Origin of the sequence: Eubacterium pyruvativorans (assembly GCF_900102225.1) — a bacterium.
Lineage (GTDB): Bacteria > Bacillota > Clostridia > Peptostreptococcales > Anaerovoracaceae > Aminicella > Aminicella pyruvativorans.
The window spans coordinates 1-57,671 of sequence record NZ_FNBF01000004.1 but is presented as its reverse complement, the minus strand read 5'-3'; the positions used below and the strand labels follow the sequence as shown (position 1 = coordinate 57,671).

Here is a 57,671-nt window from a genome sequence, read left to right as displayed (position 1 = left end):
AATCACATACGGGATTTTCTCCTGCCGGAAGACTTCCTCCAGCACCCTGGTCACATAATGGGCCCGGTACAGCACTGCGATGTCCCGAAGCGCCGTCCCGGCACTCTCCAGGGAGCGGATCTGTTCTGCAATCCACTTCGCCTCCTTCTCCGCGGTATCCTCATGGGTGCAGAGGACCTTCGGCCCCGGGGCATTCCGGGGAAGAAGGGATTTCTCAATCCGGTTCACATTCCGGCTGATCAGTGAATTCGCCACGTGGAGAATCTGCGGTGTGGAACGATAGTTCTGCATCATCATAATGGTCTTCACATGGGGAAAGTGAGCGTCAAACTCCGTGAGGAACTTTCCGTTCGCCCCCCGCCAGGTGTAGATCGTCTGGTCCGGATCCCCCACAATGAACAGGTTCTGATGGTACCCGCAGAGACTTTCCATGAGATCATACTGCAGCTGATCGATGTCCTGAAACTCGTCGATCATGATATATTCCAGCCGTTTCTGCCACTTCAGTTTCACTTCCTCCGACCGGGAGAAGATGAACAGCGTGAACTTGATCAGATCGTTATAATCCAGACCGAAGCATTTCTTCTGCTGGTAGAGGTAGCCATAAAAAATGATGTCCGAAACCGCCCGGCTCTCGTCGTACTTCTGTTTCAGCGACGCCAGGGACATGGCGATCAGATCGTGATAGTACATCGGTTCCCGGAAGGTCTTCCGGATCTCGATCATGTCCCGGGCACGGCTGAAGGTCATGTCCCTCAGCGTGAGTCCGCGCTCCTCGTAAATCATCTTCAGCATCTGATCGATATCCTGATTGTCCAGCACCAGGAAACTCTTCGGGTAGCCGCACACATGACTGTCCTCCTGGAGAACCGATACACAGAACCCGTGGAAGGTGCTGATGTAACCAGTGTCGTTGTCTCCGGTCAGAATGTGAATCCGCTGCCGCATTTCGTTGGCGGCCTTGTTCGTGAAGGTAACGCACAGAATATGCCCGGGCAGAATGCCCAGTTCATTCACCAGATAAGCGAAACGGTGGGAAAGGGCCCGGGTCTTTCCCGACCCCGCACCGGCGATGACCCGCACGTACCCTTCCGTTGAGGTCACCGCCTCCCGCTGTTCTTCATTCAGATTTTCCAACAGATCTGCCACATCAATTCCTCCTGATTTATGATTCTCTCATTATACCGTATACGGTCCCCCGATGCAAACACCTGTTCTGTTTTCCGCCGCTGGCAATGCCCGGACAATCGTTGTATCATGGAAACCGAAAAGGAGGTAACACGAACATGAGAAATGAGATTGCCGAGAAACTGAACGGCCTGCCGGGCTTCCTTTATCAGATCGGCAGGAAGCACTATTTCATCGGCCGGTGGATCTGCACCGAAGCCACAGAACTGGAACAGAAAGATGCCTGCGATATGTATCATCTGCTGGGCGGCGGAACCCCGGACCGGGAGGGAAAACTGTACTTCGGAAAATGCCGGGCCTATGCCGATCTGGCACTGACGCCGCCCCCGGATCCAGAAGGCACGAAAGAGAAAATCCATGAACTGGTGGCCGCCCTGACAGAGGAGGAGCTGGCCGCCCTGATCCGGCAGATCGCCTCGGTGGAGGCGGATCTGGAGCGCTACGGATCCCGGGTGGAAATGTAGCATTTATCCCCGGGGCTGCACCCGGAACAGCCTGCGCCCCGGTCCTTCCCCTTCTGCCCGGATCCGGCCGAGACGGATTTCATATTCCAGTTCTTCCCGGATCGCAATGTAGATATCGAAAAACACATTCCGGTAATCCCGGTGGATCTCCCGGGCCGCTGCTGCAATATCCACCAGTTCTTCTTCCGTCATACCGTCTTCCACCAGCGATGCGGTTTCGGCACACAATTCCCTCAGACGGCGGATATTCTGGTCCGCCAGCCGCCGGATTTCCGACTGCTTTACCACCTGCCGATGACTGACAGCGAAATACGGACAGTCTTCCCGGCGGATCCTGCGGATGGAAGCCATTGCCTTGCTCATATCCAGTTCGAAGGGCGCCCGGGCATTTTCCAATGAGAAATCCGACAGCAGCGCATCCCCGACACAAAAAACGCCGTCCGGTGTGATGATTCCGGTATGACCGGTACTGTGGCCCGGCAGCGGGACCAGACGGAACGGACAGTCTTCGATGGTCAGTGTGTTTTCCCGGTCCGGAAACGAAGTGAACACCAGGGGCGCTGTCATCTCCCGGTAGTTTTCTCCCATCCATCCCGCCAGTCCCAGCTCCCGAAGGACCCGTTCCGGGTCTGCAGAAGAGCGGATTTCGGAAACCGAAGCATAGAGATCCGCACCGTACCGCTGCTGCAGCAGCCGGTCATTGGCAATGTGATCCTCGTGAAGATGGGTGTGAATCACCCCGGTGACCCGGATGCCCCGCTCATCCAGATACGCCGGCAGCGGGTCATATGACTTCGCGCCGGAATCCAGCAGAATCAGATTCCCGGAAGGAAGCGTATAGGTAATGATCAGGCAGTTTCCGATGCGGAAACTGCCGGTTCTTCCGGTGATGATTTCCATCTTGATTGTTTCCATAGACCCCTCTTTCTTCCCCCACAACTGCTTCGCCCTACAGCCGGCTGATGATTATTCCGATGTTTTTCAGTGAAATGGAGATCGTTCCGTCCGGATGATTGATAAACTCGATGAACTCCGGGTTTTCGTAGTATTCCGACGGGAAAGTGATCTCAATTCCTGTGTCTGTACGGATCTTTTGGTTTTTTCCTTTCTGCATGGCCACCGCCGGCTCCACCACAGCCTTATCCGGAAGTTCCGCCTGGTCGACTTTGTCCCGGAAGGACGCCTCCATGCCCGGATGGTCCCGGAACACGGCTTCCCCCAGTTCCCGGGGAGAGATCGTCTGAGAATGCTCGGCGTTCTCCACCATGTAATTCTTCGCTTTCGCCAGCCGGGTCCCCGCATTGTCTCCGAACTCTTCCGCCACTTTCCGGGTGATCTTCTCCATGGCCACCAGAATGTTCCGGTTGGACATTTCCGGAGCGCACTGCAGCACCCGGTCCGCCAGAAGCATGACCGGTTCTCCGTTTACTTCCAGTTTCCGGTCCACATAGCGGATCTCCAGATCCTCTTCCGACACCAGTGCGAAGCAGTTGATTTTCTGGGACTCTCCCGGCAGAATCGCATGGTTCCGGATCAGCTTCGGTGCCGGACCCTGCCGGCTGTTTTCCACCACATGGGTGTACCCCGTGTGATGATCCAGCAGAAGCAGTCCGAAGAACGGGAAGCCCTCCTTCAGAAATTCAGTCACCACCAGGTCGAAGGAGGTTTCCGAATTGGATTCCGTAATCTCCTCATAAAATCTTCGGGCGATGTCCTCCGAGAAATCCAAAAACGCCTCCCGGCCCGCCCGGAAGGCTTCCAGCTCCTTTCGGAACCAGCTGATCTCACTGAAAATACCCCGGTTTGCCCGGCCTTCTCCCAGAATTTTTTCCAGATGTTTCCCCAGATATTCCGCCGTGACCGGATTCCCCACATCCAGTTCAATCCGGGACGGCAGGAACAGGTCCGAGGTCAGATCCAGAATGTGCAGCGCCGCTCGCTGAATGATCATTCGTGATTTCCTTTCCTACAATATGTTCTTCCTAACGCATCATCAGAATGGCCGGCACGCTGAAGGTCAGTGTGATGGCCACAATCAATACGACAATTGCAATTTTCTTTCCCATGATTTCTCCTTTCCCGGGCGCCGGAGGATTTTCTCTCCGGCGGTCGATGCCCGTCTCTTGTAAACGTTCCGTATTGAACCGGTCAGTTATTCAGCGGAGACAGTACCACTCTGCCCGCTGCCCGGGTCTTCTTCATATCAATAATTCTCTGGTTCTCGGAGCCCCGGAAGTTCAGCCGGATGTTTTTCCGGGACAATATGAACGGACCGTCCACCAGCACATCAATCTGATCGAGAATCCGGTCCGTCACTTCCGTATATCGTTTCCCGCCCGGCACCAGGTCCGAGTCATAACGGAAACCGGTGTACATCCAGATGGTCCGTTCCGGCAGTTCCCGGCGGATCCTCTCGATCAGATTGACCAGCACCGTCTGATTCGCCGGTTCGAAAGGTTCTCCCCCCAGCAGTGTGATACCGTCGTAATACGGTTTCCCCAGTTCCTGCACAATGAAATCCTCTATCTCCGCAGTGTACGGCTCGCCGTACTCGAAATCCCATGTTTCCGGCTGGAAACAGCCCTCGCAGCAGTTGGTGCACCCGGAAACGAAGACGCTGACCCGCATCCCCAGCCCGTTGGCGCTGTCTGCTTTCAATATCTGTCCGATATGCATGTTCAGTCCTCCTGTCTTTCGCCGCAGCACTTAGAAAATGCCGCGCAGCCAATATTGTAACACACCTGTGCGGGATCCGCATCCGGCAGCGGACAGGAAACCGCCGAAGGGATTTTCGGATGATCCGTTTCCAGTGAAATGTAGCACAGATGCGAAAGTTTCGCAACACCCTCCGGTATCGGCCGGGACACCGGACGCCGGCTTTTCCCCGTTATCCAACGAAAGTCTTGCCCCGGAGGCCGAAATCTGCAACAATAGAACCAGGCGGCCCGGCGCACCGGATCGGCCCGGCGCCGGCGGAATCAGCGGAGATATAACGGAGTCAGGAAAGGCGGGATCAGTTATCAGTACAGCAACGAAAATAATCAGCCAGCAGTACGAGAAACGGGTCATCCGGGTATCCACTACCCTGGGTATTCTGGTGGCCATCGCCGAGATCATCATGTATTTCGTCACCCATTCCCAGGCCATTCTGATAGACAGTATCTACGATGGCATGGATGTGGTGATTCTGGTGCTCTATCAGCTCCTCCTGCCCCTGCTCTACAAGCCGGTGAGCGAGAAGAATCCCTACGGCTACGCCCAGGTGGAGTCCCTCTTCATTCTGGTGAAGGGCTCCGTGCTGATCATCGTCACACTGATGGTAATCTACGACAACATCCGGCTCATTCTCGCCGGAGGCAGCCGGCTGGACACCGGGCTGATCCTGGATTACGAATTCGGTCTCACCCTCTTCTGTCTGGCCGGGTATCTGCTGATGCGTTATCTGGGCAGCCGGATGAACACCCCCATGATCCGGGTGGAGCTGATCACCTGGAAGATCGACGTATTTCTGAGCCTCGGTGCCTTCCTGGGTTTCGGACTGGCGGTTCCGTTCCGTCACTTTCACGTGCTGGAATGGACCATTCCCTACATTGACGCTGTGATTTCCTGCGTCATCGCAGCACTTATGCTTCCGGAACCATTCCGGGCCTTCGTGAAAGCAGTTCACGAACTGGTTCTCATGGCACCGTCAGAGGAGAAAATCAACGAAATCCGTTCCCTCGCCCGGCAGGTACTCCGGAATTATCCCTACGAAGTGGATTTCGTGGACGCTGTCCGCACCGGACGGAAACTCTGGATCGAATTCTATGTCACCACAGAGGGAGATATCATGGACATCCGTCAGCTGAAACAGGCCACCATGGAACTGAAGGATCTGCTTTCCCGGCATTATGAAGGAGTCTTCGTGGATCTCGTCCCGGATGTTTCGCCGGATACGACGCAGGCTGCGGCACCGGATGCGGCGTCAGACAGAAAGCCGGATACGTTCCCCGGAGAAGAAAAAAATTGAATCCCACCGAAAATCGTACTATGATAGATACAGCAAATAGTCAATTCTATTGAAATCGAAGAAAAAGGAGGTATCCCATGGACGGAGACAGTCACGGTCGAAAACCGAATCGGAACATGACAGACCGGGCGAACGCTGCCGTTTTCGCCGGGGATACTTCTGTTCTGTTCTATTTCTAATTCTATATTCTGACGACCCACTCTGTCTCCTTCAAGGAACGCTGCCGCACCTGCGGCATCAGACTCATGATTGAAGGAGAAAGAATTATGATGAGAAAGTTTAATATTGAAGTAGTAGAGAAGCTGCGCTGTCTGATTGCAGCTTCTGATTCTGTGCGCATTTCCGACTTCATCCGGCACTACCCGGCCATTGATTTCGCTGAAATGGTCAGCGAACTGGAGGATACGGAGATCGCCGGCCTGGTCCGTCTGATTTCGGATGACGAGCTGGCTTCCCTGATGGAAGAATCGGAAGACCGGGAGCGGATCCGGATCGCCCGAACCCTGGACAACCGCAGGCTCCTCACCGCCTTCGAATATATGCAGAAAGACGATATTGTGGACATGCTGGGGGACTTCCCGATCCGGCGCCGGAAAGAACTCATCCGGCTGATGAAATCCTCGGATCAGGCAATTATCAATAATCTGCTGAAGTACCCGGAGGACTCCGCCGGCGGTCTGATGACCACCGACTACATCGCACTGCACGATGATCTGACGGTGGCGGACGCACTGGACAGCATCCGTCACGAAGGACCGAAAACCGATCTGATCCAGACCATCTTCGTCATTGACAGCCGCCGGAATCTGATCGGTTCCATCAGCCTGCGCCAGCTCCTGACCGCACCGAAAGAAACCCAGATCCGCCGGCTCATGGACGCCCAGGTCATCTCCGTCACACCGGAGGCGGACCAGGAAGAAGCTGCCCTCCTGGTCTCCCGGTATGATCTGTACGCAATTCCCGTGGTGAGCCGGGCGAAGCAGATCCTGGGCATCATCACCGTGGACGACATCATCGATGTCATCATCGAAGAGTATAACAACGACATGCTGCAGCTGGCCGGCGTCAACGTGGAAGAGGATCTGAACTCCACCTGGAAAGAGTCCGTCCGCATGCGGCTGCCATGGCTTCTGGTGAACCTGGCCACCGCATTTCTGGCCTCCTTCACGGTCAACCTGTTCCAGAGCACCATTCAGCAGGTGGTGGCGCTTTCCGCAGTCATGACCATCATCAGCGGCATGGGCGGCAATGCGGGAACCCAGACTCTTTCCATTCTGGTCCGGGCCCTCTCCCGGCAGGAGCTGGACAAAAAAGAGATCCTGCATCACCTGCTGAAGGAAATCGCCGTGGGTGTACTGGACGGGGCCTCCTGCGGAGCCGTCACCGCCATTGTGGTGTTCTTCATGTATCACAACGGTTTCCTGAGCCTGATCGTTCTGCTGGCCATGATCGGAAATATGTTCGTGTCCGCAATTTTCGGTTTCCTGGTGCCGGTGATCCTGCAGAAGTGCCACGCCGACCCGGCGGTGGCCTCCTCGATCTTCGTCACCACCGCCACCGATACCCTGGGATTCTTCATTTTCCTGGGTCTGGCGAACCTGACCCTGCCGCTGCTGCTCCGGTGAGCCGAACGGCATCCCGGCGGATTTGGAATGACAAAGGAAAAACGGGCCGGCGTTCGCACCACCTCTGGTCTATTTCCCGGCCGCCTCCCGGAAACTCGCCTCCAGGGTCTCCAGCGTCCGCTTGCCCCCCAGTTCCCGAAGCTCTCCGTCCTTCTCCAAAAGCAGGGTCGGGAAGGATTCGGCGCCCAGCGCCCGGGCCTTCGCGAAATCCGGGTGCAGTTCCCCCGCCGCCTTCCGGGTGCGGAAACGTTCCACCACCGTTTCTTCATCCAGACCCAGTGAAGCAGCGATCATCCGGTATGTCTCCGGATCCGACAGAGAGGCGCCGTCCCGGTAGAAGGCTTCCTGCATCCGGGCTGCCGCCTCCACCTGCTCACCGGCCGGCACCAGCTCCCGGAGCACACCGAATCCGATCGCCGCGTCGTTGGAATCCGGCACCATAGTGCCTTCCCGGAGCGTTTCCTGATAACCCGGACCGAAGGTCACCCCGTAGACACCCGTAATCTTCTGATTCACCAGAGGCATGTAGGAATAGGCCGAAAGCGGCTTCCCCTCCCCGAACAGTCCGCCGGAGATCACTTCCACTTCCAGCTCCGGGTGCGCCTTCACGAAAGGCCGGAGCACGGACTCGAATCCGTAGCACCAGCCGCAGTATGTGTCGAAAATGTAATACAGTTTCATCATATTTCCTCTAATTCCTTTCTCTTATCTTTCCGGACATTGTCTTCTGATGGGATGATACCCCGTCCCCCGGAACACTACACAGTAACAGACGCCGGATCCGGGAAAATGGTCAAAAAGAAATACATTGACACAAACAAATTTCAGTGCTATATTTGGTGGCAACATAACAAATATGAAACCGATGAGGCGAGAGAAAGATCGTTATGCTCCTACAGAGAGCCTGCGGCGGTGAGATGCAGGCGGAAATACAGGCGGTGGAATATGGTTCGCTGAGGGCGCGCAGAAAGGCACCGGGAGATCCCCGCCGAGTATTCCGCGACGTGAAGGCATACGTCAGTTGCCAGGAATATGTTGGTATTCCCCAGAGAGCGCAGCCAGCGAAGCAGGGTGGCATCGCGGATGATCGAATTCATTCGTCCCTGACGGATCCGGAGAGGATCTGTCAGGGACTTTTTTTGTCCGCCACCCCTGCCCCGCCGGACTGCGCCGGGGTCTTTCAGAAAGGAGACCGTCTGATGAAAATCACACCGAGCCAGGAAGAGATCCGGCGCCTCGCCGGTACCGGAGAATATGACGTCGCCCCGGTCATGGGCGAGATTCTGTCCGACGTGGCCACGCCGGTTCAGGTCATGCGCATTCTGATGAACGTATCCGCCCACTGCTTCATGCTGGAAAGTGCCGAGGACAACGAACAGTGGGGCCGTTACTCTTTCCTCGGTTTCGAGCCGAAGCGTGCGCTGTGCTGCGCCGACGGAACGCTGAAAATTGACGATGTGACCATCGAGCAGGCTGATCCCCGGAAGTATATCCGGCAGATCCTGCAGAAGAACCGAGCGCCGAAAATCCCGGGGATGCCTCCGTTCACCGGCGGCCTGGTGGGCTATTTCTCTTATGACTATCTGAAGTATTCGGAGCCGACCCTCCGGCTGGATGCGGAAGACACGGAAGGTTTTCAGGATGTGGATCTGATGCTGTTCGACCGGGTCATCTGCTTCGACAATTACCGGCAGAAGATTCTGCTGATCGTCAATATGCCTCTGGGAGAAGACCTGGAAGCCTCCTATAACAAGGCGGTGCTGGAAATCCGCCACCTCCGGGAACTGATCCTCACCGGCACGCCGAAGAAGGATATTTCCGGACGGATGACTTCGGAAATCCGCCCTTTCTTCACCCGGGAGCAGTACTGTGAAATGGTGGAGAAGGCGAAACACGGAATCCGGGAGGGCGACATTTTCCAGATCGTGCTTTCCAACCGTCTGGAGGCGGATTTCCAGGGTTCTCTCTTCCCGGCCTACCGGGTTCTCCGGACGCTGAATCCTTCCCCGTATATGCTCTACTTCTCCGGCTCCGATATGGAGGTGGCCGGTTCCTCTCCGGAGACACTGGTCAAGCTGCAGGACGGTACCCTGCACACCTTCCCTCTGGCCGGGACCCGTCCCCGGGGCAAAACGAAAGAAGAAGACGACCGGCTGGAGAAAGAACTGCTGGAAGACCCGAAGGAGCTGGCAGAACACAATATGCTGGTGGACCTGGGCCGGAACGATATCGGGAAACTCAGCCGCTTCGGTACAGTGGAAGTGGAACGGTACCATACGATTCAGAAATACTCCCACGTCATGCACATCGGTTCCACCATCCGAGGTGAAATCCGGGATGACCGGGACGCTCTGGACGCCATCGATGCGGTTCTTCCGGCCGGCACCCTGTCCGGCGCGCCGAAGCTCAGGGCCTGCCAGATGATCAATGATCTGGAACAGAACAAGCGGGGCATCTACGGCGGCGCCATCGGCTATATTGATTTCACCGGAAACCTGGACTGCTGCATCGCCATCCGCATTGCCTACAAGAAGAATAACAAGGTCTTCATCCGCAGCGGCGCCGGCATCGTCAGCGACTCCGTTCCGGAGAAGGAATATCAGGAATGCCTGAACAAGGCTGCCGCTGTGGTCACTGCACTGAAGGAAGCAGAGGAGGAAGAGGAATGATCTATCTGATCGATAATTACGACAGTTTTTCTTATAACCTGTACCAGCTGATCGGCTCCCTTCACCCCGAACTTTGTGTGGTCCGGAACGATGCGCTGACGGTGGGGGAGCTGGAAGACCGGCATCCGGAGGCCATCGTGATTTCGCCGGGGCCGGGCAGGCCGGAGGATGCGGGAATCTGCATCGAAACCGTCCGGGAACTGGGAGATCACATTCCGATTCTGGGTGTGTGCCTGGGACACCAGTCCATCGTCATGGCCTGCGGCGGCCGGGTGGGGTACGCCCGCACACTGATGCACGGCCGTTCTTCCCTAACTTCCCTGGATACGGAATCCACCCTCTTCCGGGGTCTCCCCCCGGAGACAGAAGTGGCCAGATACCACTCCCTGGCTGCGGATCCGGACAGTCTTCCGGAATGTCTCAGGATCACCGCATCCACAGAGGACGGAGAGATTATGGCAGTAGAACATGAAACCTGCCCGATCTACGGGATGCAGTTCCATCCCGAATCCGTCATGACGCCGGAGGGCCGGAAGATGATGGAGAATTTCCTCCGGGCGGCGGCGGAGTTCCGGCCGGAATAAATGAAGAAAAAGAGATAAACACATTCAGTCAATGGAAAGAAAGGAAGGAAAAAACATGATTGCAGAAGCAATTCGAAAGATCGTCGCGAAAGGCGACCTTACCTACGACGAAGCCTACGCCGTAATGAACGAGATCATGAACGGGGAAACCAGCCAGGTGCAGAATGCAGCCTACCTGGCCGCTCTGTCCACGAAGAGCACCCGGGCCGAAACCATCGATGAGATTACGGCCTCCGCCCAGGCCATGCGGGAACATGCTCTTCCGGTTTCCCACAGCCGGGAAGTGATGGAGATCGTGGGTACCGGCGGAGACCATGCCGGCAGTATCAATGTCTCCACCACCTCCGCTTTCATTGTCTCCGCTGCCGGCGTTCCGGTGGCGAAACATGGCAACCGGGCCGCCTCCTCCCGCTCCGGCGCAGCGGACTGCCTGGAAGCTCTGGGGGTCAATATCCGCCTTTCTCCGGAAAAGTGCACCGAACTGCTGGATACCATCGGCATCTGCTTCATGTTCGCCCAGGAGTACCATTCCTCCATGAAATATGTCGGATCCATCCGGAAAGAACTGGGCATCCGAACAGTGTTCAATATTCTGGGACCGCTGACCAATCCGGCGAACCCGGAAATGATGATGCTGGGCGTATATGATTCCTACCTGATCGAACCGCTTTCCCGGGTTCTGACGAAACTGGGCGTGCGCCGGGGCATGATTTTCCACGGCGAAGACGGGCTGGATGAAATTTCCGCCTCCGCTCCCACTTCCTTCAGCGAGATCCGGGACGGATGGTACCGTACCGGAGTCCTGAAGCCGGAAGATTTCGGCATGGTCCGCTGCGAGAAGTCCGATATCGTCGGCGGTTCCCCGGAGGAGAACGCAGCCGTCGCCCGGGATATTCTGAAGGGTGTGAAGGGGCCGAAGTACAACATTGTCATTCTGAATGCCGGCGCATCCCTGTACACGGCGGGAAAGGCGGACAGTATCCGGGAAGGCATTCAGCTGGCGGAAGCCCAGGTGGAAAGCGGCGCCGCCTACCGGAAACTGGAAGAGTTCGTGGAAGCGTCCAACCGCTGATCCCGGGCGGTTCACTTCCGCCCTTTCCCGCCGCTGTCACCCACCCCTGAGGAGAAATCATGAGCACCATACTGGACACCATCGCCGATGCGGCCCGGAAACGGACCGCACGGTCGAAACAAATCATTCCGGCGGAGGAAATGATCCGCCGGGCCCGGGCCATGAACCCGGACACCGGATTCCCATTTGAAAAAGCGCTGAAAAAGCCGGGCCTCTCCTTCATCTGTGAATGCAAGAAAGCCTCCCCTTCCAAGGGGCTGATCTCCCGGGACTTTCCGTACCTGTCCATCGCCCGGGAATACGAACAGGCAGGAGCGGCAGCAATCTCCGTACTGACGGAGCCGGAATGGTTTCTCGGCAGTGATGAAATCCTGCGGGAAATCGCCGGATCCGTATCGATTCCGTGTCTTCGGAAAGACTTCGTGGTGGACGAATACATGATTTACGAAGCGAAGGTGCTGGGTGCTTCCGCCGTTCTTCTGATCTGTGCGCTGCTGGATGAAGACACGCTCCGGAGGTACATGGAAATCGCCGATTCCCTGGGACTCTCTGCTCTGGTGGAGGCCCACGATCCGGCGGAGATTGAAACGGCAGTCCGCTCCGGTGCCCGGATCATCGGCGTCAACAACCGGAACCTGAAGGATTTCACCGTGGACGTCCGAAACGCCTACCGCCTGCGGAAACTGGTTCCCCGGGACATTCTGTTTGTCAGCGAGAGCGGCATCCGGACGCCGGAAGATATTCGGATTCTCCGGGATGCCGGGGCGGACGCCGTCCTGATCGGAGAGACGCTGATGCGGGCCAAGGACCGATGTGCCTACCTGGACTATCTGAAAGGCAGGACCCGGCTGAAAATGTGCGGCATGAGAAGACCGGAAGATATCCGTTCTGCGAACCGGGTCCGGCCGGATTACATCGGATTCATCTTCGACCCTTCCCGGCGCCGGTACGTGACCCCCGAACAGGCTGCGGCGCTCCGGTCCGAACTGGATCCGGGGATCCGGGCGGCCGGGGTATTCGTCAATGCGGACCTCCCGGATATTCTGAAAATCACGGAGGCCGGCACCATCGATCTGATCCAGCTTCACGGACAGGAAACGGCGGAGGATATTCTGACTCTGCGGAACGCCCTGGATCAGCGCGGATATCATAATGTGTCCATCATCCAGGCATTTCAGATCCATGGGGAGGAGGACATCCGTCAGGCGTTTTCCACTCCGGCCGATCTGGTTCTGCTGGACAGCGGCGCCGGCAGCGGACAATCCTTCAACTGGGATCTGCTGCAAAACGCGGACCGGTTCCGCCGGCCCTACATTCTGGCAGGGGGCATCACCCCTGCCAACACCGGAGAAGCCATCCGGAAGCTTCACCCCTTCTGCCTGGATGCCAGTTCCGGTCTGGAAACCGACGGGAAGAAGGACCCGGTGAAAATGGCGGAAATGAAACGCCGGGCGGAAGAAGCAATGACCGAAGGAACAGAAGTGACCGAAGGAACAGCAGAAGAAATGCATACAGAAGAAACCGCAGGAGAACATCAATAACAAAGGAGGAGCCATCATGGCAGAAACGAAATCAAGATCCAGAGGAAGATTCGGCCGTCACGGCGGCCAGTACATTCCGGAGACACTGATGAATGCAGTGATCGAACTGGAAGAAGCCTATGAACATTTCAAGAATGATCCGGATTTTCGCCGGGAACTGCAGGACCTGCTGAATGATTATGCGGGCCGCCCGAGCCGGCTGTACTACGCAGAGAAAATGACCCGGGATCTGGGCGGTGCGAAGATCTATCTGAAACGGGAAGACCTGAACCACACCGGTGCCCACAAGATCAACAACGTCCTTGGCCAGGCACTGCTGGCCAAGAAGATGGGAAAGACCCGTCTGATCGCCGAAACCGGCGCCGGACAGCACGGTGTTGCCACCGCCACTGCCGCTGCACTGATGGACATGGAATGCGTGGTTTTCATGGGCATCGAGGATACGAAGCGGCAGGCTCTTAACGTCTACAAAATGAAACTGCTGGGGGCGGACGTCGTTCCGGTAACCTCCGGAACCGGCACCCTGAAAGACGCCGTTTCCGAAGCCATGCGGGAATGGACCAGCCGCATCGAAGATACCCACTATTGTCTGGGCTCCGTCATGGGACCCCACCCCTTCCCCACCATCGTCCGGGACTTCCAGGCGGTGATCTCGGAAGAGATCCGTTCCCAGATTCTGGAGAAGGAAGGCCGGCTTCCGGATGCCGTTCTCGCCTGTGTGGGCGGCGGCTCCAATGCCATCGGCAGCTTCTATCATTTCATCGATGACCCGGGTGTGCGGCTGATCGGCTGCGAAGCGGCGGGACGGGGCGCAGATACCTTCGAAACCGCCGCCACTATCGCCACAGGGCGGGAAGGCATCTTCCACGGCATGAAGTCCTACTTCTGCCAGGATCAGTACGGACAGATCGCCCCGGTCTACTCCATTTCCGCAGGACTGGACTACCCGGGCATCGGACCGGAGCACGCCTACCTCCACGATATCGGACGGGCGGAATATGTGCCGATCACCGATGATGAAGCGGTGGATGCGTTCGAATACCTGTCCCGCACAGAGGGCATTATCCCGGCCATCGAATCGTCCCACGCCCTGGCATACGCCATGAAGATCGCACCGGAGATGAAGAAGGATCAGATCATCGTCGTCACGATTTCCGGCAGAGGGGACAAAGACTGCGCGGCAATCGCCCGCTACAGAGGGGAGGATATTCATGAGTAAAATCAGAGAAGCATTCCAAAACGGAAAGGCATTCATTCCATTTATCACCTGCGGTGACCCGGACCTGGAAACCACGAAAGCCATCGTGCGGGAAATGGCCGCCCGGGGGGCGGACCTCATCGAGCTGGGCATCCCCTTCTCCGATCCGACAGCGGAAGGACCGGTCATTCAGGGGGCGAATATCCGGGCACTGTCCGGCGGCGCAACCACGGACCGGATCTTTCAGATGGTCCGGGAGCTCAGAACGGACGTCACAGTACCTTTTGTCTTCATGACCTACGCCAACGTGGTCTACTCCTACGGCACGGAGCGTTTTGTCTCCGCTGCTGCAGAAGCCGGCATCGACGGGCTGATTCTGCCGGACGTGCCATATGAGGAGCGCCCGGATTTCGCACCGGCCTGTGAAAAGTACGGTCTGGATCTGATCGCCATGATCGCACCGACTTCCGAGGACCGGATCTCCATGATCGCCAGAGAAGCCACAGGATTCATCTACATTGTCTCCTCTCTGGGGGTGACGGGAACCCGGACGAACATCACCACCGACATCCACCATATCACCGCCATCATCCGCCAGGTCACGGATACCCCGTGCGCCGTGGGATTCGGCATTTCTACGCCGGAGCAGGCCCGGGAGATGACCCGGTATGCAGACGGAGCGATCGTCGGTTCCGCCATCGTAAAGCAGGTGGCGGCGAAAGGCGCCGGCGCCGTTTCAGACATCGGGGATTTCGTAGAGAAAATGAAGGCGGCAGTCCGGTCGTAGGCCAGGCGTGCTGCAGCTGCAGGTGCGGCGAGGCGACGGGTGCGGCGAGGCGGCGGGTGCGAAATCTCGATTTTTTGGAATTTCGCACCCGCTTTTCTTCGCTTTCGGTCAATGCAAATGGTGGACCGAAATCCGTGGGTGCGGAATGGCACGAAACTCCTGTTTTCGCACCTTGCGAGTTCGGCCGCTGGATTAAATAATCTAATATTATTTTCTGTGCGTGAATAATGATACAGAGCAGATTGATTATATACAAAAAAACGAGGGGATCATCTGCTCACTGAAAAATCTCAGATGACCCTCTCGATGTGATTGGATATTAATTCGAATATATGGATATTATTTAATCCCCATCGGATGCGGGATTACACTTTTTGGCTCAATTCGCACCTTTCTCACTTACAGCCAGCGGCTGTCCTCTTCACTGATTCTCTTCAGCGTATCCACATTCTGCAGGAACACATAGTAAATTTCGCCGTAGTGCTCGTCATGAACCAGGCGTCCCATGTCGATCACCCACTTTTCCTTTCCCGTCTTCGTCAGAATGCGGTACTCCACATAATCTTCGAACCCGGTTTCCTGATCCGGCGCCTGATTTCTTCCCTCATGGATCTGTGACCGGATGGTCTCTTCCACCCGCTCCAGATCCTCCGGATGAACAATATGCCGGAAGCTCCCGTGGGTGTATTCCAGAAAATCCTCGTAGTCGCTGCATTCAAAGAGATCAATCAGATGATCGTTTGCGAACAGGATCTGTTCCTCCCCCTCCGCCCGGTAGACCAGAAAGGATCCCGGCATGCCGAATGCCATGTTTTTTACGCTGAATCCCAGATGCTCCCGTTTGATGTGAGCCAGGGACGGATGGAAACGGACTGCTTCGTGGTCCCGTCCCTCTTTCGCAGCATAGAGCGCATTGTCCATGATGCGCATGAATTCATCCCTTGTTTCGGCCTGGGATGGGAAGTCTGCATAGCCGACGGACACGGAATACCGGATCCGATCTCCGCGGTAAGTGAATTCCTGAACCACCTTCGCAGCTTCCCGGATCCGTTCGGACCGTTCTTCAGGGCTTCCTTCCCGCAGGACGACACAGAATTCATCCCCGCCGGTTCTGCCGATCAGCCCATCCGGAAATCGCTGCTGCAGGAAATTCGTCAGCCGGCAGAGCGCAGCGTCTCCGGCCGGATGGCCGTACAGATCGTTGATCAACTTGAAATCATCCAGATCCAGAAAGGCACCGGTCATGCCCCCGGTCCGGGCATCCCCAATCCATTCATCCAGATGGACAATCAGCCCGCCCCGATTATAGATGCCCGTCAAAGCATCGTGGTAGGCAGTTGTTTTCAGTTCCTCATTCTTTCCCACCAGAATCCGGTTGAACCGCATGGTGTAGAAAACCGTCGTCAGAAGTGTAATCACTGCCAGAATCCCGGAGAGGGACAGACCGACCCGGTGCAAATACGGCGCAATGATCTCCTTCTGCTGCCTTTCATAGGACCTGACGCCGTCCAGATTTTCTCCAGCGCTGATCACCCAGTTGTACGGCCTGTATAATCTGGAATAAGCGACCTTCTCCGTCACTTCATCGTCATCCAGGTCTTTGAAATAATAGCGGTGAAAGCCGCCCCCGCTCTTCTTTATGATACGCAGTTCATCGGCGTAAGGGGTATTCCCCATGACATCTTTCGTTTTCGTGGAAAGATATGCCCCCTCAGTACGCCTCAGGTTCGGATGAATCAGACGGATGGCATACCGGTCACCGCCCCGGTAATCGATAATCTGATTCACCCACATATACTGACCGTCACTGAACCGGTCGGCGTGAATCTTCTGAGAGAGATGATTCCGGACGACTTTCCGGATCTCCCCCTCTGTCATTCCCAACTGTTTCAGTTCGGCCCGCTCCCGTTCCACATCCCGGATTGTATTATTCACCGAAGACCGCAGATCCTGCTGCTCATTCTGCAGAATCGTACGAAACACAATCTCAGAATTCCGGTGCAGCATGACGGAAGAAAAGGCATGGACCACCAGATTCATCTCCAGCAGAATGATGAATGCCAGTAACAAACTGCTGCCGATGAATTTCCGGTGCTTCTCACTGTTCTTCCATTTCCCCATAATAATAACTATCCATTTCCCCTCCCAGACTGGTAATCCGGAAGAATATTTTCTGTTTTCAAACACAACCTTTTCCAGTATAACCTGTGCATCAATCCGAGGGCAAACACATTCTTCACGCCGGCCAGCTCATTCCGAAAGATTGTGCTCCTGCCCACAGATGATTGTGCTGCAACCTACAAAAAACAGCGCCGCCGGCCCGAATGATCCTTTCATTCGGGCCGGCGGCCTTTCCGGGCGACCGGAAAAATCGTTTTCTTTGTCTACAGCGCCGGCGTGGACAGGTGCAGCACCCGGTCCTTGATTTCCTGGGTCCGTCCCTGGTTCCAGAACTGGGTTCCGATGTAGCCGCAGGTACGGCGGGCCACTGACATCTTCGACTGGTCCCGGTTGCCGCAGTTCGGGCACTCCCATACCAGCTTTCCGGACTCGTCTTCCACGATCCGGATCTCTCCGTCGTAGCCGCAGACCTCACAGAAATCGCTCTTCGTGTTCAGCTCCGCATACATAATGTTGTTGTAAATGTGCTTCATCACCGCCAGCACGGCAGGGATGTTGTTCTGCATATCCGGTACTTCCACATAGCTGATGGCACCGCCCGGGGACAGCTTCTGGAATTCGGATTCGAAGGTCAGCTTGTCGAAGGCATCGATGTCTTCCGTGACGTGGATATGGTAGCTGTTGGTCACATAGTTCTTGTCCGTCACATGAGGAATCACACCGAAACGCTTCTGCAGGGACTTGGCAAACTTATAGGTGGTGGATTCCAGCGGTGTACCGTACACGGAGTAGCTGATGTTTTCCTCCTGTTTCCACTCCGCGCACTTGTCGTTCAGCCGCTGCATGACCTTCAGTGCCAGCTCCTTTCCGGCAGGAGAAGTGTTGCTCTCCCCCACCATTCTCCAGCACATCTCGCACAGACCGGCATATCCCAGGGAAATGGTGGAGTAGCCGTTGTACAGCAGTTTGTCGATGGTCTCCCCCTTCTTCAGGCGGGCCAGCGCACCGTACTGCCACAGAATCGGCGCCACATCAGAAACCGTCCCTTTCAGCCGCTCATGCCGCAGCCGGAGTGCCTTGTGACAGAGCTCCAGTCTCTCGTCCAGGATCTCCCAGAACTTGTCCATGTCCCCATAGGAGGAGCAGGCCACGTCCACCAGGTTGATGGTGACGACTCCCTGATTGAACCGGCCGTAGAACTTGTAGCTGCCATCCGGGTTTCTCTGAGAGTCTTCTACCGTCAGGAAGGAACGGCATCCCATGCAGGTATAGACCGATCCCTTCTTCAGCTGCTTCTGCACCTTCGCAGAGATGTAATCCGGCACCATTCGCTTCGCCGTGCACTTCGCCGCCAGTTCCGTCAGGTAGTAGTACGGGGAATCTTCATGGATGTTATCTTCATCCAGCACGTAGATCAGCTTCGGGAATGCCGGCGTGATCCAGACCCCCTTCTCGTTCTTCACCCCCTGAATCCGCTGTTTCAGCACCTCCTCGATACACATGGCCAGGTCGTCTCTCGTTCTTCCCTCCGGCACCTCATCCAGATACATGAACATTGTGACGAAAGGTGCCTGGCCGTTGCAGGTCATCAGCGTGATCAGCTGATACTGGATCGTCTGGATGCCGGACTTGATTTCATGCTTCAGGCGCATCTCCGTGGTGCGGTCGATGATCTCGTCATCCAGCACTTCCCCGCAGGCCATTCTCTCGTCCACCACCTGTTTTCTCAGTTTCTTCCGGCTCACATCCACGAAAGGAGCCAGGTGGGACAGGGTGAAGGACTGGCCGCCGTACTGATTGGAAGCCACCTGGGCGATGATCTGTGTGGTGATGTTGCAGGCAGTGTAGAAACTGTGGGGCTTCTCGATCATCGTCTCACTGATCACCGTGCCGTTCTGGAGCATATCTTCCAGATTGATCAGATCACAGTTATGTTCCTTCTGCAGGAAGTAGTCGCTGTCATGGAAATGAATGATTCCGTCCTGATGAGCTCTCACGATGTCATCCGGCAGCAGCAGACGGTCCGTGATATCTCTGCTGACCATTCCTGCGATGTAGTCCCGCTGGGTGGAATTGATCATCGGGTTCTTGTTGGAGTTCTCCTGCTTCGCCTCTTCGTTGTTCGCATCGATCAGCGCCAGAATCTCGTCGTCCGTGGTGTTGGCTTTCCGGGCCAGGGAACGCTTGTACCGGTAACGCACATACTTCCGGGCCACTTCATAGCCCCGCATCTCCATGATGCCGGTTTCCACCATATCCTGGATTTCCTCCACATTCACCGCCCGGGCCATCTGGCGGCACTGATCCGCCACCTTGTCGGCGATCGCTTCAATCTGATACGGATTCATCTGATGGATCGGATCCACTTCGTTATTCGCTTTCCGGATCGCATTGGCGATTTTCCGGACATCGAATCCGACTTCCTTTCCGTTCCGCTTGATCACATTGACTTTCACTTCAGTTCCCATGTCACTTACCCTTTTCCTCTCCTAAACCACTGCAGCGAATTTCCGCCGGCTGCGGCGATGTCATAAAGAAACGGGGATCGCTGTCCCCGAAATAGTATCTGCATCATTCCTGCTTCACGTCTGTTTCACGCTTCCCGGCAGTACTGATGCGGTTTTCACGAATTGACGAAATATAGTCTCCAATCGGGTCTTCCGCACCGGAAAGCACAACATGTAGTAGGCAGTTACTATATTACTCCACTATATATGTTTTTGAAAGTATTTTTTGCGGTTCTGCATGTATACTTTCCGGCACGTTTCAGAAGGGCAGAAAAGGGTACACGCCGGCTGTCAGATCGCCCAGCAGATCTGATCCGTCTCCGGCAGACCTTCGAATACGCCGTGGCTGCGCAGGGTGTCGATGACCCCCTTCCCCAGTCTGGCCCGGTTCGCACAGTCCTCCACGGTATCAAACGGTTTCTCTTCATAGGCCCGGACCAGGTCCCGGGCCGCCACCGCTCCTACGCCGTCATAGGCTGCGAAAGGCAGCAGCACCTTCCCGTCCTTTTTCCAGAAACGTGTGGCTTCCGAGATCCCCAGCTTTGCCGGCAGGAATTCATATCCCCGGCAGTACATTTCGTAGGCCAGTTCGTAGATCGTGACATTGGATTTTTCCTTTGCCGTCGCCTCATTTCCCTTGGCCTTCACATTGTCCATGGCCTGCAGAATCGCTTCCTTGCCTTTCAGAATCGTGTCCGCATCGAAATCCTCCAGCGCACTGGTGAAGAAGGTGGCGTAGAAATCCACAGGATAATGCACCTTGTACCAGGCCATCCGGAAGGACATCATAACGTAGGCCACTGCATGGGCCCGGGGGAACATGTATTTGATTTTCGCACAGGAATCGATATACCACTGCGGTATGCCGTGATCCCTCATCTCCTGCTTGTGCTCTTCTGTCAGCACCAGATTCTTCTTTCGGGTCTCTTCCATGATCCGGAAGGAAGTTTCGTTTTCGATGCCGTGAAGCATACAGAAGTTCATGATGTCGTCACGGGTGGAAATCACCTCACGCATGGTGGCAACTCCTTCCCGGATATAGTCCTGGGCATTGTTCAGCCATACATCCGTTCCGTGGGAGAATCCGGACATACGGATCAGATCCTCGAACCGGCTGGGCTTGACGTCATCCAGCATCTGCCGGACGAAACTGGTGCCGAACTCCGGGATTCCGAAGGTTCCGTGGCGGAACCGGTAATCCGGATCCTTTATTTTCAGGGCTTCAATGCCGTTGAAAATGCTCAGGGTTTCCTCGTCCGTCAGGTCCGCCTCCATCGGATCGATTCCCGTCATGTCCTGCAGCTGCCGGATCATGGACGGCACATTGTGCCCCAGAATATCCAGCTTCAACAGGTTCTGATCGATCTTGTGATAATCGAAATGAGTTGTGACGATGTCCGTGGTCGTGTCGTTGGCCGGGTGCTGCACCGGACAGAACTCGTAGATCTCGTGATCCCGGGGCACGATAATGATGCCCCCCGGATGCTGGCCCGTAGTGCGCTTGACCCCGGTACACCCCGCAGTCAGACGGTCGATCTCGTACTTGTTCGCCGGCCGCCCCGTTTCCTCGAAGAACCGCCGGACATAACCGTACGCGGTTTTCTCCGCAATGGTGCCCACGGTTCCCGCCTTGAACACGTTCTCCTGACCGAAGATCACCCCCACGTACTTATGGGCCCGGGGCTGGTATTCGCCGGCAAAATTCAGGTCGATGTCCGGCTCCTTGTTCCCCTTGAACCCCAGAAAGGTGGCAAACGGAATCCCGAAACCGTCCCGCTTCATCATGGTTCCGCAGTCCGGACAGGCCTTCGGGGGCATGTCGATGCCGTTATCGTACTGCTGTGGATCCCCCCACTCCAGATGCTTGCACTTCGGGCAGACATAGTGGGGCGGCAGCGGGTTGACCTCGGTGATGCCCGCCATAGTGGCGGCAAAGGACGATCCCACAGATCCCCGGGATCCCACCAGATAGCCGTCCGCATTGGACTTCGCCACCAGACGCTGGGCGGAAACATACATGACGGCGTATCCGTTGCTGATGATCGCCGTGAGCTCTGTTTTCAGCCGTTCCTCGATTTCCGGGGGCAAAGGGTCACCGTACAGCTCTTTCGCCCGCCGGTAACACTCGTTTTCCAGCTCTTCTTCGGCACCGTCGATTTTCGGCGGGCACTTCTCCTTCGGCACCGGCCGGATGCCCTCATCCACCATATCCATGATGCGGTTCGTATTCTCGATCACCACTTCCCGGGCTTTCTCTTCTCCCAGGTAAGCGAATTCCTCCATCATTTCGTCGGTGGTGCGCAGGTAAAGTCCCTGTCCGTTCTCCGCATCTTTGAATCCCATGCCATAAAGCAGGATATTCCGGTAAATGGCAGCGTCCGGTTCACTGTAATGGGCGTCTGTGGTGGCCACCACCGGCTTTCCCAGCTTTTCTCCCAGTTCCACGATCTTCCGGTTGTTCTCCAGCAGCTGCTCCTCGGTGTAGACCCCCTTCTCCACCAGGAACCGGTTATTGATCCTGGGCTGAATCTCCAGATAATCGTAGAAGGAAGCCAGTTCCTCCAGCTCCTCCGGAGAATCCCCCCGCTCAATGGCCCGGTATACCTCCCCGGCTTCACAGGCGGAACCGATGATGAGCCCCTCCCGGTACCTGGCCAGTACCGACTTCGGCAGCCTCGGCCGCTTATAGAAATACTGAAGATGGGAGATGGAAACCAGCTTGTAGAGGTTCTTCATTCCTTCCTGGGTTCTGACCAGGAGGATAATGTGGTTGGTGGGCTTTTTCTTGTATTCGATGCTGCCGTCCTCCCGGATGCAGTCCCTGTCATCGAAGACATAGCCTTCCATGCCGTAGAGAACCTTGATGTTGGTACCCTTCTTCGCCAGTTTTTCCGCCGTATTCGCCGCATCCGGGAAACTCTGTACCACGCCGTGGTCCGTGATGGCCACGCCGGGCTGTCCCCAGGCAGCGGCCATTTTCACAATCTGATCCGGCTCGTTCAGGCCGTCCATGGCGCTCATCTTCGTATGACAGTGCAGTTCCACCCGCTTTCCGTCTTTCCAGTGGTCCTGCCGCTTCGGTACGGTGCCCTTCCATATGCTGCGGACCATAACGTCCACCGCCCGTTCGAACTTGTCGAACTCGGCATCCCCCTCCGCCACAATGTAATCTCCTTCGTGGATTTTCTCCCCCACCGTTTCCCATTTCTCGTTCTTCATGAACGATTTCAGGCAGGTGGAGCCTTTCTTGTCCGTAATGAGGATTGTGAGAATCACCTTGTTATTCTTGATCGGCTTCGTCTCGATGTGGAAGATGATTCCTTCTACGATCACATGGCCGCTTTCGGAGTTCACCATTTTCAAAGGCGTGGATACGCCGTTGATCCGGCGGCCGAATACCGGCTGCAGATCCGGGTTCCCCACTTCGGAACCCGGGCGGAGAGCTTTCGACTTCGCCTTTCTGCGAACGGTCTTCGGGCGGCGGACTTCCGCCGCTAAGTCGAACGGCGCCTCCGTAATATTTTGTCCTTCTTCCTCCGGCGCCGGCATGCCCCCCATGGCCTCCAGAAGCTGGTCCGCCGTCGGTGCTTCTTCCGCCGGAGCGTCACCCCACGGAGCACCAGGAGCCACCGGATCCTCGTAACGGAGCCCTGCAGTGGGAGAATCCTCCGCCGCATAGCTCTCGATGACTTCCTTTTCCGGCTCCGGCCGGCATTCCTCATCGAAACAGAATCGAACCCGGGCCCGGATGCCCAGCTCCCGGTTCAGACCGGCGCTGAGCTCCGGCGCCATTTCCCGGTTCAGCCGGCCGGTCGCCAGTTCACTGAAGGATTTCAGGATCACCTCATCCTCCCGGATGCTGACTTCTTCCGGATTCACCGCATTCCTGAGGGAACTGGACGAGAGGGCGAGAAGCCGGGGCAGGTAGAGCCGGATGATGTCTTCGTCTGAAAGCGCCATGTGTTCCCGGTCATAGCGGTACTCGATCTTCGCCCCCGGAAGTCCTTCCATTGCATTCACCACAGCCTGCTTCAGATGACGCTCGTCCTCCCAGGGCACGATGAAGTTCAGTCCCAGAACCACGTGAAGAAACCCGGTTTCCCGGGCGATATATGCGTCCTGAATGACACATTCATATGCGCTGTGCTCCAGTGCATCCAGCCGTTTCCAATTGACATTTTCACGAATCAGTCTGTTCATGCGTTCCTTTCGTTTTCCCGGATCGTGCGGATCAGGCTGTCCAGAAGCTGTTCCTCCGGCACGGTCTCCAGTACCTTTCCCTTCGCAATGATCAATCCCTTACCGTCACCGCCGCACACACCGTAGTCGGCCTCCCGGGCCTCTCCCGGTCCGTTGACCACGCAGCCCATCACCGCCACCTTGAGGCCCCGGGGAATGTCCGGAGTCTCCAGCAGACGCTGCTCCACATCCTCTGCTAATTTTTCGATATTGATTCTGGTTCTGCCGCAGGTAGGGCAGGAAACAATTTCCACCCGCGGGGTTCTGAGACCGATGACCTCCAGCAGTTCCCTGGCGAAGATGACCTCGTTCACCGGGTCGGCAGTCAGGGATACACGGATCGTGTCTCCGATGCCCGACAGGAGCAGTGCGCCGATGCCGGCAGCGGATTTCAGTTTCCCCCGTTTCATGGTGCCGGCCTCTGTGATGCCGATGTGAAACGGGTGCTCCGTCTTCGCCGCTGCAATGCGGTGGGCGTCGAAATTCATCTTCACATCCGAGGATTTCATGGAAACCACCAGATTGTCATAATCCATATCCTCGATCAGCCGCAGATTCCGCAGGGCACTCTCCGCCAGGGCATCCGGGCACACATGGCCGTACTTCTCCAGAATATCCTTTTCCACCGAGCCGGAATTCACCCCTACCCGGATCGGAATGTCCCGCTCCCGGCAGCAGTCCACTACGGCCTTCACCCGGTCACGGCTTCCGATGTTTCCGGGATTGATCCGGATCTTGTCGGCGCCGGCCTCCGCCGCCCCGACGGCCATCCGCCAGTCAAAGTGAATATCTGCCACCAGAGGCATGTCGGTTTTCTGACGGACGGACCGGAACACTTCCAGCGCTTCCCGGTCCGGCACCGAAATCCGGACAATCTGGCACCCGGCATCCCGGAGCCGGGCAACCTGTTCCAGTGTTCCCTTCTCGTCCCGGGAATCCGCATTCGTCATAGACTGAATAACCACCGGTGCACCGCCGCCGATCAGAACGTCCCGCACCCGGACCTGTTTCTTGCTGCTCATGAACACTCTCCCCTTTCGTATTTTCATTCTGTTTTCGGAAGACCCCCTTCCGGGTGTCCTCCTTCTGCCCCGTCAGCCCACCAGCCGCAGGATATCCTTCCATGTGATCACCACGGTCAGCGCCAGGAAAAACATCAGCCCCGCCGCATGAACCATCGCCTCCGTCCGGTCGGAAATCAATTTTCCCGTAATTTTCCGGACAATGACGAAGATGATCCGGCCGCCGTCCAGTGCCGGCAGCGGCAGCAGATTGATGATGGCCAGATTCATGCTGATCAGCGCCAGAAGATACAGGAAATACCAGATACCCAGACTTTCGGTCCGGTGCACCAGCGAAACCATCCCAACAGGACCGGACAGACTGTCCGCCCCCATTCTGCCGGTGACCAGCTGCTTCAGCGCATGCAGCATGCCGGCTGTCACGGCACCGGTTCCTTTCACACCGTTTTCAATCCCGGACAGAACGCTGTGCCGGATGACCGGCCGGATGCCGATCATCCAGCGTCCTTCTTCTTTCCGGGGCGTCACCGCCGTGCGACGGCGGACCTGATCTCTCTCATAAACAATGTTCACCCGGCCGTCTGATGCCCGGTACCGGAGAAACGCACTGCCCACATCCGACCATTCTGTGATCTTCGCATTGTTCACTTTCATGATCCGGTCTCCGGGCCTGAGGCCGGCGGTATACGCCGGCGACCCCGCTTCAACCTGTGCCAGGGTGGTGGAAGCCTGCCCGGCACCGACGGAAAGAATAGTCAGAGCCAGCATGCAGATCAGCACATTCATGGCGGCGCCGGAAGCCAGAATGACGATCTTCGCCCAGGCCGGTTTCGCCGTAAAGGATCGTTCGTGGTCCGAAGCCCCCGACTCCGTATCCTCCCCTTCCATGGCGCAGTATCCGCCCACCGGGAACAGACGTATGGCATACAGGGTCTCTCCCTTCTGCCGTTTCCACAGAGCCGGTCCCATGCCGAAGGCAAATTCATTTACTTTCACGCCCAGCGCCTTGGCCGAAAGAAAATGCCCCAGTTCATGAGGAAAAATCATGACGGCGAACAGAATCACCGCCAGAACTGCAGTCAGCACAGTTTACACCTCCTTCGGCAGATACGTCCTGGCCACCATTTCCCGGGTTTCCCGGTCAATGCGGACGATATCCTCCAGATCCGGCTCCCCGGTGCTGACATGATGCACCAGCACCTCTTCATTGTCATCCATAATGTCCGTGAAGGAAATCCGGTGATCCAGGAACGCCTGCACCAGCACCTCGTTGGCCGCATTCATCACCACCGGATAGCTGCCGCCCCGGAGCGACGCCTCCTCCGCCAGCCGGAGACACTTGAAAACGTCCCGGTCCGGCTGCTCGAACGTCATCGTGCTGTGCTTCCCGAAGAAATCCAGTCCCTCCGTGCACGCTTCCAGGCGGTCCGGATAACCCAGCGCCACACTGATCGGAATCCGCATATCCGGCACGCCCATCTGGCCGATCACCGAAGTGTCCCGGAACTCCACCGCAGAATGCAGAATACTCTGGGGATGCACCAGAACCTGAATGTCCCGGATATCCACACCGAAGAGCCACTTCGCCTCGATCATCTCCAGACCTTTGTTCATCATGGTGGCGGAATCAATGGTGATTTTCCGGCCCATGCTCCAGTTCGGATGCCGAAGTGCCATCTCCGGTGTCACCTTCTCCAGTTTTTCCCTCGTCCATCCCCGGAACGGTCCCCCGGAGGCGGTGAGCAGGATGCGGCGGACCGGCTTACCCTCATTCCCCTGCAGACACTGAAAGATCGCAGAGTGTTCACTGTCCACCGGCAAAAGGCGGACGCCGTGCTCGTTCACCCCGTCCATGATAATATGACCGCCGGTGACCAGCGTTTCCTTGTTCGCCAGGGCCAGGTCATGGCCGGCCAGAATGCTGTGCCAGGTCGGCACCAGCCCCCGCATGCCCATGAGGGAATTCTCCAGCAGATCGCAGTCCGCCTCCGCCGCTTCAATCAGACCCTCCTCACCCCAGACAACCCGGATCCCCGGGAATTCTCCGGCCAGTCTGTCCGCATCTTCCTTCCGGGCGCAGCAGACCAAAGACGGATGAAATTCCCGGATCTGTTCCGCCAGCAGTGTGACATTCCTGCCGCAGGTCAGAGCCGCCACTTCGAAACGCTCCGGCTCCCGGCGGATCACATCCAGCGTCTGGGTCCCGATGGACCCGGTGCTGCCCAGCACCGTGATCCGCTTTCTTTCGCCCCGATATTTCTCTCTGTTTCCCATATCCATGATCTGTATTCCCCTTTTTTCTTAGAAAACCAACCCGAAGTGCTGCAGCACCACCACGATGTAGTAGTACACAAACGGCGCCGTAAACAGTACGCTGTCAAACCGGTCCATGATGCCGCCGTGGCCCGGGATCAGGTTTCCGTAATCCTTGATTCCCATCTTCCGCTTATATGCCGAAGCCGTCAGATCGCCGCACACGGAGATCGCCGCTCCCAGGAATCCGATGATCACACAGCTCCACAGGAACTCTCGGCAGAGAAAGTACCCGAAGAGGCCGCAGCACACGGCACTGCCGATAATGCCCCCGGCCAGTCCCTCGAAAGTTTTCTTCGGGCTCAGGTTCGGACACATCTTGTGTTTCCCGAAGAACACACCGGTGAAGTAGGCGAAAATATCGCTGCCGAAAGCCGAAAGCAGGGCCAGCCATTTCAGAATGCTGTACATGCCGGTCTGATCGATCAGCACGAAATGGAAGGTGAAGAAAATAATATAGATGATCCCCACCATGGTGGCCATGGCATCGATCGGCGTCCTATGCTTCGTATCGAACATGGAAATGGAACTGACCATGATGACGGCGGCGAACCAGGCCGTGATCAGCCCGTACTGATTGGGCCAGAAACCGTTCATGAGATACAGCACAAACATCATGGCATAAGCGATGCCGTTGGACGGATGAATATCCATCGCCCGGAAGCCGTCATAGAATTCCCGGATTCCCAGGAATCCGATCAGGATACAAAGCGCAGCCAGCCACCAGCCGCCCAGATACACGAACAGGATCAGCGGCGCCATGGCGAAGCCCGAAATAATTCTGGTTTTCATATTGATTCTTTACCCTCTCTCTTCTGCTCTCACGCTCTTACTTCTTCTCCTCGTTCCGACCGCCGTAGCGCCGGTCTCTTCCCTGATACTCCTCCAGCAGGCTGCGGAAGATTTCCGGCGTAAAGTCCGGCCACAGCACATCCGTAAAAGCGAATTCGCTGTACGCACACTGCCACAGCAGGAAGTTCGAGAGCCGCTCCTCTCCGCTGGTGCGGATGATCAGATCCGGATCCGGAACGTTTCCGTTCCGGTCCCCGGACCAGAGCCTGCGGCTGATCATGTCTTCCGTGACCGGCCCCTGGATTTCCCCGGCCCGGATTTCCTCTGCCAGCTCGTTCACCGCCCGGAGAATATCATCTCTTCCTCCGTAATTCAGGCAGATATTGAACTGCATCCCCGTGTTGTCTTTCGTCTCCTCCAGGGTCTCATCCATACTCTTTCTGGCCTTCTCCGGCAGTGGACTGTAGTCGCCGAACACCTTGACTTTCACATTCTCACTGATCAGTTCCTTCAGATCCAGATCCACGAATTTCACCAGAAGCCGGAAGATCCCGCTCACTTCCTCCATGGACCGTTTCCAGTTCTCCGTGGAAAACGCATATACCGTCAGGTATTTCACCCCCAGGTTGGAGGCCTCCCGGACAATCTCTGTCATGGATTCCATTCCCGCATTGTGACCCGCCAGGCGCGGAAGTCCCCTCCGTTTCGCCCACCGGCCGTTTCCGTCCATGATAATGGCCACATGCCGGGGTATTCTATTTCTGTCAAGCATACTCTTCGCTCCTTCCTTCCGCTCTGACCGGCCCTGGGCCCGGATCAGCATCTTCCAATTCCGCTATAACGAACAATGTGGCTGCGAAGAAGCAGCCACACCCATGCCGATGTCAGAAAACGAACTATACTTCGAGGATCTCCTTGTCCTTCGCGGCGATGATCTCGGTGATCTCCTTGATCGCCTTGTCAATGGCCTTCTGCGTCGCTTCGAGTTCCTCGTTCTTCTCGTCCTCGGAAATCTCCTTCGCCTTCTCCCGTTTCTTGATATCCTCGTTGATTTCTCTTCTCAGATTGCGGACAGCGACCTTCGCATCCTCACCCATCTTCTTCGTCGTCTTCGTCAGTTCCTTACGGCGTTCCTCTGTGAGTGCCGGAATCTGCAGACGGACACACTTCCCGTCATTCGTCGGATTGATGCCCAGATTCGCCTCATTGATCGCTCTCTCAATGTCTCCCACCGACTTCGGGTCGAACGGTGAGATCAGCAGCGTTCTGGATTCCGGAACGGAAATATTCGCCAGGCTCTTCAGCGGAGTAGGAGAACCGTAATAATCCACCATGACCTTATCCAAAAGCGCCGCATTGGCTCTTCCCGCTCTGACGGTATTCAGGTTCTCTCTCAGGATCTGTTTCGTCTTCTCGATACGCTCGTTCAGTGTTTTCGTTGAATGTGCCATGTGTCTCTCCTCTCACATCAGTCGATCAGTGTTCCGATATTCTCGCCGCAGACGGCACGAACCATGCTGTTCTCCTCCGCCAGACCGAATACCTGTATCTTCATATTGTTTTCCATGCAGATTGTCGCTGCTGTCAGATCCATGACCTTCAGCTGACGATCCACCACTTCCTTCAGCGTCAGATGATCGTATTTCACCGCATCCGGATTCACCGCCGGGTCATCAGAATAGACCGCATCGATATTCTTCGCCAGCAGGATGATATCTGCATCGATGTTCACCGCCCGAAGCGCTGCTGCCGTATCCGTGGAAAAATGCGGTTCGCCGATGCCGGCGCCGAAAATCACCACATCCATATCCGACAGTTCCTTCAGAGCTCTTCTCCAGATATACGGCTCCGCCACCTCCCGCATGGTAATGGAAGTCTGCACTCTCGCCTTCACGCCTTCCGCCAGCAGAGCGTCCTGCAGGGCCAGAGAATTCATGACAGTGGCCAGCATACCGATATAGTCTGCCGTCTCCCGGTTCATGGCAGTGCTCGTTCTGCCCCGCCAGAAATTGCCGCCGCCCACGACGATTGCAACTTCCACCCCCAGATCATGCAGTTTCTTGATCTGCCGGGCAACGATCTGCGTCATTTCCGTGTTGATACCTGTGTGATTCTCCCCTGCCAGCGCCTCTCCGCTGATCTTCAGAAGCACGCGTCTGTATTTCGGTTCCATATATACTCCTTCGTGACTCCTCGATTACATTTGGCTTTATTATACCATGGCGGTGTTGCAACCTCTACCGCGAAGTCCCCTCCATCGACAAAAAAACATTTCGCGAACGGTCGTCCGCATTATTTTTTGTCCTGCCGGGACAGGCTGTCCGGCGGCGCTTCTACCCCCGGATGATCCGCCGGATCGTTTCTTCGACATTCGTCACTTCCCGCTCAAACTCCCGGGAAGACACTCTGAGGGCGCCGTGGCCCAGGGAGATCTGCTGCACGTTGGAGTCGGAGGAAACCACGCGGATGCCGGCATTCCTGTTCTCCCGCCGGAGTTCCAGGGTACAGCGCTCGATGTAGCTGTCCGCCGTCTGCTCCTCTTTCGTGTAGATAATATCGATGTTGTGGAAGCGTTCGCTGGACCCCCGGCCTCCCCCCACCTTGTAGGCATCGAAAACCAGGATCACATGGTACCTGGTGAAGCCGGCATAGTTGCACATCCGTTCCACCAGACGGCTCCGGGCGGCTTCGTAGTTGGATTTCGTCAGTTCCTTCAGGCTGTCCCATCCGAACATGACGTTGTAGCCGTCCACCACCACCCAGGTGTCTTCCGGGGAAGCGCCGGTTCCGGCGGTCCTGTTTCTTCCCCGGTATTTTTCCCGGCCGAAGGAACTGCCCGGGGAAGATCCCGCCGGTTTCCTCCGGTCCGGCCCCACGGCAGGACGCTTCACCTTGCCGTACGTCCGCTCGAAGATCGCCATCAGCTCATCGTCGGAAGCCATGTCCCGGCGGTAGGAAGCCATCCGCTCTTCTGCCGCCCGTTCCGCTTCTCCGTCTCCTTCCTCCCCGTCATCCCGGGTAAGCGTCAGCGGCAGGTGCATCCAGTCTTCGATGTCGTACCACTTCACAATGCCGCTTTCCCCGTGGGTGCAGAAAACCGAATCCGGCGGGAAGGCCAGATCCGCCTCCGGGTCATATCCGGAAGCGGAAACCACTTCCTCCTGATTATGGCAGGCTTCGTAACCGCCCAGGCTGCAGGACAGGGTTCCCTTTCCCTTCGTGTAGGCGGTCACCCTGGCCTGATAATCCATCATCTCCGATGCCGGCGAACGGCCCCGGAGGGTCACCATATCCCCGCTGCCGGTGCGGTCATTCTCCGGTTCGCCGAAGGATCCGCCCATATTCCGGATGTCCGTCATCGCCCGGCCGATATTCCCGGTGGGCACCCGCAGAACGAAATCAAACCAGGGCTCCAGAAGAGTACAGTTTCCCCGCATGAGTCCGCAGCGCACGGCCCGGTAAGTGGCCTGCCGGAAATCCCCGCCTTCAGTATGTTTCTTGTGGGCCCGGCCGGCGGTCAATGTGATCTTCACATCTGTCAGAGGTGCGCCGGTCAGAACACCGGGAAACTGCCGTTCACCCAGATGGGTCAGGATCAGACGCTGCCAGTTCCGGGCCAGCTCATCCTCCGGCACCCGGGTCTCCAGCGTGATGCCGCTGCCCCGTTCTGCCGGTTCCATCACCAGATGCACTTCCGCATAGTGCCGCAGAGGTTCGAAATGGCCGATTCCCTCCGTTGGCTCCGCCAGAGTCTCCCGGTACAGAATTTTTCCGGCGCCGAAGGTGATCTCATAACCGAACCGCTGCTTCGTCAGTGCCTGCAGAATCTCCAGCTGCACCTCGCCCATCATGCGGATTCCGATCTCTCCGGATTCCTCGTTCCAGGTGACGTTGAGTTTCGGATCCTCCTCGGCCAGCTCCCGCATGTCCCGAAGCCCCCGGTGCACGTCCACCTCCGGCGGAAGAATGATCCGGTAGTTCAGGAACGGTTCCAGCACCTCTTCCTTTCCTGCGGATTCCGCCCCCAGCACGTCCCCGGGCAGTGTGCGGGTCAGACCGGTCACTGCCAGAACCGTTCCCTGAGATGCCTGCCCCGGCGTGGTATACTTCATCCCGGAATAGATCCGGATCTGATTCACTTTCTCGGACCATTCGTTTCCGTCCCGGTCCGTGCCGGTGAGGCGGTCCTTCACGTGCAGCGTCCCGCCGGTCACCTTCATAAACGTCAGCCGCTCCTTCTGCTCATCCCGGGTGACCTTGAAGATCCGGGCACCGAAATCCTCCTGCGGCGGCGGCGCGGTTGTATAGGCGGCGAGACCCTGCAGGAAATCCCCGATTCCGTCGAACTTCAATGCGGACCCGAAGTAGCACGGGAAGATTCTCCGGTTTCGGACGGCTTCCGCAATCTGCTGATTATCCGGCAGCTTCCCCTCCAGGGCCATTTCCAAAAACCGGTCCTCCGCCATGGAGAGATCGTCCATCCGCGCTTCCGCACTGCGGCCCGGCGTGAAGTCAATCAGACCCGCCCCCAGTTCTTTCCGGAGAAGAGTCATGATCTCCTCCGGCTTTTTCAGAGAAAGATCCATCTTGTTGATAAACAGGAAGGTGGGAATTCCGCTGCGCCGGAGCAGTTTCCACAGGGTGCGGGTATGACTCTGGATGCCTTCACTGGCACTGATCACCAGAATCCCGTAGTCCAGCACCGAGAGCGTCCGTTCCATTTCCGCCGAGAAGTCCACATGCCCCGGCGTGTCCAGTATGGTGGCACTGACATCCTCCCATTCCAGCAGCGCCTGCTTGGAAAAAATGGTGATGCCCCGGTTCCGCTCCATTTCATAACCGTCCAGGAACGCATCGCCGTGATCCACCCGCCCCGCTTTCCGGATTGCCCCGGTCTGAAGCAGCATCGCTTCTGACAGCGTGGTCTTTCCGGAATCTACGTGGGCCAGAATACCTATCGTCAGTTTCTTCATATCATTTATCCCCCCGGATCCATACGGCGAGTACATCTTCAGTCTGCTCCGTTTCCGGGAAACGGGCACTGTACCGGGCCCTCCGGATTCCCTTCTGCTGCGGGATGAACAGGACTTCTCTGCCGATACAGATCATCTGAATCCGGTCCCTCGTCTCCTTCGGCACCTTATCATCCACGAATACATCCTGGATCTTCTTCCTGCCGCCCCGGATAGTGAGATAATCCCCCGGCTTCCTGGTCCGGATTCGCAGAGACCGGTCGAAACTTTCTCCCAGTGCCTCCTGCATCCGGTCGTAATCAAAAATGGCGTATCTGCCCCTCTCCAGGGTTTCTTCCAGCCCTCTGTGGAATTCTTCTGCAGGAAACCAGTCCTTCCGCATCCGGAGCGGAGAATCCTGGGGCTTCCCCGGCCGGCAGACCACCAGTTCGCCGTATTCCCGGCGCACCCGGTATCCCTCCGGAAGATCCACGCTGCCCGACGGCTGTTCAGACTCCGCCAGATGCCGGACTGCCTCATAGTGAGCCGAAGACACGTTCTCTTCCAGTCCCAGCCGGCGCAGCGCTTCCCCCACCAGCCGGCGCAGCATGCCCGGCGATACTGTCCTGACATCTTCATCCAGACAGATTTCGTTCATGCTGCTCTCGGCTGTATGAAGATCCAGACCGATTTCCACCATCGGCTCCAGCATCTCCCGGTCTTCCGCCGCTGCCCGGCCCAGCCTGAGGATCGCCTCCTTCACCCGGGGATTGAACTGTTCCAGATATGGGATCAGTTCCAGGCGGATCCGGTTTCTGGTATAAACCGGCCGGCTGTTGGTTTCATCAGTACAGTACGGGATTTTCTGTGCGTCCAGCCAGTCCAGGATTTCTGTTTTCCATATTCCCAGAAGCGGACGGATCAGCCGGTAGCCTTCCGGGGTCCTGCGCTCCGGCTCGATCCCCACCAGACCGTCGGTGCCGGTCCCTCTGAGAATACGGAACAGGATCGTCTCTGTCTGATCGTCCGCATGGTGTGCGGTGACGATTTCAATCTGCTCCGGATCCGCACCCGCTTCCTCCAGCCGCCGGGCTTCCTCCCGGAAAGCCCGGTACCGCATCCGGCGGCCCGCTTCTTCGCTGCTGATCCCCTGTTCCTGCGCCGCTGCCTCACAGTCGAACACCACGGTCCGAAGCGGCAGCCCCCGCTCCTCACAGAGATGCTCCACAAACCGCTGATCCGCCTCCGCATCCCCGGGACGGATCTGATGGTTCACATGCACCGGATGCAGGGTCAGATGCCGCTCTTCCGCCATCTCCAGAAGCATATGAAGCAAAAAAACCGAATCCGGCCCGCCCGAAAGCCCCAGCACAACGTGCCGGTTCGTGCCGATTCCGTCAATATCCACTTTTTTCCAAACTTTATAATCCATGGTCGTATTATACCACGGCCCGGTGTTTTTTGCATTCCGGCGGGGCCCTGTGCTACAATGACTCTGCAAAACCGGCAGAAAAAGGAGTACAGGAACGGCAGCAGACGTCTCCTTCTCCCTTTCTGCCATGCAGAAAGAAGGAATGAAACGACTATGATCGATGTAACATTACTCGGTACGGCAGGTATGGTCCCGCTGAAAAACCGCTGGCTCACCTCCCTGTATCTGTACGAGGGAGGCCGGGCCGTTCTGGTGGACTGCGGAGAAGGGACACAGATCGCCCTCAGTGAAGCCGGCTGCCGCCTGAAACCCATCGACACCATCTGCCTGACCCACTTCCATGCGGACCACGTAGCCGGCATCGCCGGTCTTCTGCTGTCCATGGGAAATGCCGGAAGGACGGAAGATGTGACGGTCATCGGACCTCCGGGCATCGCCTCGATCCTGCAGTGTCTCCTGGTGATTGCCGCCCCGCCTTTCCGCGTCATCGCCGTGGAAGCGGATGATTCCGGAGAAGAAATTCTTCGTTCCGGCAATCTGTCCATCCGCCCCTTCCCGGTCAAGCACGTGGTGCCCTGCTTCGGCTACCAGTTCACCCTGCCCCGCCACCCGAAATTTCTGCCCGAGAAGGCGGAAGCCCTGGGTATTCCCCGGAAAGTGTGGAAACTGCTGCAGGCAGGCGAATCTCTGAAACTGGGGGACCGGGTGATCCGTCCGGAAGAAGTGTCCGGACCCGAACGCCGGGGGCTGAAACTTGTTTACTCCACCGACACCCGCCCGGTTCCGATCCTTTCCGAAATGGGCCGGGAGGCCGATCTCATGATCCTGGAGGGTCAGTACGAGGATGACACGAAGCTGGCCAAGGCCAAGGAATGGGGACATATGACGTTCCCGGAGGCAGCCCGCCTGGCTCGGAATGCCGGGGCGAAGGAGCTGTGGCTCACCCATTTCAGTCAGGCCCTCAAGCACCCGGAAGACTATGCAGATAACGCCGCCTCGATCTTCCCGAATACGGTGGTGGGCCGGGACGGAATGCACAAGACGCTGAATTTCACGGAAGAAAAATAGAGGAGATGTGAGGTTGGTTCTGCCTCACATCTCCTCTTCTTCACATCTTCTCTTTCTGATGATGCTCCTCCGAAAGCGCCTTCAGCGCACTGCAGGTACTGCAGTTTCCGCCGCTGCAGCCGCTGCAGCCGCAGGATCCTTTTCCTTTCCGGGCACCCCGCACCGCCAGCACGAATAATACGCCGATGACCGCCAGGATGATGCCTCCTGCTACATTCATAATCTCACCTCACCTTTCCGGTTACCGGATCGACTTCACCACGTAGTCTTTGTCCTCCACCGCTTTCTTCAGCACATCGTCCGCCACTTCGTGATCCATAGTGACCACCGCAGTGCCCTGCTCATGGCTGACTGCCGCTTCTGTCACGCCGTCCAGACTCTCCAGCGCCTTCTTCACCGTTGCCTCACAGTGACCGCACATCATCCCTTCGATATTCATTGTCTTTTCCATTTCCGTTTCCTCCTTCGGATTCTTTTCTTTGGTGTTGATTTTTTTATCTTTCGCCGCACTATGCAGATCGAACAGATTCAGCCGCAGCGCATTCATGCAGACGAAGAAGCTGGAAAGGCTCATGGCCGCCGCTCCCCACATCGGATTCATGCTCCAGTCCAGAAGCTGCACGTAGGCACCTGCCGCCAGCGGGATCAGCAGAACATTATAGAAGAATGCCCAGAAGAGGTTCTCGTGAATGTTCCGGACCGTCGCCCGGCTCAGCCGGATCGCACAGGCCACATCGGTCAGCCGGCTGTTCATGAGCACCACGTCGGCGGCGTCCACCGCCACATCGGCGCCGGCGCCGATGGCAATGCCGATATCGGCCCGGGTCAGTGCCGGCGCATCGTTGATGCCGTCTCCCACCATGGCGACCCGTCCCCGCTTCTGCAGTTTCCGGATCACACTCTCCTTGCCGTCCGGCAGAACCCCGGCGATGACTTCGTCTACCCCCGCCTGCCGGCCGATGGCCCGGGCAGTCTTCTCATTATCTCCGGTGAGCATCACCACATGAATGCCCATATTCCGCATCTGGTGGATCGCCTCCGGACTGTCTTCCTTCATTGTGTCCGCAACGGCGATGATGCCGGCCAATTTCCCATCCTCCGCAAAGTACAGGCAGGTCTTGCCTTCTTCCGCCAGATGATCAGCCTGCGCCGCCAGATCCTCCGGCACATCTGCCGTCCGGCGGATGAAATTCCGGTTGCCCCCGGCCAGCTGCAAAACGCTGCCGCCTTCCTCCGCCGACGAAGTCCGCCGGAGCGCAGTCAGACCGTTTCCGGCCACTGCCCGGAAGTCTTCCACGGCGAAGGTTTCTGTGCCCTGCTCCCGGGCCCGGTTCACCACCGCCCCGGCCAGCGGGTGCTCACTCTGTATCTCCAGCGAGCAGGCCAGAGTGAGCAGCTCTTCTTCTGTATACCCCGGTGCCGGAATAATATTCGTCACAACCGGTTTTCCGGCCGTGATGGTTCCGGTTTTGTCCAGGGCCACCGCCCGGATCCGGCCGGTTTCTTCCAGGGAAGCGGAGGTCTTGAACAAAATTCCGTTCTTCGCCCCCAGGCCGTTTCCCACCATGACAGCCACCGGCGTCGCCAGACCCAGTGCACACGGACAGCTGATCACCAGCACACTGATGCCTCTGGCCAGGGCGTACCCGGCGCTTCGGCCCAGGAGAATCCAGATGATCGTCACAGCCAGGGCCGCCAGCAGAACCGCCGGAACGAAGACACCGGAAACCCGGTCTGCGATCTTGGCGATCGGCGCCTTGGTGGCCGCCGCATCACTGACCATCTGAATGATCTGGGACAGGGTGGTATCCCGTCCCACCCGGGTCGCCCGGGCCCGGATATAACCTGACTGGTTCAGGGTGGCGGCAGAAACCGTGTCCCCCTCTCCCTTGTCCACCGGGATGGATTCTCCGGTCAGCGCACTCTCGTCCACAGCGGTGCTGCCTTCCAGAATGAAGCCGTCCACCGGAATATTCTCCCCCGGCCGGACGACGAAAATATCTCCTGTTTTCACCTGGTCCACAGGAATTTCCTGTTCTTCGCCGTCCACCAGCAGCACCGCTGTTTTCGGCGCCAGCTTCATGAGCCCCTTCAGAGCATCTGTGGTCCGGCCCTTGGACATAGCTTCCAGCATCTTTCCCACAGTGATCAGTGTCACAATCATGGCTGCTGACTCGAAATACAGATTATGAGCATCGGCCATGAGGGCACTTCCGTGTCCCGCCATCTGATCCCGGGTCATCTGGAACAGAACCACCGTGCTCCATGCAAACGATACCCCGGACCCCATGGCCACCAGCGTGTCCATGTTCGGCGCCCGATGCATCAGACTGGAGAAGCCGCTGACAAAAAACTTCTTGTTGATCATCATCACGATGGCTGCCAGGATCATCTCCATCAGAGCGATCCCCATCGGATTCCCCTCGAAGAATGCCGGCAGCGGCCAGCCCCACATGCTGTGCCCCATGGAAAAATACATGAGAACCAGCAGAAATCCCACCGAACTCAGGAGGCGGCGCTTCAGCACCGGCGTCTCGTGATCCCGGAGAGCCTCCTCTTCCCGGCTGAAATCCATTGCGCTGCTTTCTTCCCGCGGTCCTTCCCGGTCCATGGGCGCCGCATCATAGCCCGCATCCCGGACGGCCTTCATCACCGCCTCGGGGGCCGCTGTGCCTTCCACCCCCATGGAGTTCGTCAGCAGACTGACCGAACACTCCCGGACCCCCGGCACGCCGTTCACTGCCTTCTCCACCCGGGCCTGACAGGCCGCACAGCTCATTCCTGTTACTGTATACTTATCCAATCCTTGCCTCCTGTTCCGGCGCTTACCGCATCATCTTCTGCAGCAGTTTCACCAGCTCTTCCACCGATGCGTCATTGCCGTTTCTCACATCATTCATGACACAAGTCTTAATATGGGTGCTCAGAACTTCCCGGTTGAAACTGTTCAAAGCAGCCGCAGCCGCCATGCTCTGCGTCAGAATATCCGGACAGTACGCATCTTCGTCGATCATTCGCTCCAGACCGCGGATCTGCCCTTCGATTCGTTTCAGCCGTGTGATCAGACTCTTCTTCTCTGCCGCATCCCGCTCCTTCTTCTCGTGGACACCGCAGCCGCAGCTGCATTCCGACATTGCTGCACCATTCTCTCTATCCTGCATCCCATCTGTCACCATTTCCGCACCTCCGACTCCATCATCCTTCCGGACACATCCGGCAGTTTCGGGCGTATACCCCCACTGGGTATCTCCCGTGTGTAAACCATATACCCCCTATGGGTATATGTCAACCAGACTTTTTTCATATTTGACAAAAAAACAAGGCGGAGGGCGGTCAAGTAGACCGAAAAAGGCGGCCGGGCATCGGCCAGCCGGGTGCGAAAATCCAATTTTTCATTATTCCGCACCATCTTACTCCGTTTGCGGCCACCGGAAGAGGCAACCTGAATTCCAGCGGTGCGGAAATCAAAAAAAATTCTTTTTCGCACCTGCACGATTCAGGCCCGGATTGAATAATCAGCGTTCATTTTCCGTGCTTGAATATATTTACAAAACAATTTAGTAATATTCACCCAATTGAAAGCAGCACCCGCTCAACGAAAATGCGGTGGCAATTTTTTCGGTTGACTCGGATATCTATTCATAGTCCGGAATATCATTTCACTCCCAGAAGGTGCGAAAACAAGCATTCTGCCTCAGTCCGCACCTTCGTGGGGACCGGAAATATTTTTATCAAGATTTACTTTGATTTTCGCACTCTCATAACCGAGATTTTGGTGCGAAATCGAGGAAAAGGGCATTTCCGCACCCACCGGCATTTCTTAGATATGATTCGTATACGATCTTGCCACACACCGTCATACATCAGAATCCGAATCACGATTTGTATACAATCTACCTCCGACCAGCCTGCCAGCTCAGCCTGCCTATCCTGTAGCCGGTCATCCAACCTCGACCAGCCTGCCCGGCCAAATAAAAAAAAGCTGCTGCAACGAAACGCTCGTTTCGTTGCAGCAGTCCCCGCCATTTCCTCCCGGGATTATTCATTCACTTCTTTCAGTACACGCTCTGCAGCATCCGCTTCCTCGGTCAGAATCCGCTCCACCCCTGCAGCCTCTTCATCCAGGGAAGCTGCCAGAGGCTCCGCCTTCTGCCGGGCCGCCAGCATCGGCGGCAGGATGTTCGCCAGCGAACCGGCCAGAATGAAGCAGATGCCGACGATCTTCGTGACCGGCATCGGATCCCCCAGAACCAGCAGGGCCAGAATCGGCGCCAGCACCGGCTTGAAGAAAAACACCAGAGAAACGGTGTTCACTGAAACCGTCTCCATGGCCTGGAAATAGCAGGCGTATCCGATGCCGGTCACGCCGACACAGACGAACAGGAACGCCGGCAGGACGGACAGCGAATAGCCGGAAAACAGCGGAATCCTGCTGAACATGGTGAGTCCGGCATGATTCATGGCAGCGGCCACCCCCGGAATATACGTCAGCAGGGCCAGGAGAATCATCTCCAGACTGCCCAGCAGGAAGGACATACAGGTGTTCACCAGTCCGCCGAACTTTTCCGTCGGCTTCTTCCCCCCTACCCCGTACAGGGCGAAGGTGACAGTGGCCAGCATTGTGAAGATCACGCCGGCTAAGCTGAGCTTCATCTGCAGCACGTTGATGACGAACAGGATACCCACAATATCCAGACCCAGCGACACCAGATTCCGCCGGTAAATCGGCTCCCCCAGAAGCAGGAAGGCGAATACCATGACGAAAATGGAATTACTGGAGAACAGCACCGCCACCACCGAAGCCTGGGTGTACACCACCGCCAGCTGGTAGAAGGTCATGGAAACTGCCACGCCGATCAGCCCCAGCAGGGCGAACCGGCGGATGTCCCCCCCTGTGAAGTGCAGATTCTTCTTCCGAAGATGCCGCACCGCCAGCGGCAGCAGCACCAGGCCGCCGATCAGGAATCGGGTGAACGTCACCTGCACCGGATTGAACGCATTTCCCATACTCTTCAGCATAATTTCCATCAGACTGAAGAAAATCGTGGTAACGGCGATGTAGAAATAGCCTTTTTTCACGAAAAAACACCTCGGTTTCGTTTCTTCGGCACGGGGACCCCCGAACCATCACAACGCACTGTGTATACACAGTACAATTAAAAACATTCGGCTACTACTATATCACCAGGTCCCGGGAAATGCAAAACGCTTCGAAAAAAATCACCCGTCTCAACTCTGAAATTTCCTTAAGGTCCATTCCGGGCCGTCACGTGGTTCCCGGTGTTCCGGCCACCGGGCCGGGCCCTTACATGGTCCCCGGCGACCCGTCGGACTTCACCAGCCGGGCCAGATCCGGGTCGAACTGAATCAGGCCGCCCAGATTCGTTACATCCCGGTACCCCAGTTTATTCAAATATCTGCAGGCTGCCCGGCTCCGGCCGCCGGAAGCGCAGTAGGAATACACCGGCACATCCTTTGATGCCGGAAGATCTCCTGTGCGTCTCCCCAGCTTTCCCACCGGAATATTCACTGCATTTCGCAGGTGGCCGGCTTCGTACTCCTCTTCACTGCGCACGTCCAGCAGGAACGCCTCATCCCGGTCCAGATAATCGTAATATCCTTCTTCGAAATTCTCCGCTTCTCTGTATCTCATTCGTTTTCTCTTGTTTCTCCTTATTGTCTTACTATTCCTGTCACCCTTGCCGTCGCTGCGGTTTTCCGCCTTACTATCTTTCTTCCTCCGCCGGATTCAGCATGATGGCCGCCATGTTATTTCCCCGCATGCCTCCGGTCGCCCGGTGGGAGAACAGCCGCCCCGCATTACAGCAGGTACAGATGTCCGTGACGCTGATCTGATCTGCCGGCACGCCTGCCTCCTCCAGAATGATCCGGTTGGCTCCCCACAGATCCAGCTGCCAGTGACCGTTGTGCTTGTTGATCAGAATTTCCTCTTCGTGACCCGGAAACGCAGCCAGAAAATGCTCCGCCACATCATCGGAAATCTCGTAACAATCCTGACAGATCGAAGGTCCCACGGCGCATACCAGATCCGACGGATCCGTGCCGTACTGCACCTCCATCCGGCGGATTACCTCCCGGCTGATCCGCTGAACCGTTCCCCGCCAGCCGGAGTGGGCGATGCCGACGGCCCGGTGCCGGGGATCGGCGAAATAGACCGGCACACAGTCAGAAGTGAACGCCGCCAGAATCAGTCCCGGCACATCCGTGACCAGCCCGTCCACGTCTTCGTAATCCCGGGGCTTCGTGGTTCCCTTCCCCGCATCCTCCTCTGTGACCACCCGCACGTTCTTCGTGTGCGTCTGGATGGTGCAGACATAACGGTCCTCGGTGGTTCCGAAAACCCGGGCCACCCGCCGGAAATTCTCCAGAAGATGGTCCCGATTCTCTCCCTCGTGATCCCGGAAATTCAGCGATGTATACATTCCCTCGCTGGCGCCGCCGTCCCGGGTGGTGAAACAATGCCGGAGGATACCGGTTTTCTCCAGTTTGGGAAACGTCAGAAGACAAAGTTCACCGTCCTCCCCGTTCGGATACCGGTTTTCTCTGAGCACCGGCTCGCTGCCATGCCGCCGGAGCGGCAGGTTATTCCATTCTATATACATGCTTCTGTCCTCCTGTGAAAATAATATGACGACTACCGTCCCTGATAGTATATAATAGAGTTCCGTTACAGAAAACCGGAAAACAACCGGGCCGGGGGCGTAAGGTGCCATCTTCCCCTTCCGTCCCCGGCCTGCCAGAAGGAGGAAATCATGCCTTCCACATTCGCTCACCATCTTCACGGCCAGCTGGTGCTGGACCGCTGCCCGGAAGAAATTGCTTCGATCATCCGGGAGAACCGGGAACTTTTCGATATCGGCGTCCATGGACCGGATATTCTTTTCTATTATAATGCGATCCACAGTAACCGGGTGAACCGATTCGGCCACTATCTCCATCACCACCCGGCCTTTCTGTTCTTCGGGCCGGCTTCCGCCGCAGAACGCGGGAAGCGGGCCCCGGTGGATGAGAGCGAAAGCAGAAGGCGGCTGGCTTATCTGGCCGGCTTCGTCTGTCATTTTGTCCTGGACAGCGCCTGCCATCCCTATGTGCAGAGGAAAATCGAGGTGGACGGCATCCCCCACGGGGTCATCGAGGGAGATTTCGAACGGTTCCTGATCCGCCTCTCCGGCGGGGACCCGGTCCGAACCAGGCTGACGGATCAGATTATACCCAGCGAAGAAAACGCAGAAACAATTCGGGCGTTTCTTCCGGAATTCTCTTCCCGGGATATTCAGAAGTGTCTCCGGGACATGAAATTCTGGCATGACGTGATCTACGCCCGCACACCGGTGAAACGGGGGCTGCTGTACGCCGGCATGGAGATCATCCGCATGTATCCCCAGCTGAACGGAAGGGTTATGCGCCCGGCCCCGAATCCGGACTGCGCCGACAGCAGTCTCCGGCTTCTGAAATACATGAACCGGTCCCTGGACCCTGCCGTGGGGCTGATCGAAGAATATTTTGCTTTTCTCCGGGGGGAGAGGCCTCTTCCGGCGGCGTTCAGTGCAACGTTCAGCTATGGCCGGGCGTACCGGAAAATCCCGGTATACAGCCTGAAGAAAGAGCGGGAATACGCAGTTCCCGGCGCATCCGGCATCTCTTAAGAAATCTTAAGGACCGGCGGCCGCACGCCGGTAATGTTTTGTGCTAATATATTACTGTTTGTATTCAGTAAAGTATGAACGAACAATATATGGAGGTAATACCAATGGGAATGTTTGAAAAACTGGAAGAGCAGCTGAAGGCGAGCCCGAAGACGATCGTTCTGCCGGACGGCCCGGATCCGCGGATCATGGAAGCGGCGGAGAAGCTGCAGAAGGGTGGTTTCCTGCAGGTCATCCTGATCGGCACAGAAGCGGAGTTTGCAGAAGGCGCCAAGAAGGGCGGCTATGATCTGACCGGCTGCGAAATCATCGATCCGGCGAACTACGCCGACATGGATGCGATGGTGCAGCAGATGATGGAACTGCGCAAGGGCAAGATGACCGAAGAACAGGTTCGTGAAGCGCTGTCCCACGGCAACTATTTCGGAACCATGCTGGTGAAGATGGGCAAGGCAGACTGCCTGCTGGGCGGCGCCACCTACTCTACGGCGGATACGGTCCGTCCGGGTCTCCAGCTGATCAAGACGAAGCCGGGCGCTCATCTGGTCAGCTCCGTCTTCATTCTGGTCCGGGAGGACGAGAAGCTCTGCTTCGGTGACTGCGCGATTAACATCGATTATCAGGATACCGTGGACAGAAAGACCGGCGAAGTGAAGTTCACCGCTGCCCAGAAGCTGGCGGAAGTTGCCGTGGAATCTGCGAAGACTGCTGCCGTATTCGGCATTGATCCGAAGGTTGCGGTTCTCTCCTTCTCCACCAAGGGTTCCGGCAAGGGCGGCACGGTTCAGCTGTCCCACGATGCAGTCATCGAGGCCCAGAAGATGGATCCGGAACTGGCCATCGACGGTGAGCTCCAGTTCGACGCTGCGGTTTCCCCGGTGGTTGCGGAGACGAAGTGCAAAGGCTCCAAGGTTGCCGGTCAGGCGAACACCTTCATCTTCCCATGCATCGAAGCCGGCAACATCGGCTACAAGATCGCACAGAGACTGGGCGGTTTCGCAGCATACGGCCCGATTCTGCAGGGTCTGAATGCGCCGATCAACGACCTGAGCCGGGGCTGCAATGCGGACGAGGTCTACAAGATGGCGCTGATCACTGCGGCGCTGAGCTAATTCAGCTGCAGCACCAGACATACGGCAGTATGTTCAGATGCTGAACGAAAATATTTCCCGCTGTACGGCGACGGGTTTTCCCCGGTCCGGACAGCGGGCTTTTTTTCATCTCGCATGGAGCGGAAAACGAATATAAAAAACAGGAAAGGCACCGCCTTTCCTGCGTACTGCAATCCGATGATTTCCGATGATTCTGCTTTCCGGGTCTACTCGATCTCTCCCTGGAAGAACAGGGTGCACTCTCCGTCCATGTATTCCTGCAGGTCGTGAATGATGTCCGTCACCTGCTCCGTATCCGGCCGGCCGCTGTTCAGCGGGTTCAGCCGCATCCACCCCTCTTCCAGATCCTTCAGCCGGAAGAGCGGATCCGAGAAGGCGCGCAGTTCCTTGGAATCCGGGTTCTGGTGTGTTCGGTCGATGACAATACGTCCTTTCCGGCACAGTCCCAGAAAACACTTCAGCTTGTCCACGCTCATGTTCTCCAGCTCCACGCCCCGTTTCGTAATGTAATGATCGAGATTCATTCTGGCTTTCATTGGTGCATCCCCTTTCTTCAGTGTATTATACTGAATGGGGCAGAAGAAACAAGGCCGCCGGAGCGGAAACTGCAGATTCCGCCGAAAATTGTCATAAACTGTTTCCGGAATTTTCCCGGGTAACAAAGATTATTCGGCTTTTTTGTTGCTTTAGCGCATTATCATGAGAAAATCACTTGTACAATTAATTACAGTTTTCCAGCCTTAAAGCGGTGCATCATCTCACTGGTCAGGCTGAAATCATCGTCTTCCCCGGGGATGTCCTCCCGCTTCACCCATTCCGCCTCTTTCAGTTCCTGACGGTCCATGTGGATTTCCCGGCTTCCGTCCACTTCACAGATGAAGCCCGCCAGCAGATCGTCCACAATGCCCCAGGGCTGGGATTTATAATACCGGATGTTTTTCACCCGGAGGCCTGCTTCTTCCATCACCTCTCTGGCCACGGTCTCCTCCAGGGTCTCTCCGATTTCCGTGAACCCGGCGATCAGCGCATAGTTCTTGAACGGCCGGTTGGCATATTTCGTCAGCAGAATCCGGTCCCCGTCCACCACTGCCACGATCACCGCCGGGACGATCCGGGGATAGATGACCCTCCCGCAGGACGGGCAGCGGACCGCCCTTTCTGCAGAAGACAGTTCGGTCCGGCTGCCGCAGGTTCCGCAGAACCGATTGTCCCGGTACCAGTTCCGAAGCTGGTATCCGGTGAGAACGCTGTACGCCTGTGATTTCGGGGATCTCCGGTCATTCCGGTAATACATCGCTGGTTCGAAATGCCAGCCCGGCGGCAGGTTCTCCGGATCGATTCCCGTCTCCCGGTCCGGAAGCAGGAAGATTCCCCTTCCGTCCACCCGGAACAGGAAACGGAGGTCCGGGGCAGTGATCCCGGCGAAATCCAGTTCTTCCAGAGAAGGCAGTTCCATGGCGCTGCCCTCCCCTTTCATCAGTACATTGCTGCCGGAAAAAAACAGGACCCGGGAGGAAGCATCCGCCTTCCCGTCCGGGTCATATTCATTCCGGAATACGCTGGGTGCGATATCCTGAATCATTTCTGTTATGCCTTCTCTTTCTTTCCTGCGAATGTGAGCCGCTCTTCCGGCTTGTCTTCGCCCCCCATGATAACACGGTTCAGTGCCTTGCGCACTTTCACCGGGTTCATGCCATGCACATAGCACGCCTCGGAAAGGGTCTCCATACTGGACGCTGCGCAGCCGATGCAGTGCATTCCGTGCTCTGCCAGTACATGGACCGCCTCCGGATAGAGTTCCACGATCTCACTGATCAGAGTATCCCGGTCCACCGGACCGTCGGCATATTCATCCTCCATGAACACGTTGAATTCGCTGTCTGACATATTTCTTCCTCCTGTTTCTCAGAGTTTCTTTTCACACTATATATATATCCGCCGGAGCGGACTTCTAACATTCTACCAGAGAGAAAAAGGATGTCAACCGGCGGGATCCTCTTGACAACGGGAACCTGCGTGGTATAATTCGAAAATGAATTTCATTTTCAGATTGGAAGTGAGGCATGAAAATGGGAAACAGATCATCCTACAGGACCAGACAGCGGGAAGAAATCCTGGACTTTCTGAAATGCCGGGAAGGCAGTCATGTTACAGCGGCCGGCCTGCACGAGGAAATGAACCGGGCGGGAATCCGGATCGGACTGACCACAGTTTACCGCACGCTGGATAAGCTGGCGGATGCCGGTGATGTGCAGAAGTACCGCATTGAAGGTGTCAGCAGTGCCTGCTATGAATATCTTGGAGAAGGAAACCGGGAAGAACATGGGGAGTACCACTGCAAATGCGAGAAGTGCGGCCGCCTGATTCACCTCCACTGTGAAGAAGTGGAGGCACTGCGGAACCATATTGCGGCGGAGCACGGTTTCACAATGGATACGGGACGCACGGTATTCTACGGTATCTGCGGGGAATGCCGGAAAGGACGGGAAGAATGAGAAGAATCCATACCGGAACGGGACAAAAAAATAAATGCGAACGCTCCGGAAAGGTGCTTTTTGTCCTTCTCCTGGTCCTGACGGCACTGGTCCTGCTCTCCGGGTGCACCGGGAAGAAAGCCACGGAAGCCCCGAAGAACCACCGGATGAAGATTGTTACGACGATTTTCCCGCCCTATGACTTCGCCCGGCAGATTTCCGGGGGAAAGGCGGAGGTCAAGATGCTGCTGAAGCCGGGTCAGGAAACCCACCTGTATGAGCCGACCCCCCGGGACATCCGGATGATCCGCCACGCGGACCTTTTCATCTACACCGGCGGCGAAAACGACACCTGGGTGAAGGATATTCTGGACGGGATGGGAAAGGATGCACCGAAAACCCTCCGTCTGATCGACTGCACGGACACCCTGGAAGAGGAAACTGTGGAAGGCATGGAGCCGGAACACGAACATCACGAGCACCGTGAGCACGCCGGAAAAATTGAAGAAGACGCACCGGAATTCGACGAGCACGTGTGGACGTCCCCCCGGAAGGCGGCGGAAATCACGGAAGCGATTGCGAAAGAAATGGAGCAGATGGATCCGAAAAACCGCAGTGTATACGTCCGGAACACCCGGCACTATGTGAAGCAGCTCGCTAAACTGGAGCAGAGCTTCCGAGATGTGGTGCGGCACGGAAAACGAAAGACGGTGCTGTTCGGGGACCGGTTCCCTCTCCGGTATCTGGCGGAGGATCTGGGATTGAAGTATTATGCCGCCTTCTCCGGGTGCTCCGGAAACAGTGAAGCGAGCGCCGCCACAGTGGTGTTTCTCACAAAAAAAGTGCGGGAGGACCGCCTTCCAGTGGTATTCCACATCGAACTGTCCCAGGGACGGATCGCCCGTTCTGTGGCGGAAGCCACCGGGGCCAGGGTGATGACGTTCTCCAGTTGTCACAATGTGACTGCCCGGCAGATGCGCCGGGGCGTCACATACCTGGAACTGATGAAGAAAAATGTGAGGGTTCTCCGTTATGCGCTGAACCACGATCTGGGAGACTGATATGAATCTGATTGAAGTAAAAAATCTGACGCTGACCTACGACAGCCGGACCATCGCCGCCGAGAACCTGAACTTTCAGGTGGAGGAGGGTGATTATCTGTGCATCGTCGGCCAGAACGGCGCCGGAAAATCCAGCCTGATCAAGGGACTGCTGCAGCTGATCCGGCCGGCCGGCGGCGAAATCATTCTGAACCCTTCCCTGGACCCCCGGGATATCGGCTATCTTCCCCAGCAGACCACCGTGCAGAGAGACTTCCCTGCATCGGTCCGGGAAGTGGTGCTGTCCGGCTGCCTGAACCGGATGGGGCACCGTCCGTTTTTCGGAAGCCGGGAGAAGAAACTGGCCCGGGAGAATATGGAACGGATGGGAATCTATCCGCTTCGGAATCGGTGCTACCGGGATCTGTCCGGGGGCCAGCAGCAGCGGGTCCTGCTGGCCCGGGCGCTCTGTGCCACAAAAAAAATCCTGCTCCTGGACGAACCTGCGGCAGGACTGGATCCGGTGGTGACCCAGGAATTGTATGATTTGATTGAACGGGTCAACCGGGAAATGGGCATCACGATTATCATGGTTTCCCACGACATCAGCCAGTCCCTCCGGTATGCCAGGCATATTCTGCAGCTGAGCCGCCGCCAGCTCTTCTACGGTACCACGGAGGAATACCGGAAGAGCGATGTGGGACGGAAGTTTATCCACCTGGCCTGGGATGCCGCCGGAGCAGACTTCCCATTGCCGGAGGGCAGGGACGAATCCCGTTCCCCGCAGAATTCAGATGCGGCCGAAGAAAGGAGCGAATCATGCTGAACCTGTTATCCCAGATGTTCCAATACCCCTTCATGATCCGGGCGTTTCTGGCCGGCACGGTGATTGCACTGTGCGCCTCCCTTCTGGGAGTCAGTCTGGTGCTGAAGCGTTATTCCATGATCGGAGACGGCCTGTCCCATGTGGGGTTCGGCGCTCTGGCCCTGTCCGCAGCCCTGAATGCGGCCCCTCTGGCAGTGTGTATTCCTGTAACAGTGATCGCTGCTTTCCTGATGCTGCGCATCAGCCGGAACGGCAGGATCAACGGGGACGCCGTGATCGCGCTGATCTCCACCGGTGCCATGGCGATCGGCGTCATGATCATTTCCATGACCGACGGAATGAATGTGGATGTCTATAACTACCTGTTCGGCAGTATTCTCAGCATGTCCGCCTCCGACGTATATCTGAGCATCGGACTTTCTGCGGCCGTGCTGATCCTGTTCATTCTGTTTTATCACCGGATTTTCGCCGTCACCTTCGACGAGAACTTCGCCCGGGCCACGGGAACAAAATCCGAAGTGTATAATACCCTGATCGCCCTGCTCACAGCCATGGTGATCGTCCTGGGTATGCGGATGATGGGAGCGCTGCTGATCTCCAGCCTGATTGTATTCCCCGCCCTGTCCGCCATGCGGATCTGCCGGACGTTCCGAACCGTTACTCTGAACGCAGCCGTGATCTCCGTGGTCTGCCTCTGGCTGGGGCTCACCTGCTCCTATCTGTTTGCCACCCCTACCGGCGCAAACATCGTCGTCATGAACATCGCCGCATTCCTGATCTACAGCGTCACCGGAATCGTAAGCCGCATGGGAGGAAAGACGGCCGGACGATAATCTCGTCCGGCCGTCTTTCACGCAATCAGACTCTGTCAGCTGCTTCATCAGCATCCGCAGTCGTCCACATCCTCTGCAAAAGAATAGGTATAGCTGAAGCCCTTCGCATTGCCGTAGCAGGAGAGATACTGACCATCATACTCCGCATACGGGTACATGAAATAATTCAGGGTGCCGTCCTCATTCAGAATGCCCAGATGGTTTTCGGCGCGGTCCACGGCAGAAGTTGCTTCCTGCCGCGGGGACAAGGTAATATCTCCCCCCTGGGAAACCATCATCCACTGCGCCTGGCCCCGGCCCCAGTACGCATCCTTCAGCGCTTTCCAGTCAGCCCCATTCGGAGCATTCTTCCCCCGATAGGCGTCTTCCTTTCCGATGATCTCCTTCAGCACTGCACTGGCATCCGCTTCTGCCCATCCGTATCCCGGCAGGTAGTACTGCGGCTTGCACTTCTGAACGTGCTGGTCCCCTTTCTTCATCGCATCCAGTTTGAATCCGTAGACGCTCCGGGCCGGAATTCCTTCCGCCCGACAGAGGGCCACGAAAACCGCATTGACGTCGGTGCATTTTCCGATCCCCTGATCTCTGTGATTCAGAATGTACACGACCTCTCCGGACCCGATTCCCGGTGTACTGCTGTCTCTCCGGAGATTCTCGCAGACCCAGTCGTAAATAGCATACGCCTTCTGATACACCGTCTTCGCTCCGGCTTTCCGGACAATGCCGTCTGCCGTTTCCTTCACGATTCCTTCCGTCAGGCTTCCGCTCCGTTTCGTCTCCTTCAGATAACGGCCCATTTTCTTCCGGTCAACGGTTCCCTTCTCCCGGGAAGCCAGACCGGCCGGCCGGACGATCGCCTGGCGGCTGACATGGAAGGATGCTTTCACCATCCGGTCCTGGGGCAGGGCTGCAGCTTTCCACTCGATATACAGCCCCCTGTTTCCGGCGGAGTCCGTTGTCTGTTCCACCTTCGACACGCTGTCTTCATTTACCTCCCAGCGAACGTCAGACACGATCTGATCCCGGTCCGTCTGAGGAATCGGAATCCACATCCGGGCCGTCTTTCCGGCAGGGTATTTCGCCTCGTCGGTCATCCCCGCCTCCAGCGTAATGGTTCCGTTCACTGTCTCCGCCACCGTGATCCGGACGCTCCCGTTCCGTATTCCCTTCTTTCCGGATTTCACCGTAATTGTCACCGTGCCCGGGCTCACGCCGGTGACCAGACCGGAAGCACTGACCGTCGCAACAGATCTGTCACTGGAAGAATAGGAAACATTCTGATCTGCACCCGCCGGGGATTTCACATACACGGTGCAGTGGTTCTTCACCCCGATGGTCTCTCTGGTGCTCACTGCCTTCAGCTGTTTCGCCACAACCCGGACCCGGATTTTCTTCGTCTTTCTGCCGTACACCGCCTTCAGATAAGCAGTTCCGGCCTTTTCTCCCCTGACGGTTACCGCCCGGGACGATTTCTTCGTGATCCTGATGATTCCCTTCTTTCCCGCTGCCTTCCATCGGACACTTCGGCTGGACCGGAACGTCCCGTGGCTTCCGACCGTAATCGTTCTGCCGGAAGGTGAAACGGTCCATTTCGAAGCCGCTTCCGCTCTCTCCGGACCGGTAAGCCCGATCATCCCCGCCGCAAGCACAGCGGTGATGCACAGTGTCAGAAGGCGCGCTGCTGATTTCCTGTGATGCTGCATGTGTCACCTCCACAAAAAATACGCTATCATTCGTTCGTCTGTCCTCTATTGGAACAAACGGGGAACAATTCTTTCCCTATGAAAATGAGGAGCTGACAGACGCAACTCCTCATTTTCCTGCAGAAAATCCCGTCGATTTCCGTCAGATCCTGTCGGATCCGAAGGAAAACCGGGAACCTGTTTCTGTTATGCCTGTACGGACGCAACCGGATATCCGGCATCAACCCATGCGGAGATGCCGCCGCCGTAACGGTATACGTTGGTGAAGCCCTTCTGAACCAGATACTTCGCTGCAACGTGGGAACGGGCACATCCGACGTGACCGCAGTAAACGACAATCTTATATCCCTTGTCCTTCACGGTCTTCACAGTCTTCTTGTAGTAAACCTTCTTGCCCTTCACGGTCTTCACAACGCGGTTCTTCTTCGCCAGCTTGCTGTAGGCCGCCTTGCTGACCTTCTTCAGTGTCGTCACCTTCTTGGACGGCAGAAGCTTATTGACCTGGCCCAGCAGATCCGCCTTCGCCGCATCGGTGTACTTATCCTCTGTCATCGGCGCTTCAGAATTGATGGCACCCGGAACATGCTGCTTGTTGTAGGAAGCTGCTGCCGGCATGGTGTCGATGATAATCATCTTGTCCTTCTTCTCAACCCAGGAATGCAGCGTGTCGGTATCCACCAGCTCATATCCGCCATCCTTCCATTCCTTGATGAAATTGTACGTCACAGTCTCAACCTGTTTCTCATTCGGCTTTTCCGAAAAGGTAGCTGCGAAAACGCTCTGGAAACCACTGAAGCAAAGAACCACACTGACTACGAGGGCTAAAATAATTCCCTTCCGTTTCATAAATATTCCTCCTTGTGTGAAAAAAATATTTGCTGATTAGATTATACCATGTGATAATTCTTCTTTATTATTGATATTATCAATAATAATCATGGCGCCGGCGTTTCCCGGAAATATCCGCCTACGGCTCGCAGTTTCCGCAGGGCCTGTATCCATCCCGGATCAGGGCGCTGCGTCTGGATTTCACCGTCTTTCGATTATGTGCCTTAATCTGCCTCACCGAAGCGCAGGACGGATAGTGAAACACCTTCCGGTTCGTATTCAGCACATAGGTCCGGGCTTTCTCATTTCGATCGTTCGCCGAGCTCCCCCTGTTTTCGCTGCCGGTTTCTCCGGTTCCGCTGCCCTGCACCACCAAGCCGGTCCGGTAGTTAATGGATGCCCCCGGCGTCACATTGAAACAGTAGACGTAGAAGGAAACCCCTTCCCCCCGGTCTTCCACCGACCGGGCCTCCATATACACACCGGAAGCCACCAGATTGTCTCCCCGGAATACCGGCGTCACCCGGTACAACACGTGGTTTCCGGTTTCTTTCACATAATCCGCCACCTGGTTTTCGAATCCCAGCATCCCTTCAATATTCAGATAATGGGTGCCGGTAATGAGATTCCGTTCATTGGCGTTCTCTCCGGTGAGCTGGTAGCCGATCAGATGGCATCGCTCCCACCTCATGCCGGACTGCCATCCTGTGGGATGGACGGAGCTGATGTCTCCCCGTTCCGCCCGGGGCATGGTATCCCGGGACACATTCACGAAACAGGCGGTGCACCGCCCCAGCCGGTCCAGCGCCCCGTATTTTTCAAACGATTTCGTGCTCATCTGAGACTGCTTGAACCGGGGCTCGTTCTTCCGCACAACCACATAGGGCCGACCGTGATATTTCGGGATACTTTTGTCACTGACACGCTGGACCCCGCTGCTCCCGGATGATGCGGCAGTCTGCCCGGATGAATCCCCGCTTCCGGACGTGCTTTCGGCAGCCGCAGAAGAGCCGGACTTCGGCGTCACCCCGCATCCCGTCAGCAGCCCCGCCGGGATGGACAGCGAGAAAGCCGCCGTCAGGGCAATTCCCAGGGCGGCAGCCTTACGAAGGATATCTTTCCATTTTCTGTTTTTCATTCATACACCTCGATTGTGACCGGATCATGGGAGGATCCGGTGATATTCTGAACGGACCGGCGGGTCCATGGGCCAGGGAGATCCAGATCAAACCAAAGGTCCGCCGGATAGACCCGGTTCCAGCGGCAGATCACCAGCGTGCGGATCCGGTCTGCGAAGCGGCCCGGGGGCATATCCTCGTCAAACACGAAATCACCGGGGCCGGCTGCGCTCAGCGGATCCGGTTCCACCCGGATCTGCTCCGCCATCCTCCGCAGATCCTCCGTATCTACGGCAGGAACCCCGTCTTTCTCCAGTTCCTCTGGCAGCGCCCGGAACATCTTCGCCGAACCTTCCGTCATGATCAGATGTCCCTTCGTCATCTCCAGAATATGACGATTCACCAGACGGTCCCGGGTCTGCCGGCGGCCGCCGAACATCATGCCCCCGTTATCGTCCAAACACACGATCAGATTCATTCCGTTTCCTCCTGCCGGTAGGTCGGCAGCCGTTTCGTCAGTCTCTCCGGAGGAGAGTACACTCCCTCCGAGAAAACCGACCGGAAAACACTGCAGTTACTCAGCGGCTCCCCCCACCGGCGGATCCGCTCCTCTTCTGATGCGCCGGGCAGCGCCACCATCAGGCCATGGAGCGCCATGCCGTGGGTCACAATCAGCACGTTTTCCGGGCTTTCCAGACTTTCGCTCTCTTCCAGGTCCCGGGCCAGCCACCGCAGAAAATCTCCGGTCCGCCTCACCAGATGGTCCGAGGACTCGATGCCGGGCACCGGCGCATTGTCCCAGGGCGCATCCACATAGGCCCGCGCCCGGGGCGCCAGCTTCTCGTACACATGCCCTTCGATGGGACCGAAATCAATCTCGATCAGTCGGTCATCTGTCACCACCTGCTCCTTCGTCCATCCGGATGCCAGGGATGCCGTCTCCCGGGCCCGATCCAGAGGGCTGGAATACACCCGGGTGAAACGGATACCCTTCTCCCGGAACTTCGCACCGGTCTCCCGGGCCTGCCTTCTTCCGGTTTCATTCAGAGAGATATCTCTCTGCCCCTGCAGCCGGTGCTTCCGGTTATAGTCGGTTTCCCCGTGTCTCAAAAAATACACATTCGTCATCATGCTCTTCCCTGCTCCATGAACCTGTCTAATACCTCTTCCACCACCTTGAAACGTTTCACCTTCGGATGGTCGAAGAGTTCCCCCCGGCTCACCACCAGCGCCGGATCTCCGAGCGCCCGGAAATCCCGGAGCGGATCGGCGGAGGTGATCACCATGTCGGCGGCTTTCCCGGTTTCGATACTCCCCGTGAGGTCCCCGATTCCTGCGATCTCCGCATTCCCCAGCGTTGCCATGTGCATAATCCGGTCCGGTTCCAGCCCGCAGATCTTCCTGAGATGCGCAAGCTCCCGCCAGATTCCGTAGTGAGTCACAAACGGACAGCCGGTGTCCGTGCCCAGGCCCATCCGGATCCCGTTCTCCGCACAGGCTCTGGTCAGTGCAATGCAGCCCTCCAGCACCACCCGGCCGTTCACTTGCTGGGTCCGGGTGGCACGGCTGACCGAACGGTCGAACAGCGCATACGGCACCGCCGGAGAGATCGTTGTGACGAAAGATGCGCCTGTCTCCCGGAAAAGCGCCATCATCTCCTCATCCGGCATGGCGCCGTGCTCGATGGTGTCCACCCCGTTTCGGAGCGCCGTCTTCACCCCTTCCGGACTTTCCACATGGGCCGACACCGGAAGGCCCCGCCGGTGCGCCTCTTCACAGGCCGCCCTCACGTAATCCGGCGGCATACGGAGCACTCCCGGTTCCCCTTCCTTCTCAGCGTCCAGAACGCCGCCGGTGATCATCAGCTTGATCAGATCTGCGCCGGACTCTGCAATCATGCCGGTGAAGCGGCGGGCATCTTCGGCGGAAAGCGCTTCATACGCCAGGGACCCCGCCATATGTCCCCCCGGCACTGACACCGCCATGTTGCCCGCCAGAATCCGGGGACCTGCCAGCTTTCCCCTTTGAATCCGGTCCCGGATGCGGCTGTCCAGGTCATCCAGACCGCCTACCGTCCGGATCGTGGTCACACCGCTGAAAAGCTCCGTCTTCGCCGCTTTCTCACAGATCCTCCGGGCCATGGTCATGCCTCCCGGAATCCGGCGGATCTTCCGCACCGTCTCCTTCGGGTCCTCAGGCCTGGCCTTCGGCTTTCCCGACGCCGGGAGATGCACATGCAGATTGATCAGACCGGGCATCATCCACCGGCCCTCCAGATCCACAATCTCATGGCCGAACAGATCCGTGTGCCGGTCTCCGATGGCCGTGATCCGTCCCTCCTCCGTGAGAATCACCGGCCGCACCAATTTCTCCATGCGCCCGGCGTCATTCAAACGGCCGGTATAAACCGTTCCGTTAATATATGCGTATTTCCTGTTTTCATTTCTCTTCATGGTTCACCTGCCCCGGGCTTTTCCCGTCTTTCGTAAATTGAATCTATTATACACCATATCCCGGCGGAGATGGAATCTGTTATACTGAGAGAAGGACCGGGGGTGGACAAAAAATAACCGGAGCAGCCGGCCGCCCTCCCCCCCACAGAACACAGAAAGGAGATACCGAACCCTATGCACGAACTGACGAAAATCATTCTGAATGACATGAAACCGGCACTGGGCGTCACAGAGCCCGGGGCCATCGCCTTCGCCTGCGCCCGGGCGCACGCCCTGATTCCGGGGGACATCCTCAACATCACCGTCAGACTCAACAGCGGCATGTACAAAAACGCCTTTACCTGCGGCATTCCGGGCACCGGCAACACCGGCATCCTGTTCGCCGCAGCCCTGGGCGCCCTCTGCGGTGATTACCAGAAAGGACTGGAAGTGCTGCAGGACGTGACACCGGAAGCGGAAATCGCAGCAGGACAGATGGTGGCCCGCAAACGGGTCAAAGCGGAAATGACCGCCGTCACCAGCCGGATATTTGTGGAAGCCGAGGTGGAGACAGACCGGGGGCGGGCCCGGGTCCGTATCCGGGACACCCACACGAATATCACCCAGGAAGAAGTGAACGGCGAAATGATTCTGGACCTGGAGGCTTCTGGAGGAGGCACCGGAGGAAATGCCGGAGGAAATGCCGGTGAAACCGCCCGGGAGACTCCCCCGCAGTCCGGCACCGGCCAGAAAGCTTCTGCGGATGACGCACCGGAGATCGAAGCCGGCCAGAATTCTTCTGCAAATGACGCCCCGAAGGCAGAACCCGGCGTAGACACTGCAGCGGACACCGCCCCGCACCTCATCCATCAATATTCCGTACAGGATTTCCTGAAACTTGCCGATCAGGAATCTTCGGAAAATCTGGCCCCCATTCGGGAGGCTTTCACCATGAACCTGGCGCTGTTCCGTCAGGGACTGGACAGCCCCCGCACCACCTTCTCGAAATACCTGCTTCAGAAAAACGGCGGAGAAGTTATTTCAGAGGATCCGCTGCGTACGGCCCAGCTCCTCTCCGCCGGTGCCATTGAAGCCCGGGTGCTGGGACTGTCCCTTCCGGCCATGAGCATCACCGGCTCCGGGTCCCACGGCATTATCGCCACCCTGCCCCTGTACGCCTACGCAAAGATTCGGAAAGTGCCGGAAGATGAGCTGCTCAGGGCTGCCCTTCTCAGTTTCCTGATCTGCACATACATCAAGGAATACTCCGGCCGGCTCTCCGCCTTCTGCGGCTGCGGAATTGCCGCCGGCACCGGCATGGCCTGCGGCCTCGCCCGGCTCCGGGACGGCTCTTCGGAAGACATGGACCGGACGATCCGGAATATGGCAGCCGGCATCACCGGCATGATCTGTGACGGCGGAAACCAGGGATGCGTCATGAAGAACATCGCTGCGGTGGACGCCGCCTTCCGGGCTTCGGATCTGGCCCTGGCGGGAGTTGCCGTCGACCCGGTCCACGGGATTCTGGGAAATACACCGGAGGAAACCATGCGGAACATGGGTCGGATCGCCTCTCCTGGCATGACCGGGACAGAGAAAACCATTACAGACATTATGGGCGAGAAATAACGTTTCTGCCGGTCGGGTGTCGGGTGCGATTCCGCGAAAAAATCCATTTTCGCACCTCGCTGCTCCGGTTTCAGTTAAACGGGAAGGCGGTCGAGATTGCGTAAGTCAAGTCCTGATTTGTGTGTAAATTGCCTTTAGGCATCTTTGGATGCAGGGGATGCCCTGCATCCACTACCTGACCGCCGGCGCACCGGAGCGGGTCTGTCAAGGATGCAGAATGCACCTCGAAGAGGTTTCCTTGACAGAACTGCGACGATGTGCCAGCCAAAAGTCATGCCGCCAGAAGCGCGATCTGTTCTTCTGCTATTCTGACGAGCTTCTCCTTCGTGCCCGCCTCCTGCATCTTCCGGTAGTACTTCTGGCTGAAGATCGATTTTCGGGACTGCCTGATGCTGTTCTGCTCGATCAGTACCGCACCCATCAGGC

Annotated in this window: 49 protein-coding genes (1 of these 49 running past the window's edge); 17 read left to right on the top strand and 32 right to left on the bottom strand. The window is 57.1% G+C overall.

The window, feature by feature from the left end; genetic code table 11:
- On the bottom strand, positions 1-1,149 hold the 5' portion of the coding sequence (locus tag BLQ24_RS02535) for an ATP-dependent helicase (RefSeq protein WP_090162334.1). 1,005 nt of this gene lie to the left of the window's left edge; 1,149 of the gene's 2,154 nt are visible here — the first part of the coding sequence; its start codon is at positions 1,147-1,149; the stop codon falls past the left edge of the window.
- Positions 1,150-1,286: 137 nt separating this feature from the next.
- Here BLQ24_RS02535 and BLQ24_RS02530 point away from each other — a divergent pair, with 137 nt between their 5' ends.
- The gene (locus BLQ24_RS02530) at positions 1,287-1,652 is read left to right on the top strand and encodes a hypothetical protein (protein WP_090162332.1); all 366 of its coding nucleotides are present in this window, start codon (positions 1,287-1,289) and stop codon (positions 1,650-1,652) included.
- A 3-nt stretch (positions 1,653-1,655) separates the two neighbouring features.
- Here the strand turns inward: BLQ24_RS02530 and BLQ24_RS02525 are convergent, their stop codons facing one another.
- The 3 genes from BLQ24_RS02525 to nrdG all read right to left on the bottom strand — a co-directional run bounded on the left by BLQ24_RS02525 (position 1,656) and on the right by nrdG (position 4,328).
- Positions 1,656-2,567, bottom strand: a complete 912-nt coding sequence (locus tag BLQ24_RS02525) for an MBL fold metallo-hydrolase (protein WP_090162331.1) — start codon at positions 2,565-2,567, stop codon at positions 1,656-1,658.
- A gap of 34 nt (positions 2,568-2,601) precedes the next feature.
- Positions 2,602-3,603 carry a nucleoid-associated protein gene (locus BLQ24_RS02520; RefSeq protein WP_090162328.1) on the bottom strand — a complete coding sequence of 334 codons (1,002 nt, stop codon included), beginning with the start codon at positions 3,601-3,603 and terminating at the stop codon, positions 2,602-2,604.
- A 197-nt stretch (positions 3,604-3,800) separates the two neighbouring features.
- Complete coding sequence (nrdG, locus tag BLQ24_RS02515) at positions 3,801-4,328, bottom strand: anaerobic ribonucleoside-triphosphate reductase activating protein (protein ID WP_090162326.1); 528 nt, start codon at positions 4,326-4,328, stop codon at positions 3,801-3,803.
- Positions 4,329-4,461: 133 nt separating this feature from the next.
- Here nrdG and BLQ24_RS02510 point away from each other — a divergent pair, with 133 nt between their 5' ends.
- On the top strand, positions 4,462-5,661 hold the full coding sequence (locus BLQ24_RS02510; RefSeq protein WP_163427180.1) for a cation diffusion facilitator family transporter: 1,200 nt from the start codon (positions 4,462-4,464) through the stop codon (positions 5,659-5,661).
- 266 nt (positions 5,662-5,927) lie between these two features.
- Positions 5,928-7,286: a magnesium transporter gene (gene mgtE / locus BLQ24_RS02505; protein WP_090162323.1), complete on the top strand. Its 1,359-nt coding sequence runs from the start codon at positions 5,928-5,930 to the stop codon at positions 7,284-7,286.
- A gap of 69 nt (positions 7,287-7,355) precedes the next feature.
- On the opposite strand, the gene BLQ24_RS02500 is transcribed toward mgtE, so the two are convergent.
- Entirely contained in the window at positions 7,356-7,970 is a 615-nt protein-coding gene (locus tag BLQ24_RS02500) for a DsbA family protein (RefSeq protein ID WP_090162321.1), read from the bottom strand.
- A gap of 515 nt (positions 7,971-8,485) precedes the next feature.
- On the opposite strand from BLQ24_RS02500, the gene BLQ24_RS02495 reads away from it, so the two are divergent.
- The 6 genes from BLQ24_RS02495 to trpA are packed head-to-tail and all read left to right on the top strand — an operon-like array spanning position 8,486 to position 15,137.
- Entirely contained in the window at positions 8,486-9,955 is a 1,470-nt protein-coding gene (locus tag BLQ24_RS02495) for an anthranilate synthase component I family protein (protein WP_090162448.1), read from the top strand.
- Entirely contained in the window at positions 9,952-10,539 is a 588-nt protein-coding gene (locus tag BLQ24_RS02490) for an anthranilate synthase component II (RefSeq protein WP_090162318.1), read from the top strand. The genes BLQ24_RS02495 and BLQ24_RS02490 overlap by 4 nt, the downstream gene beginning before the upstream one ends.
- Before the next feature lie 55 nt (positions 10,540-10,594).
- Complete coding sequence (gene trpD / locus BLQ24_RS02485; RefSeq protein ID WP_090162446.1) at positions 10,595-11,611, top strand: anthranilate phosphoribosyltransferase; 1,017 nt, start codon at positions 10,595-10,597, stop codon at positions 11,609-11,611.
- 59 nt (positions 11,612-11,670) lie between these two features.
- Positions 11,671-13,152: an indole-3-glycerol phosphate synthase TrpC gene (gene trpC / locus BLQ24_RS10465; RefSeq protein ID WP_090162316.1), complete on the top strand. Its 1,482-nt coding sequence runs from the start codon at positions 11,671-11,673 to the stop codon at positions 13,150-13,152.
- Positions 13,153-13,168: 16 nt separating this feature from the next.
- Positions 13,169-14,371: a tryptophan synthase subunit beta gene (gene trpB / locus BLQ24_RS02475; RefSeq protein WP_090162314.1), complete on the top strand. Its 1,203-nt coding sequence runs from the start codon at positions 13,169-13,171 to the stop codon at positions 14,369-14,371.
- A complete protein-coding gene (gene trpA, locus BLQ24_RS02470) occupies positions 14,364-15,137 on the top strand; it encodes a tryptophan synthase subunit alpha (protein WP_090162312.1) in 774 nt (257 codons plus the stop codon). The genes trpB and trpA overlap by 8 nt, the downstream gene beginning before the upstream one ends.
- A 399-nt stretch (positions 15,138-15,536) precedes the next feature.
- Here trpA and BLQ24_RS10425 read toward each other — a convergent pair whose 3' ends face one another.
- The 12 genes from BLQ24_RS10425 to tilS all read right to left on the bottom strand — a co-directional run bounded on the left by BLQ24_RS10425 (position 15,537) and on the right by tilS (position 34,515).
- The gene (locus BLQ24_RS10425; protein WP_090162310.1) at positions 15,537-17,258 is read right to left on the bottom strand and encodes a diguanylate cyclase domain-containing protein; all 1,722 of its coding nucleotides are present in this window, start codon (positions 17,256-17,258) and stop codon (positions 15,537-15,539) included.
- A gap of 263 nt (positions 17,259-17,521) precedes the next feature.
- Positions 17,522-19,726, bottom strand: a complete 2,205-nt coding sequence (gene nrdD, locus BLQ24_RS02460; RefSeq protein WP_090162308.1) for an anaerobic ribonucleoside-triphosphate reductase — start codon at positions 19,724-19,726, stop codon at positions 17,522-17,524.
- Positions 19,727-20,056: 330 nt separating this feature from the next.
- Entirely contained in the window at positions 20,057-23,965 is a 3,909-nt protein-coding gene (locus BLQ24_RS02455) for a PolC-type DNA polymerase III (protein ID WP_242869566.1), read from the bottom strand.
- Positions 23,962-25,026, bottom strand: coding sequence for a flavodoxin-dependent (E)-4-hydroxy-3-methylbut-2-enyl-diphosphate synthase (gene ispG / locus BLQ24_RS02450; RefSeq protein WP_242869565.1), 1,065 nt, complete (start codon positions 25,024-25,026; stop codon positions 23,962-23,964). The genes BLQ24_RS02455 and ispG overlap by 4 nt, the downstream gene beginning before the upstream one ends.
- A 72-nt stretch (positions 25,027-25,098) precedes the next feature.
- Positions 25,099-26,112, bottom strand: a complete 1,014-nt coding sequence (rseP, locus tag BLQ24_RS02445; protein ID WP_090162304.1) for an RIP metalloprotease RseP — start codon at positions 26,110-26,112, stop codon at positions 25,099-25,101.
- Between the two features lie 3 nt (positions 26,113-26,115).
- On the bottom strand, positions 26,116-27,306 hold the full coding sequence (dxr, locus tag BLQ24_RS02440; RefSeq protein ID WP_242869564.1) for a 1-deoxy-D-xylulose-5-phosphate reductoisomerase: 1,191 nt from the start codon (positions 27,304-27,306) through the stop codon (positions 26,116-26,118).
- Positions 27,307-27,327: 21 nt separating this feature from the next.
- A complete protein-coding gene (locus tag BLQ24_RS02435) occupies positions 27,328-28,131 on the bottom strand; it encodes a phosphatidate cytidylyltransferase (RefSeq protein WP_090162302.1) in 804 nt (267 codons plus the stop codon).
- Between the two features lie 37 nt (positions 28,132-28,168).
- Positions 28,169-28,954 carry an isoprenyl transferase gene (locus BLQ24_RS02430; RefSeq protein ID WP_090162300.1) on the bottom strand — a complete coding sequence of 262 codons (786 nt, stop codon included), beginning with the start codon at positions 28,952-28,954 and terminating at the stop codon, positions 28,169-28,171.
- A gap of 73 nt (positions 28,955-29,027) precedes the next feature.
- On the bottom strand, positions 29,028-29,582 hold the full coding sequence (gene frr, locus BLQ24_RS02425; protein ID WP_090162298.1) for a ribosome recycling factor: 555 nt from the start codon (positions 29,580-29,582) through the stop codon (positions 29,028-29,030).
- A 17-nt stretch (positions 29,583-29,599) separates the two neighbouring features.
- Positions 29,600-30,304 carry a UMP kinase gene (gene pyrH / locus BLQ24_RS02420; RefSeq protein ID WP_090162296.1) on the bottom strand — a complete coding sequence of 235 codons (705 nt, stop codon included), beginning with the start codon at positions 30,302-30,304 and terminating at the stop codon, positions 29,600-29,602.
- A gap of 160 nt (positions 30,305-30,464) precedes the next feature.
- Positions 30,465-33,104: an NYN domain-containing protein gene (locus BLQ24_RS02415; protein ID WP_090162294.1), complete on the bottom strand. Its 2,640-nt coding sequence runs from the start codon at positions 33,102-33,104 to the stop codon at positions 30,465-30,467.
- A 1-nt stretch (position 33,105) separates the two neighbouring features.
- Positions 33,106-34,515, bottom strand: coding sequence for a tRNA lysidine(34) synthetase TilS (gene tilS, locus BLQ24_RS02410; RefSeq protein ID WP_176755847.1), 1,410 nt, complete (start codon positions 34,513-34,515; stop codon positions 33,106-33,108).
- 153 nt (positions 34,516-34,668) lie between these two features.
- On the opposite strand from tilS, the gene BLQ24_RS02405 reads away from it, so the two are divergent.
- The gene (locus BLQ24_RS02405; RefSeq protein WP_090162290.1) at positions 34,669-35,583 is read left to right on the top strand and encodes a ribonuclease Z; all 915 of its coding nucleotides are present in this window, start codon (positions 34,669-34,671) and stop codon (positions 35,581-35,583) included.
- Positions 35,584-35,623: 40 nt separating this feature from the next.
- On the opposite strand, the gene BLQ24_RS02400 is transcribed toward BLQ24_RS02405, so the two are convergent.
- The 6 genes from BLQ24_RS02400 to pgeF all read right to left on the bottom strand — a co-directional run bounded on the left by BLQ24_RS02400 (position 35,624) and on the right by pgeF (position 42,206).
- A complete protein-coding gene (locus BLQ24_RS02400) occupies positions 35,624-35,803 on the bottom strand; it encodes a hypothetical protein (protein WP_090162288.1) in 180 nt (59 codons plus the stop codon).
- Positions 35,804-35,824: 21 nt separating this feature from the next.
- Positions 35,825-38,386 carry a heavy metal translocating P-type ATPase gene (locus BLQ24_RS02395; RefSeq protein WP_090162286.1) on the bottom strand — a complete coding sequence of 854 codons (2,562 nt, stop codon included), beginning with the start codon at positions 38,384-38,386 and terminating at the stop codon, positions 35,825-35,827.
- A gap of 22 nt (positions 38,387-38,408) precedes the next feature.
- Positions 38,409-38,759, bottom strand: a complete 351-nt coding sequence (locus tag BLQ24_RS02390; protein ID WP_143004224.1) for a metal-sensing transcriptional repressor — start codon at positions 38,757-38,759, stop codon at positions 38,409-38,411.
- A gap of 862 nt (positions 38,760-39,621) precedes the next feature.
- A complete protein-coding gene (locus tag BLQ24_RS02380; protein WP_090162283.1) occupies positions 39,622-40,662 on the bottom strand; it encodes a DMT family transporter in 1,041 nt (346 codons plus the stop codon).
- Between the two features lie 226 nt (positions 40,663-40,888).
- The gene (locus BLQ24_RS02375) at positions 40,889-41,236 is read right to left on the bottom strand and encodes a rhodanese-like domain-containing protein (protein ID WP_090162280.1); all 348 of its coding nucleotides are present in this window, start codon (positions 41,234-41,236) and stop codon (positions 40,889-40,891) included.
- 73 nt (positions 41,237-41,309) lie between these two features.
- Complete coding sequence (pgeF, locus tag BLQ24_RS02370) at positions 41,310-42,206, bottom strand: peptidoglycan editing factor PgeF (protein WP_090162278.1); 897 nt, start codon at positions 42,204-42,206, stop codon at positions 41,310-41,312.
- A 150-nt stretch (positions 42,207-42,356) separates the two neighbouring features.
- Between pgeF and BLQ24_RS02365 the strand changes: the two genes are divergently transcribed.
- The gene (locus BLQ24_RS02365) at positions 42,357-43,250 is read left to right on the top strand and encodes a zinc dependent phospholipase C family protein (protein ID WP_090162276.1); all 894 of its coding nucleotides are present in this window, start codon (positions 42,357-42,359) and stop codon (positions 43,248-43,250) included.
- 104 nt (positions 43,251-43,354) lie between these two features.
- Complete coding sequence (gene pta, locus BLQ24_RS02360; RefSeq protein ID WP_090162274.1) at positions 43,355-44,362, top strand: phosphate acetyltransferase; 1,008 nt, start codon at positions 43,355-43,357, stop codon at positions 44,360-44,362.
- A gap of 206 nt (positions 44,363-44,568) precedes the next feature.
- On the opposite strand, the gene BLQ24_RS02355 is transcribed toward pta, so the two are convergent.
- The 3 genes from BLQ24_RS02355 to BLQ24_RS02345 all read right to left on the bottom strand — a co-directional run bounded on the left by BLQ24_RS02355 (position 44,569) and on the right by BLQ24_RS02345 (position 46,249).
- On the bottom strand, positions 44,569-44,898 hold the full coding sequence (locus BLQ24_RS02355) for a hypothetical protein (RefSeq protein WP_090162272.1): 330 nt from the start codon (positions 44,896-44,898) through the stop codon (positions 44,569-44,571).
- Positions 44,899-45,086: 188 nt separating this feature from the next.
- Positions 45,087-45,944, bottom strand: a complete 858-nt coding sequence (gene nudC / locus BLQ24_RS02350; RefSeq protein WP_090162270.1) for an NAD(+) diphosphatase — start codon at positions 45,942-45,944, stop codon at positions 45,087-45,089.
- A gap of 5 nt (positions 45,945-45,949) precedes the next feature.
- Positions 45,950-46,249, bottom strand: coding sequence for a DUF1858 domain-containing protein (locus tag BLQ24_RS02345; RefSeq protein WP_090162269.1), 300 nt, complete (start codon positions 46,247-46,249; stop codon positions 45,950-45,952).
- 182 nt (positions 46,250-46,431) lie between these two features.
- On the opposite strand from BLQ24_RS02345, the gene BLQ24_RS02340 reads away from it, so the two are divergent.
- From BLQ24_RS02340 to BLQ24_RS02325, 4 genes are read left to right on the top strand one after another with little or no spacing between them, the layout of a single operon-like run.
- Positions 46,432-46,857 carry a Fur family transcriptional regulator gene (locus BLQ24_RS02340; RefSeq protein ID WP_090162438.1) on the top strand — a complete coding sequence of 142 codons (426 nt, stop codon included), beginning with the start codon at positions 46,432-46,434 and terminating at the stop codon, positions 46,855-46,857.
- Positions 46,854-47,897 (top strand): metal ABC transporter substrate-binding protein, encoded by a 1,044-nt coding sequence (locus tag BLQ24_RS02335; protein WP_090162267.1) that lies wholly within the window; start codon positions 46,854-46,856, stop codon positions 47,895-47,897. Before BLQ24_RS02340 ends, BLQ24_RS02335 begins: the two co-directional genes overlap by 4 nt.
- 1 nt (position 47,898) lies before the next feature.
- Positions 47,899-48,702: a metal ABC transporter ATP-binding protein gene (locus BLQ24_RS02330; RefSeq protein ID WP_090162266.1), complete on the top strand. Its 804-nt coding sequence runs from the start codon at positions 47,899-47,901 to the stop codon at positions 48,700-48,702.
- Positions 48,696-49,535: a metal ABC transporter permease gene (locus BLQ24_RS02325; protein ID WP_090162264.1), complete on the top strand. Its 840-nt coding sequence runs from the start codon at positions 48,696-48,698 to the stop codon at positions 49,533-49,535. The genes BLQ24_RS02330 and BLQ24_RS02325 overlap by 7 nt, the downstream gene beginning before the upstream one ends.
- Positions 49,536-49,582: 47 nt before the next feature.
- Here the strand turns inward: BLQ24_RS02325 and BLQ24_RS02320 are convergent, their stop codons facing one another.
- From BLQ24_RS02320 to BLQ24_RS02295, 6 genes are all read right to left on the bottom strand, one after another.
- On the bottom strand, positions 49,583-51,238 hold the full coding sequence (locus tag BLQ24_RS02320) for a transglutaminase domain-containing protein (RefSeq protein ID WP_090162262.1): 1,656 nt from the start codon (positions 51,236-51,238) through the stop codon (positions 49,583-49,585).
- A 186-nt stretch (positions 51,239-51,424) separates the two neighbouring features.
- Positions 51,425-52,084, bottom strand: a complete 660-nt coding sequence (locus BLQ24_RS02315) for a rhodanese-like domain-containing protein (protein ID WP_207644936.1) — start codon at positions 52,082-52,084, stop codon at positions 51,425-51,427.
- Positions 52,085-52,205: 121 nt separating this feature from the next.
- Entirely contained in the window at positions 52,206-53,204 is a 999-nt protein-coding gene (locus BLQ24_RS02310; RefSeq protein ID WP_090162260.1) for a DNA/RNA non-specific endonuclease, read from the bottom strand.
- Positions 53,201-53,662, bottom strand: coding sequence for a hypothetical protein (locus BLQ24_RS02305; protein WP_090162259.1), 462 nt, complete (start codon positions 53,660-53,662; stop codon positions 53,201-53,203). Before BLQ24_RS02305 ends, BLQ24_RS02310 begins: the two co-directional genes overlap by 4 nt.
- Positions 53,659-54,315 (bottom strand): histidine phosphatase family protein, encoded by a 657-nt coding sequence (locus BLQ24_RS02300; protein ID WP_090162257.1) that lies wholly within the window; start codon positions 54,313-54,315, stop codon positions 53,659-53,661. Before BLQ24_RS02300 ends, BLQ24_RS02305 begins: the two co-directional genes overlap by 4 nt.
- Positions 54,312-55,637 (bottom strand): metal-dependent hydrolase family protein, encoded by a 1,326-nt coding sequence (locus tag BLQ24_RS02295; protein WP_090162255.1) that lies wholly within the window; start codon positions 55,635-55,637, stop codon positions 54,312-54,314. The genes BLQ24_RS02300 and BLQ24_RS02295 overlap by 4 nt, the downstream gene beginning before the upstream one ends.
- Positions 55,638-55,811: 174 nt before the next feature.
- Between BLQ24_RS02295 and BLQ24_RS02290 the strand changes: the two genes are divergently transcribed.
- Entirely contained in the window at positions 55,812-57,245 is a 1,434-nt protein-coding gene (locus tag BLQ24_RS02290; RefSeq protein WP_090162253.1) for an L-cysteine desulfidase family protein, read from the top strand.
- The last annotated feature ends 426 nt before the right edge of the window (positions 57,246-57,671 follow it).

What these genes read in the sequence shown, in the direction of transcription:
- BLQ24_RS02295 (WP_090162255.1), bottom strand. Translation starts at nt 55,637, where the DNA reads ATGAAGAGAAATGAAAACAGGAAATACGCATATATTAACGGAACGGTT.
- BLQ24_RS02415 (WP_090162294.1), bottom strand. Translation starts at nt 33,104, where the DNA reads ATGAAGAAACTGACGATAGGTATTCTGGCCCACGTAGATTCCGGAAAG.
- BLQ24_RS02405 (WP_090162290.1), top strand. Translation starts at nt 34,669, where the DNA reads ATGATCGATGTAACATTACTCGGTACGGCAGGTATGGTCCCGCTGAAA.
- frr (WP_090162298.1), bottom strand. Translation starts at nt 29,582, where the DNA reads ATGGCACATTCAACGAAAACACTGAACGAGCGTATCGAGAAGACGAAA.
- BLQ24_RS02365 (WP_090162276.1), top strand. Translation starts at nt 42,357, where the DNA reads ATGCCTTCCACATTCGCTCACCATCTTCACGGCCAGCTGGTGCTGGAC.
- BLQ24_RS02325 (WP_090162264.1), top strand. Translation starts at nt 48,696, where the DNA reads ATGCTGAACCTGTTATCCCAGATGTTCCAATACCCCTTCATGATCCGG.
- nrdG (WP_090162326.1), bottom strand. Translation starts at nt 4,328, where the DNA reads ATGCATATCGGACAGATATTGAAAGCAGACAGCGCCAACGGGCTGGGG.
- trpC (WP_090162316.1), top strand. Translation starts at nt 11,671, where the DNA reads ATGAGCACCATACTGGACACCATCGCCGATGCGGCCCGGAAACGGACC.
- BLQ24_RS02290 (WP_090162253.1), top strand. Translation starts at nt 55,812, where the DNA reads ATGCACGAACTGACGAAAATCATTCTGAATGACATGAAACCGGCACTG.
- BLQ24_RS10425 (WP_090162310.1), bottom strand. Translation starts at nt 17,258, where the DNA reads ATGGGGAAATGGAAGAACAGTGAGAAGCACCGGAAATTCATCGGCAGC.
- BLQ24_RS02375 (WP_090162280.1), bottom strand. Translation starts at nt 41,236, where the DNA reads ATGAGATACAGAGAAGCGGAGAATTTCGAAGAAGGATATTACGATTAT.
- trpA (WP_090162312.1), top strand. Translation starts at nt 14,364, where the DNA reads ATGAGTAAAATCAGAGAAGCATTCCAAAACGGAAAGGCATTCATTCCA.
- ispG (WP_242869565.1), bottom strand. Translation starts at nt 25,026, where the DNA reads ATGAGCAGCAAGAAACAGGTCCGGGTGCGGGACGTTCTGATCGGCGGC.
- BLQ24_RS02490 (WP_090162318.1), top strand. Translation starts at nt 9,952, where the DNA reads ATGATCTATCTGATCGATAATTACGACAGTTTTTCTTATAACCTGTAC.
- BLQ24_RS02520 (WP_090162328.1), bottom strand. Translation starts at nt 3,603, where the DNA reads ATGATCATTCAGCGAGCGGCGCTGCACATTCTGGATCTGACCTCGGAC.
- BLQ24_RS02305 (WP_090162259.1), bottom strand. Translation starts at nt 53,662, where the DNA reads ATGAATCTGATCGTGTGTTTGGACGATAACGGGGGCATGATGTTCGGC.
- BLQ24_RS02355 (WP_090162272.1), bottom strand. Translation starts at nt 44,898, where the DNA reads ATGAAAGCCAGAATGAATCTCGATCATTACATTACGAAACGGGGCGTG.
- BLQ24_RS02335 (WP_090162267.1), top strand. Translation starts at nt 46,854, where the DNA reads ATGAGAAGAATCCATACCGGAACGGGACAAAAAAATAAATGCGAACGC.
- BLQ24_RS02320 (WP_090162262.1), bottom strand. Translation starts at nt 51,238, where the DNA reads ATGCAGCATCACAGGAAATCAGCAGCGCGCCTTCTGACACTGTGCATC.
- BLQ24_RS02300 (WP_090162257.1), bottom strand. Translation starts at nt 54,315, where the DNA reads ATGATGACGAATGTGTATTTTTTGAGACACGGGGAAACCGACTATAAC.
- pyrH (WP_090162296.1), bottom strand. Translation starts at nt 30,304, where the DNA reads ATGGAACCGAAATACAGACGCGTGCTTCTGAAGATCAGCGGAGAGGCG.
- nrdD (WP_090162308.1), bottom strand. Translation starts at nt 19,726, where the DNA reads ATGGGAACTGAAGTGAAAGTCAATGTGATCAAGCGGAACGGAAAGGAA.
- BLQ24_RS02390 (WP_143004224.1), bottom strand. Translation starts at nt 38,759, where the DNA reads ATGGTGACAGATGGGATGCAGGATAGAGAGAATGGTGCAGCAATGTCG.
- BLQ24_RS02430 (WP_090162300.1), bottom strand. Translation starts at nt 28,954, where the DNA reads ATGCTGATCCGGGCCCAGGGCCGGTCAGAGCGGAAGGAAGGAGCGAAG.
- BLQ24_RS02400 (WP_090162288.1), bottom strand. Translation starts at nt 35,803, where the DNA reads ATGAATGTAGCAGGAGGCATCATCCTGGCGGTCATCGGCGTATTATTC.
- trpD (WP_090162446.1), top strand. Translation starts at nt 10,595, where the DNA reads ATGATTGCAGAAGCAATTCGAAAGATCGTCGCGAAAGGCGACCTTACC.
- mgtE (WP_090162323.1), top strand. Translation starts at nt 5,928, where the DNA reads ATGATGAGAAAGTTTAATATTGAAGTAGTAGAGAAGCTGCGCTGTCTG.
- nudC (WP_090162270.1), bottom strand. Translation starts at nt 45,944, where the DNA reads ATGATTCAGGATATCGCACCCAGCGTATTCCGGAATGAATATGACCCG.
- BLQ24_RS02435 (WP_090162302.1), bottom strand. Translation starts at nt 28,131, where the DNA reads ATGAAAACCAGAATTATTTCGGGCTTCGCCATGGCGCCGCTGATCCTG.
- BLQ24_RS02330 (WP_090162266.1), top strand. Translation starts at nt 47,899, where the DNA reads ATGAATCTGATTGAAGTAAAAAATCTGACGCTGACCTACGACAGCCGG.
- trpB (WP_090162314.1), top strand. Translation starts at nt 13,169, where the DNA reads ATGGCAGAAACGAAATCAAGATCCAGAGGAAGATTCGGCCGTCACGGC.
- BLQ24_RS02525 (WP_090162331.1), bottom strand. Translation starts at nt 2,567, where the DNA reads ATGGAAACAATCAAGATGGAAATCATCACCGGAAGAACCGGCAGTTTC.
- BLQ24_RS02455 (WP_242869566.1), bottom strand. Translation starts at nt 23,965, where the DNA reads ATGAACAGACTGATTCGTGAAAATGTCAATTGGAAACGGCTGGATGCA.
- pgeF (WP_090162278.1), bottom strand. Translation starts at nt 42,206, where the DNA reads ATGTATATAGAATGGAATAACCTGCCGCTCCGGCGGCATGGCAGCGAG.
- tilS (WP_176755847.1), bottom strand. Translation starts at nt 34,515, where the DNA reads ATGGATTATAAAGTTTGGAAAAAAGTGGATATTGACGGAATCGGCACG.
- BLQ24_RS02500 (WP_090162321.1), bottom strand. Translation starts at nt 7,970, where the DNA reads ATGATGAAACTGTATTACATTTTCGACACATACTGCGGCTGGTGCTAC.
- BLQ24_RS02345 (WP_090162269.1), bottom strand. Translation starts at nt 46,249, where the DNA reads ATGTCAGACAGCGAATTCAACGTGTTCATGGAGGATGAATATGCCGAC.
- BLQ24_RS02340 (WP_090162438.1), top strand. Translation starts at nt 46,432, where the DNA reads ATGGGAAACAGATCATCCTACAGGACCAGACAGCGGGAAGAAATCCTG.
- pta (WP_090162274.1), top strand. Translation starts at nt 43,355, where the DNA reads ATGGGAATGTTTGAAAAACTGGAAGAGCAGCTGAAGGCGAGCCCGAAG.
- BLQ24_RS02310 (WP_090162260.1), bottom strand. Translation starts at nt 53,204, where the DNA reads ATGAAAAACAGAAAATGGAAAGATATCCTTCGTAAGGCTGCCGCCCTG.
- BLQ24_RS02315 (WP_207644936.1), bottom strand. Translation starts at nt 52,084, where the DNA reads ATGAAACGGAAGGGAATTATTTTAGCCCTCGTAGTCAGTGTGGTTCTT.
- dxr (WP_242869564.1), bottom strand. Translation starts at nt 27,306, where the DNA reads ATGGATATGGGAAACAGAGAGAAATATCGGGGCGAAAGAAAGCGGATC.
- BLQ24_RS02495 (WP_090162448.1), top strand. Translation starts at nt 8,486, where the DNA reads ATGAAAATCACACCGAGCCAGGAAGAGATCCGGCGCCTCGCCGGTACC.
- BLQ24_RS02530 (WP_090162332.1), top strand. Translation starts at nt 1,287, where the DNA reads ATGAGAAATGAGATTGCCGAGAAACTGAACGGCCTGCCGGGCTTCCTT.